This window comes from Corynebacterium sp. HMSC075F02, assembly GCF_001838335.1.
GTDB classification, from domain to species: Bacteria; Actinomycetota; Actinomycetes; order Mycobacteriales; family Mycobacteriaceae; genus Corynebacterium; species Corynebacterium jeikeium_D.
On record NZ_KV836307.1, the window covers coordinates 113058 to 154327 of the forward strand.

The 41270-nt window shown below is 59.9% G+C and carries 34 protein-coding genes and 1 tRNA gene (1 of these 35 only partly in view); 21 read left to right on the forward strand and 14 right to left on the reverse strand.

Translation table 11 applies throughout. From position 1 onward, the window contains the following. On the reverse strand, nucleotides 1–210 hold the 5' portion of the coding sequence (locus HMPREF2920_RS02985; protein WP_070600906.1) for a glycerol-3-phosphate dehydrogenase/oxidase. It extends 1374 nt beyond the left edge of the window; 210 of the gene's 1584 nt are visible here — the first part of the coding sequence; its start codon is at nucleotides 208–210; its stop codon lies off the left edge, out of view. Between the two features lie 684 nt (nucleotides 211–894). Continuing rightward, nucleotides 895–2589, reverse strand: coding sequence for an FAD-binding oxidoreductase (locus HMPREF2920_RS02990; RefSeq protein WP_083308204.1), 1695 nt, complete (start codon nucleotides 2587–2589; stop codon nucleotides 895–897). Nucleotides 2590–2767: 178 nt separating this feature from the next. On the opposite strand from HMPREF2920_RS02990, the gene HMPREF2920_RS02995 reads away from it, so the two are divergent. Further along, nucleotides 2768–3727: a diacylglycerol kinase gene (locus tag HMPREF2920_RS02995; RefSeq protein WP_049192863.1), complete on the forward strand. Its 960-nt coding sequence runs from the start codon at nucleotides 2768–2770 to the stop codon at nucleotides 3725–3727. 55 nt (nucleotides 3728–3782) lie between these two features. Here the strand turns inward: HMPREF2920_RS02995 and HMPREF2920_RS03000 are convergent, their stop codons facing one another. From HMPREF2920_RS03000 to HMPREF2920_RS03025, 6 genes are all read right to left on the reverse strand, one after another. Then, a complete protein-coding gene (locus tag HMPREF2920_RS03000; RefSeq protein WP_070600905.1) occupies nucleotides 3783–5699 on the reverse strand; it encodes an ABC transporter ATP-binding protein in 1917 nt (638 codons plus the stop codon). A gap of 59 nt (nucleotides 5700–5758) precedes the next feature. After that, a complete protein-coding gene (locus HMPREF2920_RS03005) occupies nucleotides 5759–7111 on the reverse strand; it encodes a maltokinase N-terminal cap-like domain-containing protein (RefSeq protein WP_049170698.1) in 1353 nt (450 codons plus the stop codon). Between the two features lie 32 nt (nucleotides 7112–7143). Then, nucleotides 7144–8955 (reverse strand): maltose alpha-D-glucosyltransferase, encoded by a 1812-nt coding sequence (gene treS, locus HMPREF2920_RS03010; protein WP_049170701.1) that lies wholly within the window; start codon nucleotides 8953–8955, stop codon nucleotides 7144–7146. Between the two features lie 108 nt (nucleotides 8956–9063). Then, nucleotides 9064–10383, reverse strand: a complete 1320-nt coding sequence (locus HMPREF2920_RS03015; protein ID WP_070600904.1) for a PH domain-containing protein — start codon at nucleotides 10381–10383, stop codon at nucleotides 9064–9066. 60 nt (nucleotides 10384–10443) lie between these two features. Continuing rightward, nucleotides 10444–10932 carry a PH domain-containing protein gene (locus tag HMPREF2920_RS03020; protein WP_049170706.1) on the reverse strand — a complete coding sequence of 163 codons (489 nt, stop codon included), beginning with the start codon at nucleotides 10930–10932 and terminating at the stop codon, nucleotides 10444–10446. Between the two features lie 231 nt (nucleotides 10933–11163). Continuing rightward, nucleotides 11164–12438: a carboxylesterase family protein gene (locus tag HMPREF2920_RS03025; protein WP_049170708.1), complete on the reverse strand. Its 1275-nt coding sequence runs from the start codon at nucleotides 12436–12438 to the stop codon at nucleotides 11164–11166. Between the two features lie 108 nt (nucleotides 12439–12546). Between HMPREF2920_RS03025 and HMPREF2920_RS03030 the strand changes: the two genes are divergently transcribed. Both HMPREF2920_RS03030 and HMPREF2920_RS03035 read left to right on the forward strand, forming a co-directional pair. Beyond that, a complete protein-coding gene (locus tag HMPREF2920_RS03030; protein ID WP_070600903.1) occupies nucleotides 12547–14601 on the forward strand; it encodes a M3 family metallopeptidase in 2055 nt (684 codons plus the stop codon). Nucleotides 14602–14676: 75 nt separating this feature from the next. Then, entirely contained in the window at nucleotides 14677–14892 is a 216-nt protein-coding gene (locus tag HMPREF2920_RS03035; RefSeq protein WP_070853988.1) for a hypothetical protein, read from the forward strand. A 358-nt stretch (nucleotides 14893–15250) separates the two neighbouring features. Here the strand turns inward: HMPREF2920_RS03035 and malQ are convergent, their stop codons facing one another. Then, on the reverse strand, nucleotides 15251–17470 hold the full coding sequence (gene malQ / locus HMPREF2920_RS03040; protein WP_070600902.1) for a 4-alpha-glucanotransferase: 2220 nt from the start codon (nucleotides 17468–17470) through the stop codon (nucleotides 15251–15253). A gap of 154 nt (nucleotides 17471–17624) precedes the next feature. Between malQ and HMPREF2920_RS03045 the strand changes: the two genes are divergently transcribed. The 12 genes from HMPREF2920_RS03045 (at nucleotide 17625) to HMPREF2920_RS03100 (ending at nucleotide 29880) form a co-directional block, all read left to right on the forward strand. Beyond that, complete coding sequence (locus tag HMPREF2920_RS03045) at nucleotides 17625–19457, forward strand: AMP-dependent synthetase/ligase (RefSeq protein WP_070600901.1); 1833 nt, start codon at nucleotides 17625–17627, stop codon at nucleotides 19455–19457. A 118-nt stretch (nucleotides 19458–19575) separates the two neighbouring features. Then, complete coding sequence (locus HMPREF2920_RS03050) at nucleotides 19576–20349, forward strand: hypothetical protein (protein WP_224783736.1); 774 nt, start codon at nucleotides 19576–19578, stop codon at nucleotides 20347–20349. Continuing rightward, nucleotides 20346–21509: a radical SAM family heme chaperone HemW gene (gene hemW / locus HMPREF2920_RS03055; RefSeq protein ID WP_070600900.1), complete on the forward strand. Its 1164-nt coding sequence runs from the start codon at nucleotides 20346–20348 to the stop codon at nucleotides 21507–21509. The genes HMPREF2920_RS03050 and hemW overlap by 4 nt, the downstream gene beginning before the upstream one ends. Nucleotides 21510–21518: 9 nt before the next feature. Next, nucleotides 21519–22556: a heat-inducible transcriptional repressor HrcA gene (gene hrcA / locus HMPREF2920_RS03060; protein WP_016423119.1), complete on the forward strand. Its 1038-nt coding sequence runs from the start codon at nucleotides 21519–21521 to the stop codon at nucleotides 22554–22556. Nucleotides 22557–22558: 2 nt separating this feature from the next. Next, nucleotides 22559–23689, forward strand: coding sequence for a molecular chaperone DnaJ (gene dnaJ, locus HMPREF2920_RS03065; RefSeq protein WP_049170716.1), 1131 nt, complete (start codon nucleotides 22559–22561; stop codon nucleotides 23687–23689). A 44-nt stretch (nucleotides 23690–23733) separates the two neighbouring features. Beyond that, entirely contained in the window at nucleotides 23734–24513 is a 780-nt protein-coding gene (locus tag HMPREF2920_RS03070) for a 16S rRNA (uracil(1498)-N(3))-methyltransferase (protein ID WP_069359237.1), read from the forward strand. Between the two features lie 12 nt (nucleotides 24514–24525). Then, nucleotides 24526–25554 (forward strand): PhoH family protein, encoded by a 1029-nt coding sequence (locus tag HMPREF2920_RS03075; RefSeq protein WP_070600899.1) that lies wholly within the window; start codon nucleotides 24526–24528, stop codon nucleotides 25552–25554. A gap of 16 nt (nucleotides 25555–25570) precedes the next feature. Next, a complete protein-coding gene (gene ybeY / locus HMPREF2920_RS03080) occupies nucleotides 25571–26104 on the forward strand; it encodes an rRNA maturation RNase YbeY (protein ID WP_005511056.1) in 534 nt (177 codons plus the stop codon). Continuing rightward, complete coding sequence (locus HMPREF2920_RS03085; RefSeq protein WP_016423115.1) at nucleotides 26101–27429, forward strand: hemolysin family protein; 1329 nt, start codon at nucleotides 26101–26103, stop codon at nucleotides 27427–27429. The genes ybeY and HMPREF2920_RS03085 overlap by 4 nt, the downstream gene beginning before the upstream one ends. Nucleotides 27430–27433: 4 nt before the next feature. Then, nucleotides 27434–28375 carry a GTPase Era gene (era, locus tag HMPREF2920_RS03090; RefSeq protein WP_049192908.1) on the forward strand — a complete coding sequence of 314 codons (942 nt, stop codon included), beginning with the start codon at nucleotides 27434–27436 and terminating at the stop codon, nucleotides 28373–28375. 4 nt (nucleotides 28376–28379) lie between these two features. Continuing rightward, a complete protein-coding gene (gene recO, locus HMPREF2920_RS03095) occupies nucleotides 28380–29129 on the forward strand; it encodes a DNA repair protein RecO (protein ID WP_016423113.1) in 750 nt (249 codons plus the stop codon). Next, nucleotides 29113–29880: an isoprenyl transferase gene (locus HMPREF2920_RS03100; protein ID WP_049170724.1), complete on the forward strand. Its 768-nt coding sequence runs from the start codon at nucleotides 29113–29115 to the stop codon at nucleotides 29878–29880. Before recO ends, HMPREF2920_RS03100 begins: the two co-directional genes overlap by 17 nt. A gap of 30 nt (nucleotides 29881–29910) precedes the next feature. Here the strand turns inward: HMPREF2920_RS03100 and HMPREF2920_RS03105 are convergent, their stop codons facing one another. After that, nucleotides 29911–30405, reverse strand: coding sequence for a Fur family transcriptional regulator (locus tag HMPREF2920_RS03105; protein WP_016423111.1), 495 nt, complete (start codon nucleotides 30403–30405; stop codon nucleotides 29911–29913). A gap of 190 nt (nucleotides 30406–30595) precedes the next feature. On the opposite strand from HMPREF2920_RS03105, the gene HMPREF2920_RS03110 reads away from it, so the two are divergent. Genes HMPREF2920_RS03110 through HMPREF2920_RS03120 form a run of 3 tightly spaced genes read left to right on the forward strand, consistent with a single transcriptional unit; the run spans nucleotide 30596 to nucleotide 32954 of the window. Beyond that, nucleotides 30596–31981 carry a glycine--tRNA ligase gene (locus HMPREF2920_RS03110; RefSeq protein ID WP_049189626.1) on the forward strand — a complete coding sequence of 462 codons (1386 nt, stop codon included), beginning with the start codon at nucleotides 30596–30598 and terminating at the stop codon, nucleotides 31979–31981. Next, nucleotides 31981–32550, forward strand: coding sequence for a hypothetical protein (locus tag HMPREF2920_RS03115; RefSeq protein WP_049170730.1), 570 nt, complete (start codon nucleotides 31981–31983; stop codon nucleotides 32548–32550). Before HMPREF2920_RS03110 ends, HMPREF2920_RS03115 begins: the two co-directional genes overlap by 1 nt. Further along, nucleotides 32538–32954: a hypothetical protein gene (locus HMPREF2920_RS03120; RefSeq protein ID WP_049192874.1), complete on the forward strand. Its 417-nt coding sequence runs from the start codon at nucleotides 32538–32540 to the stop codon at nucleotides 32952–32954. Before HMPREF2920_RS03115 ends, HMPREF2920_RS03120 begins: the two co-directional genes overlap by 13 nt. A gap of 8 nt (nucleotides 32955–32962) precedes the next feature. Here the strand turns inward: HMPREF2920_RS03120 and HMPREF2920_RS03125 are convergent, their stop codons facing one another. After that, nucleotides 32963–34996: a TPM domain-containing protein gene (locus HMPREF2920_RS03125; RefSeq protein ID WP_222865373.1), complete on the reverse strand. Its 2034-nt coding sequence runs from the start codon at nucleotides 34994–34996 to the stop codon at nucleotides 32963–32965. Between the two features lie 28 nt (nucleotides 34997–35024). On the opposite strand from HMPREF2920_RS03125, the gene HMPREF2920_RS03130 reads away from it, so the two are divergent. Continuing rightward, nucleotides 35025–36317 carry a deoxyguanosinetriphosphate triphosphohydrolase gene (locus HMPREF2920_RS03130; protein WP_048732682.1) on the forward strand — a complete coding sequence of 431 codons (1293 nt, stop codon included), beginning with the start codon at nucleotides 35025–35027 and terminating at the stop codon, nucleotides 36315–36317. Nucleotides 36318–36321: 4 nt separating this feature from the next. On the opposite strand, the gene HMPREF2920_RS03135 is transcribed toward HMPREF2920_RS03130, so the two are convergent. Next, nucleotides 36322–36825 (reverse strand): guanyl-specific ribonuclease, encoded by a 504-nt coding sequence (locus tag HMPREF2920_RS03135; RefSeq protein WP_070438686.1) that lies wholly within the window; start codon nucleotides 36823–36825, stop codon nucleotides 36322–36324. A gap of 120 nt (nucleotides 36826–36945) precedes the next feature. Between HMPREF2920_RS03135 and dnaG the strand changes: the two genes are divergently transcribed. Continuing rightward, complete coding sequence (dnaG, locus tag HMPREF2920_RS03140; protein WP_080971472.1) at nucleotides 36946–38877, forward strand: DNA primase; 1932 nt, start codon at nucleotides 36946–36948, stop codon at nucleotides 38875–38877. 19 nt (nucleotides 38878–38896) lie between these two features. On the opposite strand, the gene HMPREF2920_RS03145 is transcribed toward dnaG, so the two are convergent. Next, complete coding sequence (locus tag HMPREF2920_RS03145) at nucleotides 38897–39529, reverse strand: MBL fold metallo-hydrolase (protein ID WP_070642011.1); 633 nt, start codon at nucleotides 39527–39529, stop codon at nucleotides 38897–38899. Then, nucleotides 39526–40683 (reverse strand): S-(hydroxymethyl)mycothiol dehydrogenase, encoded by a 1158-nt coding sequence (locus HMPREF2920_RS03150; protein ID WP_070853989.1) that lies wholly within the window; start codon nucleotides 40681–40683, stop codon nucleotides 39526–39528. The genes HMPREF2920_RS03145 and HMPREF2920_RS03150 overlap by 4 nt, the downstream gene beginning before the upstream one ends. A 276-nt stretch (nucleotides 40684–40959) precedes the next feature. Between HMPREF2920_RS03150 and HMPREF2920_RS03155 the strand changes: the two genes are divergently transcribed. Beyond that, nucleotides 40960–41031, forward strand: a tRNA-Asn gene (locus tag HMPREF2920_RS03155). Nucleotides 41032–41270: the final 239 nt, after the last annotated feature.

Below are 41270 nucleotides of genomic sequence, written 5' to 3' on the forward strand. Positions count from 1 at the left end.
GTCCTTCGTTTCGACGAGCACGGTATTGAGACCCCGCGAAGCCGCATCCAAAGCGATGCCGACACCTGTGATACCCGCGCCGATGACCAGCAGATCAGGGATCGCGCCCTTAGCGGTATCTTCGCGTAGACGATCCAAGTCCGCTTGCCGACGAACCTTGTTCAAAACCGCAGCGGAGCGATCGCGCTGAGGAGCGTGCGTGGCAGTCATAGTCTTTCTTCCTCGACTTTCCCGAAGACGATGATGATGGTGAAACTATCTGGCGTAAGTGATGAAGTTATGGAGGGGTGTAGCGATTTCGAACTATTTCGGACGTAACCCATTGCAGGGCGCTTAGAAATAGACTAAGTTGTTCATTATCAACGACCGGCACGGATATTGATTCAAGAAAACTTTCTTAGCTGCGAATCAGTTCCAAGGATTACAAGGAAGGAGACACCTCGATGGCTATGCACCCAGCGTCCAACCGCTCTGAGTCCATGAACCGAGCTTTCGCTGCTATTGCACCATCGCTGCAGATGTGTTGCTGCTGTCTCCAGTCCGTGCCACCTCAGACAGGTCGTAATTAGAAAAGCACGCTTAGGCATTTAAAACGCCACACTGTTTGCGGTCGCACGGACGAAATCGCACCGATTAATCCGACCATCCCCACCATCCAAAGCATCCTTGCTTGGAAACTCAGGAAGAAGCGACAGCGACAATGACCGCAGCACTTGAATCTTTTACCCTTGACGATTACGTTTCACTATTTATTTATGACGGCCCAACGTCGCCGGAAATCTACGCTAGTGAACTGGTCAGTCTGGCGCACTAGTCGCTGCTAGTGGCTAGGCATGCCGGACTTTCCATGTTTGGTAGAAAATGGCTGTTGGGCTGCAGATGGCGGCAACAGGGTTAGATCATGTTGCCGTCGTAACGCTCTTCCAGGGAGCGCGGACCGGTAGCCAGCTTGCCCGGGTTGAGGATGCCAGCCGGGTCGAGTTCGGCCTTAATGGCACGCATAACCTTGGCGAACAACTCGGTGTTCTCCTCGTAGTACTGCGGGCTGTGATCCTGGCCAATGCCATGGTGGTGCGTGATGGTGCCGCCGAAGTTCATCATGGCCTCTGACGCCGCGGTCTTGATGTCCATCCACTGCTGGAGAATCTCGCCTTCGGTCTCGCGGAAGAAGTACGTGAAGTACAGTGAGCAGCCGGATTCATACATGTGCGAGATATGGCAGAAGACGTACACCGGGGTGCCATGCTTCTTGCCAGCGGCTTCCATCGAGGAGGCGATTTCCCGGCGCAGTGTGTCGGCGTTGTCCCAGGTAGTAGCGGTCTCCAGGGTGTCGACACCCACTCGGCGGGTCATCATGACATCGCGTAGGTACGGCGAGGAGAAGCGATGGTTGACCCAGGCCATGCCCGGGATGGAACCCATGCGGACGCACTTCTTGGTCAGCAGGCGAGCGGCGAGGCGCTCACGGGTGACGCGGGCGCCGACCGGGTCGGTCTGTGCGAAGCCGAAGATGACCATGCACGGGGTGTCGATGCCACGCAGCTTCAGGTACTTCGTAACCTTTTCGGACATGCTGGCGGAGCCGAGCTGAGTGAGGCCGAACAGGGTCTCCTTTTCGTCGGAGATACGTGCCAGGTGGGGGATATTTCCACTCTGCTCCAGCTTGCGCAGCTCCTCGGCGGCTTCTTCGAAGGAGTTGAAGAAGTAGGTGTCGAAGAGCATCTCCTTTTGTGGACGCTGATTCAGGGCAATCGTCACATGTGTGATGATGCCCAGCGTGCCCTCCGAACCCAGGAAAAGCTCACGCGGGTTTGGGCCGGATGCCGACGACGGCATGTCGCGGAACTCCATGGTGCCAGCTGGCGTGACGACGCGCATGCCAATTACGTTGCGGTCGATACGACCGTAGCCAGAGGATTCTTGGCCTGCCGAGCGGCAGGAAACCCAACCGCCGACAGTGGAGTACTCGAAGGACTGCGGGAAGTGGCCGGCGGTGAAGCCGGCTTTGGACAGCTCCTTTTCCAGGTCGGGGCCGAATACGCCGGTCTGGGCGGTGACGGTGCCAGCGACCTTGTCAATCTCGATGATTTTGTCGAAGGCGGTCATGGCTACTGCGATGGCCTTGCCCATACCTCCATCAACAGCCTCTACGCCGCCGACGACCGAGGTGCCGCCACCGAAGGGGACGATTGCGATCTTGCGTTCAGCGCATACCTTGAATAGGTCCTCGATATGCTTTTCAGTCTTCGGCAGCACGACAGCATCCGGGGCGACATCGAGTTTGGCTGCACGGAGGCGGGCCAGGTCGGGGTAGGACCGGCCGACCGCGTGTTTGACGCGGGTGTCGTGGTCGGTGGCGACGGCATCCGCGCCGACAATAGCTTCCAGAGCCTCGATATCTTCGGTGCTGAGACGGCTACTGGGGATGGTGACGTCGGCGATGTTGGGCGGCGGGTTGTGTGCGTCCAGCGACATACCGATTTCGCGTTGCAGGAGTTTCTCGCTGGCCGTGGTGATTGGCTTGTCGTTACCGTCAACGCCCCAGCCCCACCAGCGCATGCGGTATGGAATCGTGAGCTTGTTAGACATTCTGAGCTTCTCCTTGGGGCATCGGTGCTGCGACCTCTTTTATCATAGCGACATTACGTTACGTTTTCTCAAAAAATGTCAATCAATCTTGGTAAGCTTTAGTTAGATGCATTAACGCACTCCCATAAAGGCCAGTATTGACCGGTCAAAAGCCCACGTAAAAGTAGGTATTTCTTCGATGAACGCTAACGACAAGGATCTCAACTACCCGCTGGGAACAACTGAGATTCGTACCCTTGCTCTGGTCACTAACCCCCACGCGGGTCATGGCGCCTCGCAGATTGCGTCCGCCCGGGCGAGCCGGGTGTTCGCGGATCGCGGCATCGATGTCATCGCTCTCCAAGGTGCTAACCCCGACGACGCCCGCAAGCTCATTCGTGAGGTCATCGCCGACGGCCGAATTGATGCCCTGGCAGTCTGTGGTGGCGACGGCATGATTAACCTCGCACTGCAGGAGCAGGCACAGACCGGCATCCCCCTCGGTATTATCCCGGCCGGCACCGGAAACGACCACGGTCGCGAATACAATCTGCCGCGTGGCAATGCTCGCGATGCCGCTCACGTTATCGCCGATGGCTTCTGGACGACCACTGACCTCGGCCGCATCATCAATGAGGCAGGGGAGCAGCGCTGGTTCGGCACTATCATGTGTGCCGGCTTCGACTCGATTGTCTCCGACCGCGTCAATCAGATGACCTGGCCGCATGGCCGCAACCGCTACAACCTGGCTATCGTCCGCGAGTTCTTGGCTTTTCACTCGCTACCATTCCGCATCACGCTCGATGACGATCGGGTTCTCGAAGATCCAATCACGCTGGCCGCCTTCGGCAACACCCGTTCTTACGGCGGTGGGATGAAGATTTGCCCGTCCGCAGACCACTCCGACGGACTGATGGACATCACTGTCATCGGCAAAGCCGGGCGCATCAAGGCCGCCCTGGCCTTCAAGTCCGTGTTCGACGGCACCGTTGAAAAAATCGGGGAGGTCAGCACCTACCGCGCCAAGAAGGCTTACGTGGAATACATCGGCCCGCCACGCCAGATGAACGCCTACGCTGACGGCGACCTCATGTTCCCGATGCCGGTCACCGTCGAAATTGTTCCGGGCGCTGGCCGCTACATCGTTCCCCGTCCGTAAAAGGGCGCAGGGGTGCCCGTCGTCAAGCGTTTCCTGCATGCTTGACGACGGCGCGTTACCCCTTGATGCCGTACTTCTTCAGGCGCAGACGATCCGCCGCCGAGGCCGAAGCCGTCAGGCGTAGCAACTCGGCGTAGATACCGTCAGTCTGCGCCAATTCTGCGGGTGCGCCCACCTCGTCGACGTGACCGTCACGCAGCGTCACGATGGTGTCCACATCGGAAATTGTGGACAGGCGGTGGGCGATGATAACCGTTGTGCGTCCCTCCATCAGCTTGTCCAAGCCTCGCTGAACTTCGCGTTCGGCCTTGGTGTCCAGCGCCGAAGTGGCTTCGTCCAGGATGAGCAGGGGAGCATCCTTCAAAATAGCGCGCGCGATGGCGATGCGCTGCTTCTGGCCACCCGAGAGCTTCAGACCTCGCTCGCCGATAGTGGTGTCGTAGCCTTCGGCGAAGCTGCGGATGAAGTCGTCGGCGTTGGCCTTCTTCGCGGCGGCAATGATTTCTTCGTCGGTGGCGTTGGGTTTGCCGTAGGCGATGTTTTCCCGAATCGTGCCGGAGAATAGTGACGAGTCCTGGAACACGACGGCAGAGCCAGCACGCAGAGTGGAACCGGAAACCTCGGAGACATCCGACCCCAGCACGCTCAAGCGGCCTGCGGTCGGGGCGTAGAAGCCGAGCAGCAAGTTGACGATGGTGGACTTGCCGCCACCCGACTCGCCGACCAGGGCGATTTTCTGGCCCGAGTACGCCTGGAAGCTGACATTGGAGAGCACCGTCTTGTCCTCTTCGTAGGCAAAATCCACTGCGTCGAAGTCGACAATGGGAGCGCCAATTGCCTCCTGTTCGGCTGCGCGTTCCAGGGAGGAACGGTGGGCGCTGTCGACGGACTCTGCGTCTGCGGTGGAACCAACGGACGCGGAGTCGAAGTCGCCGTTATTCGCGGTCGCTGCACTGAGCAGCTCCGGCTGCGTGCGGGTCTCTGGAGTAAGCTCCATGACCTTGAAGTAATCGCGCGAACCGGCGACTGCGCGCTGGGCAGCGTCGACCAGGAAGCTCATCATGGTCACTGGTTGGCGCGCCATGTTAATCAGCTGAATGAGCATGACCATGGTGCCGATGGAGAATTCTCCCGACAGCGTACGCAGGAAAAGCAGCAGGTAAATGCCTGCGAAGATGATGTTCAAAATACCCCCGCGAAGGGCATCCATGCGGTGCCACCACGTTGACTGATCGCGGGTCAGGGAGATGGTGCGGCGGAAGCGGGAACCAAAGAAAGCGATTTCGCGCAGCTCCGCAGTGTAGGAGCGGACAACCTTGACTTGGCCGATGACCTCGGCAAAACGGCCACCGGCGATATCGATTTGTTCGTTCTTTTTCGCTTCAATCTTCTGCCAGCGCTTCGAGGTCAGCGCGGTCAGCAGGGTGTAGACCGGGAAAACGATAATCAATAGCACCGCCAGGGGCCAGTAGTGCCAGGCAGTGATGCCCAGTACCGCGCCGACGGTCAACAGCATCGGGAAGAAGTTGTTGGAAAACGCCTGGAGGAACTGCGTGATATTGCTAATCGAGCGTTCCAGGCGGGCGATAATTGTGCCGGTGACCTGACTGTCGAAATAGCGTTGCGGCAGCGACAGCAGCTTTGCATAGTAGCGGGTCGACAGAATCTCGCGCATGCGCGCAGTCATCACATCGCCCAGGTAACCACCGATGTTATGCACGATGGTTTGCGTCAGATCTGCGATTAGCAGCCCGATGACCAGCCAGATTACCGTGCGAGTGGTATCGGACATCGCCGCCTGGCTCAAGCCTTCATCGCTGGACACCGCGCCGACGATGGCGTCGGTGGCATCGCGGATGAGGAAGGGGCTAATCAACGACGCGGCGGCGGTGGCCAGCGAACAGATGATGACCCCGATATAGAAAGGCCAGAGCACTCGTGTAGTGGACAGGATTCTGCTGAGCAGACGCACGAAAGACCTCTATCTTGCGGGAGGATCACTCCCGCGATGAAATTACTGCGACAAAAGCCCTATCCTAACAGCGAGCGCACAGCACCAAGCGGCAGCGGCAGCCAGTTGGGGCGGTTCTGCGCTTCGTAAAGGCACTCGTAGATGGCCTTATCCAGTACAAAGGCCTCCAGTAGCGCCGGGTCACTGGCATCGCCATAGCCCTCCAAGAACGCATCGATATTGCGGCGAGCCCACTGCTCAACACGCTCGGTAGCTGCCTCGGTGTCTTCACGTCCGGTCAGCAGCGGGTAATGAGCGGCGTAATCGAAGGAGCGAATCATGCCGGCGATATCGCGTAGGCGGTGATCCGGCAGACGGCGCTCCTCCCACGGGCGCGACGGCTCGCCTTCGAAGTCAATCAAGCGCCAAGAGCTCGGCGTGCGCAATACCTGCCCCAAGTGCAGATCACCGTGGATTCGCTGGACGACGGCACCACCTTCCGGAACCGCAGCCTCCGCGCGATCGAAGATAGCCTGCGCTTTATCTTTGACCTCAGCAATTTGTGGCACCACACCAGCGACGAAGTCCAGGCGAGCTCGCAGTGGGGCTACCAGCTCCGCACCGGTCAGACGCTTCTTTACCGCGACAGCGGCAGCGAGGCTGCTGTGTACCGAGGCCACTGCTTCGCCGAGCGCACGCGCTTCGGATGTAAAGTCGGTGCCCAAATCTTCCAGCGGGGTCTGACTGTCGCGGATGGCATCGCGGACTGCGCCAAGAGCCAGCTCCCAGCCATCCACCGAGTTCGGTGCGAATTCCTGCAGCATGGCGGTGGTGTAGGTGTCTTCGCCAATGGTGGTCTCCACCCAGGAGTAGAGCTCAGGGACGAACTTGCAATCCGCCTGGGCCAGTGCGGCCAGCAGCTCCACATCGGCATTAGTACCGGGGTAGAGGCGACGGAAGAACTTGCACATCACGCGGTCGTCGAAAATGACCGAGGTGTTCGACTGCTCGACTCCCATGGGGCGGCCGGATTTCGGTCGGAGCTGCTCAGAGCCCGGCACACGTCGCAGTTCCATGCGGCCGAGCTTGCCTTCGTCGGAAAGCTTCTGGCCGAGTGCTGTGATGGCATCCGAATCAATCAGAGCGTCGTAGCCGACGATGCCCTCCGCGCGAACCAGCAGGGACTGCTCGTGGCCATCGGGGACGTCCTCCGCCCAAGCGATGGGCAGCTGATAGGTCGGTGCGGAATGCGCGGTGTGCACCCTCACCAATGCGATATCGACATCGGGACTGTCGGGATTGTCGCGCAGTACGGGGTCAAGCGCGAGGATCTCGACGTGGTCGATGTCAGAGACCTTGTCAGCGAAAAAGCGCATCTTGACCAGTGTGTCTGCCAGCTCTTCGGCAATGAAATCGGCGGTGGGAATAGTCATTTCAGTTCGTTCGCCTTTCGGGACTTAAAAGATCACTCTTTATTATCGGCGTTTGTGACGGCATCGGCTGCGGCATCGGCGGCGGTGCCTGAGTGCTCGCGTGATGACGTCACCGGCGCGTCCGATATCGCCTGCGCAACCGGGATTGTCGGCGCCGACATGGAGGCGCTCGATTCGAGGTTTGTCTCTGGCGGCAACTGGATTTCGAACCAGTAGAAACCGTGACCAGGAAGCGTGATCTGGTAGGGATCAGTGCCAATTGTGGGGAAGGGAACCGAACCCGTGAGCTCTACCGGGGTGGCGCCGGCGAACTCGGACAGATCCAGCGAGACGGCCGCGGGGTAAGAGGACAGGTTGTTGACGCACAGCAGCACTTCGTCGCCGTATGTGCGCAGATAGGTCAGAACAGAGGCGGTATCGCTATTCAGCTCGCGGAAATCACCGAGGCCAAAAGCCTCATAGCGCTTGCGGACCTGAATCAGTCGACGCACCCAATTCAACAGCGAATTGGAGTAGCTCGCTTGGTTCTCGACATTGACCGCCTGGTAACCGTAGGTCGCATCCTGAATGGTCGGCAGATAGAGCCGACCAGGGTCGGCCTTGGAGAACCCGGCGTTGCGGTCGGGTGACCACTGCATCGGTGTGCGCACGCCATCGCGGTCACCGAGCCAAATGTTGTCGCCCATACCAATTTCGTCCCCGTAGTAGAGCACCGGCGAACCTGGCAGGGAGAGTAGCAGGGCATTGAAAAGCTCGAGCTGTGTGCGGTCATTTTGCAGCAGTGGCGCTAGACGACGGCGAATGCCGATGTTGGCCTTCATCCGCGGATCGTGCGCATACTCGGCGTACATGTAGTCGCGCTCGGCATCGGTGACCATTTCCAGCGTCAGCTCATCGTGGTTGCGCAGGAAAATGCCCCACTGAGCCGAAGACGGAATCTCTGGCGTGGACTCCAGGATCTCCGAGATGGGGAAGCGGGACTGCTTGCGCACCGCCATGAAAATGCGTGGCATGAGTGGGAAGTGGAAAGCCATGTGGCATTCGTCGCCACCGACCTCCGGGTCGCCGAAGTATTCCACCACATCGGAGGGCCACTGGTTGGCCTCCGCCAGCAGGACGCGACCCGGGTATTCCTCATCCATGACCTTGCGGCAGCGCTTCAGAAAAGCGTGGGTCTCGGGCAGATTCTCGCAGTTAGTACCTTCGCGTTCGAAGAGGTAGGGAACAGCGTCGAGGCGGAAGCCATCGATGCCGAGATCGGACCAGAAGCGCAGCACATCGAGCATCGCTTCCTGCACCGCCGGATTGTCATAGTTCAAATCCGGCTGGTGGGAGAAGAAACGGTGCCAGTAGTACTGGCCACGCACCGGGTCATAGGTCCAGTTGGAATCCTCGGTATCGACAAAGATAATGCGTGCGCCCGAGTAAGTGTCCGGGTCATCAGTCCAGACATAAAAGTCGCCGTAGGGGCCATCCGGATCAGTGCGCGACTGCTGAAACCACTCATGGGTATCGGAGGTGTGGTTCATCACCAGGTCAGTAATAACGCGGATACCGCGCGCATGGGCCTCGTCGAGAAGCACCTTAAAATCCTCGACCGTGCCAAACTCGTCGAGCACGGCGCGGAAGTCGCGGATATCGTAACCGCCGTCGCGCAGCGGGGAGTCGTAGAAAGGCGGCAGCCAGAGGCAGTCAACGCCCAGCCATTGCAGATAATCGAGCTTCTCCGTCAGCCCTTTGAGGTCGCCGGAGCCGTTGTTGTCGGAGTCGAAGAAGGCCCGGACGAGCACCTCATAGAACACCGCGCTGCGGTACCACTCGTAATCTTCCTTGGCGATAGTCATGCATCCCAGCGTAATGACTATGCCACTAGCCTGCAGAGAGAGTTTTCCTGCGAGATCCCACAAGACCGCGCGAGACGGCCGTCCTGGGAGACCTCATTAAACAGCATTCTAAACAGCCTTGTGTTCCTGAATCAGCGCGGTGAGCTGGTACGCATCATCCAACTTCAACTCCGTTGCCACCGGAGTGACCGCTCCCGGCACCATGTCGATTCGCACGTTTGCCACTCCCGCCGCTTTCTTCAGCGGAGAAATGGTTAGTGTATGCCCCTGGATGCGCTGCCAAGGGACTATGAACCGCGTATGCCAGAACCGCCCCTTGGTCACTAACAGCCCCCGCCGCGTGGCCTGCACCTTTTGGAATTTCCAGTCAATTGGGCTGAGCCACCACGCCGTGCGTGGAGTCTGCCAGGAGCCCAACAGGTCATCCGCGGAGGACGGTCCCGCAATCTCAGTCATCAGGTAATCGACAATCGCGTCCGTCTCCGGTGCCGGTGCCACTGGCACCAGTGTGTTGTTCGACTGTGTGCTGTCCAGGCCATAGCCCGCCACCGAGACATCCGCACGGGACCATCTCCACGGACGCCACCAGAGCGGTTGCACCACTTTAAACCCATGAATGCGATCAATGGGAATGGTCTGAGCGCGCGTCGACAACAGTCCGGCGGTAATCGCCAGACGCCTGCTTTCCGACGATACCTTCAGCGTGAAATCCCACGACTGATTTAGTACCCCGAAAAGGCCGACAGCGAAACTGCCAATCACAATCAGAGTAGTGATGGTTACTCCGCTGAGGATTTCTACGATGAGGTCGGTAAACAGCGCAGAGACAACGGCGAGGAGGATGAGAGCTATGCCGACGAAAAGACCGGGTCCAATGGCCACGGATGCAATCAGCCGTCCGACATCGACCGGGCCAAAGATGGTCTTCGCTTCGGGCATGCGAGAGGACATGTGAGCGCCGGAGTCGAGGGGCGCGGTGGAGCTGTCACCGTCGTAAAGCGAATGCGCCAGTTCGGTGTCCAGCTTTTCTACCTCACCCAGCACGTCGGCGCGGAACTGTTCGCACTGCGGGGGAGTGAGGTATTTGATTGTGAAGTGTGAATCGGAGCCGCCGGCTGTTTCAATGACAATTTCGGCGAGCCCGAAAATGCGCGCCAACAATGGTTGGTTGATATCCACCGCCTGCACGCGGTCGAGCCGTGCCGCGCGTCGAGAACGCAGTAGCCATCCGGAGCCGTAGCGAACCTCATCGTCGGTGAGCTCGTAGAACGTATACCGCCAGGACAGCCACGAGAAAAATGCAATCAGACCAATAATTATGGCGACCGCACCGGTACCGACAAGGAGACCGAGCCATGCCCAGTCGTAGAGCTGAGTCACGACCGCAACGGCCAACTGCCACTGATTCGCGACTGCGAATGCAGTCACCGCAGCGATTGTGGCAAAGCTTTTGAGCAGCGGAGATAGGGGATGAACTCTATGCCTCATTTAGAGACCCGCCATCCGGTCGTGGGCGCGCTGAGATAGACGAGCGCGCAGGGCGAGCGCTTCTTCACGTGGCAAACCGTGGACGGCTGCATCCGAGCTCGCCGATGCTGTGTTGAGCTTCAGCGTTGCCAGTCCGAATAGTCGAAGGAGAGGTCCTTCATCGATGTCGATGAACTGGATTCGTCCGTAAGGGACGACAGTGACCGAGCGCCACCAGCGTCCGGACGCAACAATGAAGTCGTTGTCCTCTTCGAGGTATCGGTGGGCACGAACTCGTCGACCGATGAGCCAGTAGATATATGCGAAGTAGAGCACGCAGGCGAGGACGCCCAACCACATCCACGGAGTCCACATCACAGCGGCGACGACGGATGCAATCGTGATAACTAGCAGGGGAGCGGCGTGCGCGACTCGCTTCACCTTAGCCAGCGCGGGGTCGACCGGCTGCAGCGCGGAATTCTCGGGGACTAATAAATCAAGCGGCTCCATAGTTGACAGTTAACCACAGAGGGTAAAGCTTGCGTCTGGCCTGGTGCTTCGGTAAGAACGGTGGCTATGGATCGCAGGAAACTCATAGCAGTACTTATCACGCTGATCACCATTTTGGTCTGCGTCGAGATTTATCGGTACATGCAGACTTTGCCAGCTTAAGTCGCTGGGCTCAGTTGTTGAGCACAACAGCACAGCGCTAACCAGCGCAAGCCTCACCCGCCTTATGCCTTATGCGCCAAAGAGCTGGCGCGGAGCCGCCCACGCATCGATGGCAATGTCCTCGACTGCCTGGGCGTCAGCGCCAGCAAAGGTGGTCACCTTGCGGTCATTGTTGTAGCGGGGCATGTGTGAGGTGCCTTCGCGGATGAACTCGACCGCCACTTGGTGGAATGGATGGTTGGGTTCCTTCATACCGAAGAAGCGTGCAATGTCGATGCAGTGCGGAGCACCACTGGTGCGGCCAGCAGGTGCATAGCCCAACCCTTCTCCCGGTTCGAACTGTGCCGCCCACACATCCAGCTCAGCCGCCACGGACCGTTCGGCGACTTTAACAGCGTATGAGCGAATCGCTGAGTCAGAAATGACATTCCCCATCGGACGTTCGGCATAGGCGGTGGCCGGAAATTCGCCGTGGCCGCGATGCCCCTTGGCGTAGCGCCGAGCCATCCACTCCCGCATGGGCAACTTGTCCATCGCCACAACCGGCGGTTCTGAGAAGAACTCTTCGCTGGTGGCAGTCACCATCGTTGGCAGTGTGGGAGCAAAGCTGTCAAAGCGAGGCCCAATTGCCGGATCCGAAGGTGAGGATGCCGACACCAATTTCTGGGCTCGAGCGACCCTGCGTTCGTCGGCACGCGAAAAGACGTCGGTGGACGGCGCACGTCCCACACCGATGCCCGCCAACGTGCGGCGGAGACGCGAGCCCGACAGCAGCGAGAAGGCCGGCGACATGGCGATGGTGCGCTGGATCTGGCCGCGAGTGCGTTCGTCGGCAGCGAGAGTGAGCGCCAGCGCCGCACCCGCCGATTGCCCCGAGATAGTGATGTTGTCGATATCGCCGCCGAAGGCAGGCGCGTTACGACGAGCCCACTGCAGCCCCAGATACAGGTCATCAATGGCCCGGTAGGTCTCTGTTTCACTGTCGCGCCAGAATCCCTCGAGGCCCTTGCGGTATCCGAGCGAAACGGTGACGATGCCTGCCTGTGCGAAGGCCGTCGCGTCCGTCCAGGGCTCGGAGGGATGCCCAAACTCGTAGCTACCACCGTGGATCCACAGCAATACGGGATAGGAAGCGTCCGCGGGCTCAGCCGGTGCGGTGACGGTGAGAACTAATTCGCGCTCGGGTTCACAGCGCCGAGTGCCTGACTGTGGCCCGTCAGCCACCGGTGCCGACGCGGCGAACGGAGCAGCATCTGCGTAATCGATATTGAAAACTTGTATTGCGTCATCGTGAATACGGCCGGTTAGCCTCCCACAGGGAGCGGAAATAGTCGTCTCTGTCATGGCGGAAAACGCCTCCTCGTCACGGTTGGTCCTGCCAGAACGGCGGGGAGCCTGTTTCAGACGGTAGGCGCACTCTGGTTTTTCGAGCACGCTACAGTTGAATTCACTATGACCAATGATGCACGAAATCCACTGTTGACACCGTCAGAATTGTTCTGCGAATTGCCAGATTTTGCGGCAATCGATGACAGCCACGTCCGCGAGGCCTTTAGCGAAGCAATGCGCAGCCATGCACGCGAGATCGACGCCATCGCCACGTCGTCGGAGGCGCCGACCTTTGTTAATACCATCGAGGCAATGGAAAAGGCGGGCCAGGATCTGGACCGCGTCGCTGCTTATTTCTTCAACGTTGCCGGCACGGACGCCACCGATGTCCGCATGGAAATTGAAGCCGAGATCGCCCCGCAGCTCACAGCACACCTGGATCAGATTCGCATGCGCAGTGACCTGTGGCAGCGCATCAATGCCATTGACAGCGTTGACGATGCCGCCACCCCGGAAGAGGCGAAGCTGCTGCTGAAGAAAGTCCGCGAAGACTTCCAGCGCGCCGGTGCGGACCTCAGCGACGAGGACAAAGCCGAGCTCAGCCGCATCAATTCCCGCCTCTCTGAGCTTTCCACGGCTTTCGGCGAAAACCTGCTGAAGGACACCGTTGCGCGCGCCGTGGAAATCTACGACCGCGAGGAGCTCGCCGGGCTTTCCGACGACGCCATTGCGTCCTTCGCCGCCTACGCGAAAAAGGCCGACACCGATGCGCCGTGGCTGATTCCGCTGGACCTACCGTCAACTCCGGCACAGCTGGCTGACCTGGATAATCCGGCTACTCGCGCCAAGCTCTACGAAGCCTCACTGGGGCGTGCGGGTGCTGCCTCCGGCAAGTTCGACAACTCCGACATTGTGCTGGAAATGGCACGCCTGCGTGCCCGCCGTGCCAAGCTGCTCGGCTACGACACGCATGCGGATTACGTCATTGCCAAGGAGACGGCAACCACCGCAGAAGCTGCTCGGAAGCTCATTGCAGACCTGGCGCCAGCTGCCATTGCGAATGCTGAAGGCGAGTACAAGCGGGTCGCTGATCTGGCTGGCGATGAGACGGTCACGGGCGCTGACTGGCCATACTGGGAGCGCCGTCGTAAAGCGGAAGAATTCGCAGTCGACACGGAGGAACTCAAGAACTACTTCGAGCTGCACCGTGTCATCGAAGACGGCGTGTTCTACGCTGCCCGCAAGCTCTACGGCATCGAGGTAGTCAAGCGCGAGGACCTGCAGGGATACGCGCCGGGCACGACCGTGTGGGAGGTACGCCAGGGCGGAGGCGAGACCATCGGCCTGATTATTACGGACTACTTCTCGCGCCCGACTAAGCGCGGTGGTGCATGGATGAGCTCGTTTAGGGACCAGTCCCGTCTGCTGGGGCGCCTGCCAGTCGTGGTCAACGTGATGAACATCGCCGAAACCGAGCCGGGAACCCCGGTGCTACTGACGCTCGACGAGGTCACCACTGCTTTCCACGAGTTCGGGCACGCCCTCCACGGTCTGCTTTCCGACGTCACGTACCCGACCTTCTCGGGCACTAACGTCCCGCGCGACTTCGTGGAATTCCCCTCCCAGATTAACGAGAACTGGGCACTTGAGCCATCCATTCTGGCCAACTACGCCGTCCACGTTCGTACCGGTGAGCCGATCCCAGCAGAGCTAGTCGAGTCGGTGAAGAAGGCCCGCACCGCTGGTGAGGGATTTGCCACGGTTGAGTACCTCGCAGCTTGCGCAATCGATCTGGCCTGGCACAGCCTCACCGAGGAGGAAGCGGCTCAGGTCACCGATGTCGACGCTTTCGAAGCGGAAGCACTTGCCGAACTTGGCCTCGATGTTCCCCACCTGGCCCCGCGTTACCGTTCCCGCTACTTCAACCACATCTTCGCCGGCGGGTATTCGGCGGGCTATTACTCCTACCTGTGGGCAGAGGTGCTCGATGCGGACGGTTTCGGTTGGTTCACCGACAACGGCGGTGCCACAATCAGCGGCGGCAGCCACTTCCGTGAAGAGATCCTCTCCCGTGGTGGCGCCATCGACTTCATGGCTGCGTACCGCGCTTTCCGAGGCCGCGATAAGGACATCCAGCCGCTCCTCGAACGCCGCGGGCTGTCGGGCACTGATGCCTAGCTTCATGCTTTACGACGAGCCCCGCGACCGCCGCCCACTGGTTATTCCGGTCACCGGCAGGGTAGGTTGACACTCATGGCAGAAGCATTCGACAGGGTAGGGCAGTGGCTTATTCAATTGCCACTGCTTGCGCAGGTCAGCGCGCTATGCGTGGTTCTGCTGGTAGTCGGAGGTTTTGTTGCTTTCGTTCTCGTTGGTGCAATCGATGTTGTCAGCGGTCGTCTGTGGCAGTGGTCGGTGCGCCGGCGGGAGCGTTCGCAGGAGTGTCGAGGAGCGGGCAGCGAGAGCTAGCCGATGCGGTAGTGGCCCGCGGATAGCTCACTGGGAGGCCCGAAGAATTGAGCTGGGACAAGCCCCCTTTAAGTATTGGGTCGCTATCGCTGCCCTAAGGTATGTCTTAAAGTATTAGGAAATTTGCCCAACAGGCTAGAGTTGGGTAGTTCGCAAATATTTCGCAGTAGGGAGCTGAGTTAGCATGCATCGGTCGAGGCACTCGAAGGTCCTACTTGCCCTAATCGTTTTGCTTCTTCTCATCCTCATCGCTGGTGCAGTCACCGATTTCCAGTTTTAGCCTCGGTTTTAGTACCGGGCACATAACCTGAAAAATCGGTGAACGGCAAAAATGAGGGATTAGGCGCTCACGAACCAATTAACGCTTGAATCCGGGGAAGCGAGGCAGGTCCTCGACAAGCACGGCCTTGCCCTCGGCATCGGTTAGCGGAATGCACCAGTTCGGGTACTGGTCGTGGGTCGTGCCCGGCTGGTTCTGGGTACGACGATCGCCGACCATGTCCACCAGGGCCTCACACTTCAGCGCGGATGGAGTCTGGTCGAGGAAGCGGTGCAGGCCCGTGACCAGTGCGTCAATTGGTGGCAGATTATCGCGGGTGAGGGACTGAACATCCATGTCCGCGGCAGCCGTGTCACCAAAGCAGCCAGCTTCTTCGGCAGCGCCCAAAACCTTTCGAATCCACTCGAAGTCCCGGCGGTCTTCCTCCGCGACGTCGGAAAGCAATAGCCCCAGGCGTTCCCGCAGCTTGATGTGCTCGCCTGCGAGGTAGCCTGCCGTCGGCGGCAAATCGTGCGTGGTGACGGAGGACAGGCACAGGCTGCGGTAGGCGCTCGGTGGTTTCGGCTGGTCGCCCTCGGATTCAAACCACACAATCGAGGTGCCCATGATGCCCCGCGAGGCCAGGTAGTCCTGCACCCACGGCTCGAAGGTGCCCAGGTCTTCGCCTACGACGACGGCCCCAGCGAGCTCGGCCTCAAGTGCGAGAATGCCGACCATGGCCTCGTGGTCGAAGTACAGGTACGTGCCATTGACTGGGGACTCCATCCGCGGCATGACCCAGAGGCGGAACATACCCAGCACGTGGTCAACACGAATGCCACCTGCGTGGCGAAGGATTGTGCGCAGCATGTCGCGCCAGGGGCGGTAGCCGGCCTCGGCTAGCTTGTGCGGGTTCCACGGCGGCTGCGACCAGTCTTGGCCGCGCTGGTTAAAACCGTCTGGCGGTGCGCCAACAGAGATAGCAGGAGCGAGCCAATCCGCAAGGTTCTCGGCATCCGCGCCGCCAGGGTGTACGCCGACGGCAAGGTCGGCCATGATGCCGATGCGCATACCCGCATCCAGGGCTGCCTCTTGTGCCTGACCGAGCTGCTGATCGAGGATCCACTGCACCCAGAGGTGGAACTGGAAGATTTCCTCCCGCAGAGATTCGACACTGGCGTGGTTGCCCAGCGGTGGAACCAACTCGATATCGTTCTCGGCTACGGCACCAGAATCGGAAGTGGCAGCGCGTGCAGCATCGCGGGCAGCAGCGCGATCCGCGAGCTCACGCTCGGTGCACCACGACGCGTAGTCGTAAATGCCCCGGCCCTCGGCCTCCAGCCAACGGTCAAATTCCGCCTGGCGCGCGCTGGACAGGGGGATCTTGTGGATTGCCCGCAATACCTTGAGCTTTGCAGCGTAGATGGGGTTGCGGTCAATCTCATCAGAGCTGTGATTGAGCTGGTGGAAAGAGTTCGCTAGCGCACGGGCTTCATCGGCCTCGTCCTTGTCCAGGTACCCGAACTCGTCGATAAGCTCTGGCCGTGCGTACAGCGGATTGACATAGCGGCGCGTGGTGGGCAGGTACGGCGAGTCTTCTACCGGAGGCAGCGGTTCTGCGGCGTGCAGCGGATTGATGAGGACGAAATCAGAGCCCGCGTGCTGAGCGCTGACCTGTGCCAAGTCGCCGAGGGTAGCGAAATCGCCGATACCCCAGCTGCGGCTGGAGCGTACCGAGTACAGCTGAGCCATGACGCCATGCGCAGGATTCTGCACGTACTTGTCAGCAGTAGCGAGACGGTTGGGGGTTACGGCCACATCGCACTCAGCGACGTTGTCGTCGTTGACTGCACGCAAGCGGTGCCAACCAAGTGGAAGATCCTCTGGAATTGCGAAGGCGGCTTCTCCCATCAACACATCGCCGACCTGGCGTGGTGGAACCAAGTGGTGCACCTGTGCGCAGGGCCATTCTGCGCCATCCTCCAGTTTCACAGTCACGCTGACATTGCTGCCGTGCGGTACGTGAACCAGAACTCGGTGGAAGATGCCCTGGCGGGTAACTACCACGGGTGGGAGAAGGCGAGACCACTGCGTGTCCGCCCACTCACGACGCGCGTCGTTGATTTCGGCATCACTCGGATTTGGGCCCAAATCGATGTCGAGAGCAGCGAGAGTTTTTAGCACTGTCTCACGAGAGACGTGCACGAGTTGGCCCTCGGTGGAGTAGTAGGAAACCCCAACTCCGACATCTTTAGCGAGGTCGGCGAGCGGAGAGGAAAGGGGAGGATTGGAAGCTGCCTGTGTCACTCTTTCCATCATGCCAGTTTAGAAAAACTTTGCCAGTAGTAAGGCAAATCACTTCGTTATCGAAATATTTAGTGAAATCACAACGGCGCAGGGTTTGATGTTCTAAGTTGATTCCTAACGAAACCAACGACGGACAGAACTACCGAAAGTAGGGGTTTGTAACTCGATGCGTGAATATACTACTGAGGCGAAATACGTCATCGGCGAGGACGAAACGATTATTACCTCGCTGCAGGAGCTGGTGCAGAAGCGCCCGAAGCTGGTGCTTTTCACTCGCCCCAAGAACTTTGAGTGGGTAAATGTCACCGCTCAGGAGTTTTATGACGAGGCAAAGGGGGTCGCTAAGGGGCTAATCGCCAATGGTGTTCAGCCAGGCGACCGCGTAGCGCTGCTCAGTGAGACTCGCTACGAGTGGAACCTGATCAATACCGCTATCTGGATGGCGGGCGCCGCTGTTGTCCCGATTTACGGCTCCTCTTCCTCTGGGCAGATCCGTTGGATTATTGAAAACTCCGGTGCGGTCTTCGCATTCACCGAGTCGCGTGAGCACACCGACCGCATGAAGCCGCTGCTGGTCGAAAAAGGCACCGAGAACCCGGAGGGTGAGTCTCAGCTGCGTCGTGTGCTGGAGATTAACGCTTCCGCTACTGACACCATTAGCTACGAAGGCCGTGACATTGACGGCGACGAGGTCGAGCGTCGCATCAAGGACACCAAGGCCGACGACCTGGCAACCGTGATTTACACCTCCGGTACCACTGGCCGTCCGAAGGGCTGCGTGCTCCTGCACAGCAACTGGCTGGCGGAGGCCCGCGCCATCCTCACCAACGAGATTGGCCTGATTGCCCGTCCGGGTAACCGCATTCTGACCTTCCTGCCGTTGGCGCACGTGTTGGCTCACGCAGTGTCCCTGGCTTCGATTATCGCTGGTGCTACCCAGTCTCACTGGGCCGATACCAAGACCGTCACCCTGGAGTTCCAGCGTTCTCGTCCGCACCTGATTCTCGGTGTGCCGCGCGTGTTCGAGAAGGTTCGTGACTCCGCCTACGCCTCCGCTAAGGAGAAGGGCGCATTCGGTCTGGCCATGTTCGAGCGTGCTGAGGCCACCGCCATCGAGTACTCCAAAGCACTGGATACTCCGGCAGGTCCGTCGCGCGTCTTGAAGCTGCGTCGCCAGCTCTACGATCGCCTACTGTTCTCGAAGATTCGCGCAGCTATGGGGGACGCCGTTCAGTACACCATCTCCGGTGGTTCGGCTCTGTCCTCTGACCTCGGGCACTTCTTCCGCGGTCTCGGTGTGCCTGTCTACGAAGGCTACGGTCTGACCGAGTCCACGGCCGCCATCACCGTGAACAACCCGGGCGAGCAAATCATTGGCACCGTTGGTCGTCCAGTTGGTGGCTGTTCCGCCGCTATCGCTGATGATGGCGAAGTTCTGCTGCGCGGTCCGGTTGTGTTTGACCGCTACTGGAAGAACGAAGAGGCAACCAAGGAAGCCTTCATCGACGGCGAATGGTTTAAGACTGGCGACCTCGGTGAGCTGACCGAAGAAGGTCACCTGAAGATCACCGGCCGCAAGAAGGACCTCATTGTCACCGCCGGTGGTAAGAATGTCGCGCCGGGCCCGATGGAGGACCGCATGCGTGCGCACCCGCTGGTGTCCCAGGCAGTCGTCATCGGCGATGGTCGTCCGTTCGTCTCCGTGTTGGTCACTCTCGATGAGGAGGCACTGGAGAAGTGGAAGATTGAGCACTCCGTCCCCGAGCACACCTCGATCCGTGAACTCGCTGCCTCCAGCGCAGTTTTGCGCGCCGAGATTCAGGACGCCGTCAACTCCGCTAACGAGCTGGTTTCTCACGCAGAGGCTATTAAGAAGTTTCATATTCTGGACAGTGACTTCACCGAGGAAAGCGGCGAGCTGACCCCGACCATGAAGGTCAAGCGCAACATTGTCATGGACAACTACTCGCGTGACATTGAGGCTCTCTACCAGCGTTAATTCACGTTCTGCCCGCTGCCGATAGAAAACGGCAGCGTGTTGTTACCGCGCTAGCGCCCCTCACCCCATTAAGGTGAGGGGCGCTAGAAATTTTTAAGGAGTTTTCAGTTTTCGAAAGTTGGCATTCGTCAATGTTCGTCGGTACTCGGAAGCGGAAAACTGCAATGATGTCACCGACACCGAAGATGTCGTGGGAGGGCGGGCAATGATTAACCACTTCGATGCTCGGCTACGCCTGCGCGAAGTGACCCAAGAGCTCTACGACATTGGTGACGAAGTTGCCGAACACATCGAGCACCTCGCTCAGGCGGTTGCTGATGTAGATCGTGAGCTGGTGGACGAATGTGTTCTCGAGCTCGCTGACATCGTCGACGAGGCCGTTGAGGACTGCCGCCCTCTGATTGGTGAACTTGATGGTCTACGCCAAGCGTTTACCTCCGGCATTCGCTCGGGGCGCATCGGTACTCTTTCCTCCGCTTCGACACCGCGTCGACACCCGCATCCGGCACCGAAGTCTCCGGATGTGCAGTCACTGTCGCTCATTCCGGCTCCTTTGAAGCATCCGGTTGCAGTCCCTACGGTCACGCAGGCAATGATTGCTCGCTCCGATGCCGTGGCTTCTTACCTGGAGGAACTCGCCGACTGGGTTTCCGCCGAAAACATCCGAGGCGTGGAGAAGCTCGGTAGTGTGGTGCTTCCGCAGCTTTACGCGCAGTCTGGCCGCCGAGCACTGTCCGCTGCCGCCGCTTGGTGTGTTGCTGTTCCCGAGACTCATCCGGCAGTTGCCAATGCGCTGCGCGGCCGTAGGCCTCCGGAGTTCCTGATGGAACGTGCCCGCATCGATGAAATTGTCCGCCGCGTCAAGCAACGTCGAGCCAAGGAGCATGCGTGAGCGAAGCCTCCGCACACACCGATTCCTTCGGTGTCTACTTACACGTCCCATTCTGTGCCACCCGTTGTGGCTACTGTGATTTCAACACGTACACGCCAGGTCAGCTGGGCAGTGGCGCAACGCAGGGAGACTACCTCGATGCCATCGTGGCTGAGCTCGAGATGGCCGTCGTAAAGCACCCCGAACTAGCGCGTGGCGCCGATACCGTATTCGTCGGCGGGGGTACGCCGTCGATGTTGGGGGCGAGTGGTCTTCGTCGTCTGCTCGACGGTGTGCGCAACAGCTTTGGGCTTGCTGACGACGCTGAGGTCACCACCGAGTCGAATCCCGAGTCGACCTCCCCGGAGTTTTTCGAAGGCCTGGCCGAGGCAGGGTTTACCCGGGTGAGTCTGGGCATGCAGTCGGCTGTGCCGCATGTGCTGGCCACTCTGGATCGTACGCACACGCCGGGGCGTCCTGCGGCGGCAGTGGCGGAGGCACGCGCTGCCGGTTTTGAGCACATCAACCTCGACGTTATCTATGGCACGCCAGGGGAGTCGATGGCGAACCTCGATACGACGTTGGAGGCAGTCCTGGCCACGGAGGTCGATCATGTTTCGGCGTACTCGCTGATTGTCGAGCCGGGTACTGCGATGGCGCGTAAGGTCCGTCGTGGTGAGCTGCCGATGCCTGACGACGACGATCTCGCCGACCGCTACGAGCGCATCGATGCCGCACTGAGTCAAGCCGGTTTCTCCTGGTACGAGGTGTCCAACTGGGCGAAACCGGGCGGCCAATGTCGTCACAATATGCTCTACTGGCGCGATGGAAATTGGTGGGGTGCGGGCCCCGGTGCACATTCGCACCTGGATGGCACGAGGTTTTACAACGTCAAGCATCCGGCTCGCTACGCGGCGACGATTTCCGGCGGAGAGTTGCCGATTAAGGATTCGGAAGGGCTGACTGCCGACGATCGGCACACTGAGAAGATTATGCTGGGCCTCCGCCTGGCCGAGGGCATCGATGCCAATCTGCTCGGTGAGGATGAGCTGGGCAAGGCACGTCGGCAAGCGGAAGCGGGCATGGTGGAGTTTGTTTCCGTCGATGGTGGCCAGCGGATTCAGCTGACCAATCGCGGTCGTTTGCTGGCCGACGCAATAATTGTTGACATCCTTAGTTAAACTATCCGCATGTCATCTCAGACGGATAAGCGCAGGCAGGAAGTTCTTCGGGCAATTGTCTCGGATTACGTAGCTTCCCAGGAGCCAGTCGGCTCGAAGGCTCTGGTGGAGCGCCACAATCTGGGTGTGTCCTCGGCGACCATTAGAAATGACATGGCGGTGCTGGAGGCCGAGGGGTATATCCAGCAGGAACATGCATCGTCCGGACGTATCCCGACTGAGAAGGGCTACCGCCTTTTTGTGGACAATCTTTCGCAGATTAAGCCGCTGTCCAGGGCTGAGCGCCGAGCTATCCTCGAGTTCCTCGAAGGCGGCGTCGATTTGGAGGACGTTCTGCGTCGCAGTGTGCAGCTGCTGGCCCAGCTAACCCGTCAGGTCGCAGTGGTGCAGGTACCGACGCTGGAGGTCTCCCGCGTCCGGCACTGCGAGGTTGTCCAGCTCGCCGACGCGCGATTGTTGCTGGTAGTCATCACTGACACCGGGCGCGTGGAGCAGCGCAATGTTGAGCTGCCAGCACCGATGGATCCCGATCTCGTGCCGCTCTTGCGTGAGCATTTCAACCGTGCAATGTCGGGGCACACGCTTGCCGACGCGTCGATTGCGATTTCCGATCTTGCGGCTAACGCCCCGCGTGATTTGCGGGATGTGCTTATTCGCTGCTCGACGGTGCTGGTGGAGTCGTTGATTGAGAAGCCGAATGACAGACTCATCCTGGCCGGGGCATCGAATTTGACCCGTGGTAATATGGCCGGTCGCTTACCTTCTACGTTGCCCATGGTTCTTGAAGCTCTCGAAGAACAGGTGGTCGTGCTGAAACTGCTGTCGGCCGCGCAGGATTTGCACCACGTTCGCGTTTCCATCGGTGAGGAAAACGAGGACGAGGAGCTGCGCGCTACCTCAGTTGTTTCAACTGGCTATGGCACCGGCACCGAAATTTTGGGTGGCATGGGCGTAGTTGGCCCCACATTTATGGATTATCCGGGAACAATTTCCTCGGTTGCTGCTGTTGCACAGTACGTTGGCCGGGTATTGAAAGGAAGTAGCTAAAGTTGGCACGCGACTATTACGGCATCCTCGGAGTGGAGAAGGACGCTACGGACGCTGAGATTAAGAAGGCGTACCGAAAGCTGGCGCTCAAGTACCACCCAGACCGTAATCCGGGTGATGAAGAAGCTGCGGAGAAGTTCCGTGAGGCCTCTGAGGCGAACGAGGTCCTGCTGGATCCTGAAAAGCGCCGGATTGTGGATATGGGAGGAGATCCTCTCAATCCGCAGGGCGGTATGCCAGGCGGAGGTTTCGGCGGTTTCGGTGGCGGCGGAGTCGGCGATATCTTCGAGGCATTCTTCGGCGGTGCCGGTGGTACCCGCCAGCGCCGCTCGCGTGTGCAGCCAGGTGCAGATGCGCTGCTGCGTATTTCTCTAGGCCTCGATGAGGCATTTACCGGTGTCCGCAAGCCCATCACGGTAGACACCGCGGTGCTGTGTGAGCAGTGCGAGGGAACTGGCTCGAAGTCCAAATCCAAGCCGAAGATGTGTACCAGCTGTGATGGCACTGGCGAGATTCAGCAGGTCCAGCGTTCCTTCCTGGGCAATGTGATGACCTCGCGGCCGTGCCCGACTTGTGAGGGCACCGGCGAGATCATCCCCGATCCGTGTAACAACTGCGGTGGCGATGGCCGCGTCCGTGCTCGCCGTGATCTGACGGTCAACGTTCCGGCAGGTATCTCTGATGGCATGCGTATTCGCATGGCAGGGCAGGGCGAGGTCGGTCCGGGCGGTGGCCCGGCGGGTGACCTCTACGTGGAAGTTGCCATGGACCCGCACCCTGTATTCGAGCGTGAGGGCGATGATCTGCACTTTAACGTGCAGGTGCCCATGGCTGATGCCGCACTTGGTACCGAGTTTGAGGTCGACGACCTGCTCGGCGAACCAATGACCATCAAGGTTGATTCGGGCACCCAGCCGGCAGAGCAGATTCGTCTGTCGGGTAAGGGCATGCCGCATCTGCGCGGCGAGGGCAACGGCGACGTGGTCGCACACGTCGATGTCACGGTGCCGACGAAGCTGGACCGCAAGTCCCGCGAGCTGCTGGAGAAGCTACGCGAGCACCGCGATGATGATGCCAAGGTGGCAGACTCGAGTGAGCGCAACGGTTTCTTCTCCCGATTCCGCCGCCGTTAGAACACGCCATCCCCAAAGCCCCCTCCAGTGAGTGTGAAGCACACATGAGTTTGCCCGTATTCCTCGGTGAGTTCACCGAGCTGCCGCGCCCGGAAGAAATCATTCGAATCCTCGGGTCGGAGGCAAAGCACATCAGCGTTCGCAGGCTGAAGGAGGGCTCGGAGATTCTTCTTGCCAATGGTGCGGACAAGGTGGTGCGGGCACAGCTCATGCACGTAGACCCTCGTGAGGTTCACGTTCGTGTGGTTGCCGCTGAGGAACGTCCACGTCCGCGCCCGCACGTCACTGTGGTGCAGGCGCTGCCGAAGTCGGATCGTGCTGAGCTTGCGGTCGATTTGATGACCGAGGCCGGGGTCGATGAGATTATCCCCTGGGCGGCCGTGAATTGTGTGGCCCGATGGCAGGGTACCGCGAAGGTCACTAAGGCCCGCGCCAAGTGGCAGTCGGCTGCGCGCGAGGCAGCCAAGCAGGCTCGTCGTGCATGGATTCCGCCGGTCGCTGACCTGCATAGCTCCGCTGATATTGAGCAACTCATCCGGGAAACCACGTCAGCAGGTGGTGTGGCAGCAGTTTTGCACGAGGAGGAAACTGCTCCGTTCGTGGACTTCGCCGCGCAGGCAGCAAACGCTGACAAGGTTCTTTTCATCGTCGGCCCAGAAGGGGGAGTCAGCCCTGGGGAACTCGAGGCCTTCCGCGCCGCAGGTGCTAGCTCGGTAGTACTCGGCCCGACAGTTCTCCGCAGCGCCCTCGCGGGAGCTGCTGCTCTTTGCGCACTGGGCCCGTTGACAAAGCGCTGGGGCGGCGCACCCACGCCTGGTCAGTAGGATAGACGCATAATGACAAAGTATTCAGTAACTGCTCGTACCACTGCCGTCGTCGAGCTCGATGACAATCTCGCGCCGATTGTGGTCGGTCATGCGGATCAGAACCTACGTCTGCTGGAATCTCTGCTGGCAGCGGATATTCATGTCCGCGGCGGAATTGTGACAATCAAGGGTGCTCCGGCGGATGTTTCGTTGGCTGTCCGCGCTTTCAAGGAGCTAGAGGCAATGGCCCGTCGTGGGCATGAGCTCTCCCCGGAGTCGGTGCGGCACGCGGTGGGCATTGTGGATCGCGGTGAGAAGTCCGCCAGCGAGGTGCTCGGTGGCGGCATCGTGACGCATCGTGGCAAGACCGTGCGTCCCAAGACCGAGGGGCAAAAGAACTACGTCGATGCCATCGACCGCTATAACGTTGTTTTCGGTATCGGCCCCGCCGGTACGGGCAAGACCTTCCTGGCCATGGCCAAGGCTGTTGCTGCGTTGAAGAATAAGCAGGTCGAACGCATTATTCTGACTCGCCCCGCAGTGGAGGCCGGTGAAAACCTGGGCTTTCTGCCGGGTACTCTGCACGAGAAGATTGACCCCTACCTGCGCCCATTGCACGATGCGATGCGCGAAATGCTCGAGCCAGAGCTGATTCCAAAGCTGATGGAAACTGGGGTAGTGGAGGTCGCACCGCTGGCGTACATGCGCGGTCGTACCTTGAACAATGCGTTCATCATTCTCGACGAAGCACAGAACACTACTCCGGCGCAGATGAAAATGTTCCTCACCCGCCTGGGCTTCGGTTCGAAGATGGTCATCACCGGTGACGCCAGCCAGGTCGACCTGCCACGAGGGCAGAAGTCCGGTCTGGCTGTCGCCCGTGAGGTGCTGCGCGGTGTGCCGGGAATCGCTTTTCCGGCGTTGGTGGCCGCGGATGTGGTGCGCAACCCGCTGGTAACCGCAATTGTCGAGGCTTACGATGACTACGATGCCTATCACGAAGGTATTGAGCAGGGCGCCGAGTCCCCACAAAAGCGACAGTCCGCCACAAAGCGATAAAGGACGCTGAAATTACATGAGCATTGAAGTTTTCAACGAGTCCGGTCAGGGCGTCAATGAAGAGTCGCTTATCGACGTTGCCCGTTATGCGCTGGGCCGCCTGGACGTACATCCGGCAGCTGAGCTGAGCATTCACATTGTCGACTTGAAGACGATCGAAGACCTCCATGTGCGCTGGCTGGATCTGCCGGGGCCGACGGATGTGATGAGTTTCCCGATGGATGAGCTCACTCCTGGCTCTGGCCGACCAGATGCAGCTAGCCCAGGGCCTGCGATGCTGGGCGACATTGTGTTGTGCCCGGAGTTTGCCGCGGGGCAGGCTGAGCGTGCAGGCCATCCGCTGAGCCACGAGTTGGTTCTGCTCACCGTGCACGGCGTACTGCACCTGTTGGGTTATGACCATGTCACGGCGGAGGAAGAGCGTCAGATGTTCTCCCTGCAGAATGGCCTGTTGGCGGATTGGTACGACGACATCGATCGACGTGGCGTGAGCTTTTCCGAAAAACCAATTAACCCCAATGCGTTCCCGGAGCGTTCTAACGAGCGATGATCACTTTGATAATTGTCGCCGTTGTGGCGATGATCTGCGCTGGCGGACTCAACACAGTCGAAACTGCGGTCGCAGGCATTTCCCGTGCGCGCGTGGCAGAACTGCAGCGCGACGAGGTCGCAGGTGCTAATGCTCTTCTCAAGGTCGTAGAAAATCGCGCCCGGCACGTCAATGTGCTGGTGATCTTGCGTACGCTGTGCGAGTCAATCGGTGCAGTGACGCTGGCGGCGGTCTGTCTTAAGCTTTTCGAGCCGGAACGCTGGGCCATTGTGGCTGCAGTGGTGTTGCTGGCTCTGTTCACCTTCCTGGTCCTCGGGGTGTTTTCCCGCACGATGGGTCGGAAGAATCCGTACTCGATTTCCCTTGCCACCGCGGTCGTCCTGAGTTTTATGGCCAAGGTGTTGGGGCCACTGGAAAAGTTGCTGATTTGGTTCGGCAACATCATCACCCCTGGTGGTGGCTTCCGCGATGGCCCGTTCGCCACCGAAGTCGAGTTGCGCGAGATGGTCGATATCGCCCAGGAGCGCGGCATTGTGGAGCACGATGAGCGCCGCATGATTCAGTCTGTGTTTGATCTCGCGGAAACGTCGGCACGCGTAGTTATGGTTCCGCGCCCAGAGATGGTGTGGATCGAGGCGGATAAGCACTGTGGTCAGGCAGTGGCCCTATGCGTGAAGTCGGGTCACTCGCGGTTGCCGGTGATTGGCGAGAGCGTTGAGGACATCGTCGGCGTCATTTACTTGAAGGACATTGTCCAGCAGACGTACTCGCGTACTGATGGTGGCCGCGGTGTTCGCGTCTCCGAAGTCATGCGCGACTGCGTTTTTGTGCCCGACTCCAAGCCACTGGATGATCTGCTCGATGAAATGCAGCGCACCCGCAATCACATCGCCATTCTCATCGACGAATACGGATCGGTCGCCGGTCTTATCTCTATTGAGGACATCCTCGAGGAGATTGTCGGTGAGATTGCCGACGAATACGACGAGGCCGAGCAGGCCCCCATCGAACCACTGGGGGATGCCTCCTACCGCGTGCAGGCGCGCCTCAGCTTGGGCGAGCTCATAGAGCTTTACGACGAAGCCCACGGGCGCCAACTCGTCTTCGATGACGAGGTCACCGATGAGGTGGATACGGTCTCCGGTCTGTTGGCATATGAGCTTGGACGTGTGCCACTGCCCGGTTCGTACGTAGAATATGCAGGACTGAAGTTTACCGCCGAGGGCTCGCGTGACCGTCGTGGTCGTATGCGGGTACGCACTGTGGTGGTGGAGCCGACTGCGGAGTTTTACTCCGAGGAAGAAGATACTGATGGGCAATCTTGATGACATGCTGGCCAATGCTGGACTTGGCGGAGATGCTGATGATTACAGTGCGCCGGAGGGCTTTCGCTCTGGGTTCGTTTCCATTGTGGGGCGTCCGAATACCGGTAAGTCCACGCTGACCAATTCCCTGGTGGGCGAGAAGATCGCTATTACCGCTAACCAGCCGGAAACCACGCGTCATCCAGTCCGAGGTGTAGTCCACCGCGAGAACTGTCAGATTGTTGTCGTGGATACGCCAGGTCTGCACAAGCCACGCACGCTGCTCGGTGAACGCCTGAATGACATGGTTCAGGAGACCTACTCCGATGTGGACTTGGTCGCGATGGTCGTGCCTGCCGACGAGAAAATTGGTCCCGGTGACCGTTGGATTTACGAGAACGTCTCCAAAGGTTGCAAGAACATCATGGGCATTGTGTCCAAGGTGGATAAGGTCTCGCGCGACACCATTATTGAGCGCCTGATTGAGCTGCAGGAGTTGCTCGGTCCGGATGCCGAGCTTGTGCCACTGTCGTCGAAGTCTGGCGAGAACATCAACACGCTGATTGATGTCATGTCTTCCCAGTTGCCGGAGGGACCGCGCCTGTATCCGAAGGGTCACATCACCGATGAGGATTTGCACACCCGGATGGCGGAGCTCATTCGCGAGGCGGCCCTCGGCGGTCTGCGCGATGAGTTGCCGCACTCCGTGGCAGTCCAGATCGATGAGGTGCTGCCAAACCAGGACCGCGAAGGCGTCCTGGATGTCCACGCCGTTATCTATGTCGAGCGTTCGGGGCAGAAGTCCATCCTCATGGGACGCGACGGTCGACGCATGGGCACCACCATTCATAAGGCTCGTAAGGAACTCATTGCGCTGCTCGGTCAGAATGTTTACCTCGACCTGCGCGTGAAGGTGCTGAAGGACTGGCAGTCGGACCCGAAGCAGCTGGGCAAGTTGGGATTCTAAAAAATTGGTCGAGCCGTATCGCGACCGTGCGCTGGTCGTACGCCGCTACGACCTCGGAGAAGCCGACCGCATCATCGTCCTTTTCACCCGCGACCACGGCCTAGTCCGCGGTGTCGCCAAAGGCGTGCGGCGCGCGAAGAGCCGCTTCGGCTCCCGCCTGTCACCATTCGTCGACGTGGATGTCAACATCTACCCACGCCGAGGGCTGTCCACTATCGCAGGCGCAGATACCGTGCGCACGTGGGCAGCACCGCTTGTCGACGACTATGCGCGCTACACCTGTGCGTGTGCAGTCCTGGACGTCGCCGAACGCATTGTCGGCGAGGAGCAAGTGCCGGCTCCCGAATTGTGGGATCTCACCACCCAATCGCTCGACGACGTTGCGGCCGGTCGCCATCGCCCCGATTTGTTGCTGACCTCCTACATCCTGCGAGCAATGGCGCAGGCAGGTTGGCAGCCAAGCCTCTTTGAATGCGCAGGCTGCGGCAAAGCCGGGCCTCACCACGCGTTTTCTCCCGCATTAGGTGGAGCAGTGTGCACTAACTGCCGGCCACCGGGTGCAGATACTCCGCCGACCGAGGTTCTGCATCTGATGTGGCAGCTTGCTCATGAGCAATGGGCGGGCATCGATACGTCGTCAAGCGAATTCGAGGGACGGATGGCGACGGCGCGTACCCTAACGGCGAAGTACCTGCAGTACTACCTGGGCCGCCGGGTGCCGGCGCTGGAACATGTGGATGCTTTTTGGCAGTAAACGTCAGCGGTGGGGCACAATAGGAAGCGTGTTGAATCCTCCTGTACCGCAGCAATTCGTGCCCAATCACATCGCGCTCGTGATGGACGGCAATGGTAGATGGGCCGAACAGCGTGGGCTCAAACGCACCGAGGGACACAAGCGTGGCGAGGCCGTGCTGATGGAGTGCGTCGATGCTTGTTTGGAGATGGGCGTCAAGCACCTGTCGGCTTACGCATTTTCCACTGAGAATTGGCGCCGTTCGGTCGATGAGGTCCGATTCCTCATGGGCTTTAATCGCGACGTGCTGCGCCGACGTCGTGATGAGCTGGATTCGAAGAACGTTCGCGTGCGTTGGGCAGGGCGTCGCCCGCGACTGTGGCGCTCGGTGATTAAGGAACTTGAGATTGCCGAGGAGCAGACGAAGGACAATGACGCGCTAACTCTGTATATGTGCGTCAACTACGGTGGTCGCGCTGAAATTGTTGATGCTGCTAGAGAGATTGCTCGTCAGGCAGCAGCGGGGGAGCTCAGCGAATATGACTTGACCGAGAAGTCTTTCGCACAGTTCCTGGATGAGCCGACTATGCCGGATGTTGATCTGTTCTTGCGTCCGTCGGGCGAGCAGCGCACGTCCAACTTCTTGATCTGGCAGTCCGCCTATGCGGAGATGGTCTATCAGGACAAGCTTTTCCCGGATTTCGGTCGGGATGACATGCGCGCCGCAGTGGTGGAGTACGCCAAGCGCGACCGTAGGTTCGGCAAGGCCTAGAGCCGGTATTTTTTGGGGCGGGAGGCCGGGCTACTTCTTCTGGCAGTCCCTGCACAGGCCGAAGACCTCAGCAGTGTGCCCGGTTAGATTAAAACCGTGCTCCTCCGCCAGGCTGTGAGCCCACTGCTCGACAGGGCCGCCGGCGACTTCAACGGTGCTGCCGCAATCGGTGCAGACCAGGTGATGATGGTGGTGGTCACCGCACAGCCGGTAGAGAGCCTCTCCGGAGGCATTGTGCAGAACATCGACAATGTCCATTTCTGCAAGGGACTGGAGCGTCCGATAGACCGTCGTCAAGCCGACCTTGTCCCCACGTTCCGTCAGCGACTTATGAATGTCAGCAGCGGAGCGAAAATTAGGAGCCTCACTCATAATCGACACGACGGCGCGGCGTTGGCGAGTACTGCGCTGGCCGATGCGGGTTGCGGCCGGCCGCGCGGAGGCGTGTGCCCCGGTGCTAGCGGGGGAGCCCGTACCACGTGGGTTTTCGCCAGAACTAACTTCGTGCATATCTTCGCCAGCCATGTAACCGACACTACCCGGTATCGGTTGGACAAGATGCGCTAGAGTATAGGGGAACTTTTAACTGGCCTGTTGGGGTCAGTACATTTTGCTTTTCATTATGTCGTTCGCCGCACGGAACGGGCTGAATTGTGTGCCCGGAAAAGGCGTGTGGTGTGCGATGCGAAGCCATTTATAAGGAGTGGTCTAGACCGTGGCACCTAAGTCAGTTGTCGATACCGTCGCCAACCTGTGTAAGCGCAGGGGGTTCGTTTACCCGTGTGGTGAAATTTACGGCGGTACCCGCTCGGCATGGGATTACGGTCCCCTGGGTGTGGAGCTGAAGGAAAACATCAAGCGCCAGTGGTGGAAGACCTTCGTCACCGGTCGTAAGGATGTCGTCGGCCTGGATTCCTCCATTATCCTGCCGCGCCAGGTCTGGGAAGCTTCCGGCCACGTCGCTACCTTCACCGACCCGCTGGTGGAGTCCCTGCACACCCACAAGCGCTACCGCGCTGACCACCTGCTGGAGGCCTACGAGGCCAAGCACGGTCACCCGCCGGCCAATGGTCTGGCAGATGTTCCGGACCCGGAGACCGGTCAGCCGGGCAACTGGACCGAGCCGCAGATGTTCTCCGGTCTGATGAAGACCTTCCTCGGCCCGGTCGACAATGAGCAGGGCCTGCACTACATGCGCCCGGAGACCGCTCAGGGTATCTTCGTCAACTTCAAGAACGTTATGACCACGGCTCGTATGAAGCCACCGTTCGGTATCGGCCAGACCGGTAAGGCATTCCGTAACGAGATCACCCCGGGCAACTTCATCTTCCGTACCCGCGAGTTCGAGCAGATGGAGATCGAGTACTTCGTCGCACCGAACGAGGCGGAAGAGAAGTTCGATGAGTGGGTCGACGCCTGCTGGAACTGGTTCATTGACCTGGGCGTTAACCCGGAGAACATGCGTCAGTTCGACGTTCCGAAGGACGAGCGCGCTCACTACTCTGCACGCACAATCGACTTCGAGTACCGTTTCCACTTCCAGGGCAACGAGTGGGGCGAGCTGATGGGTGTCGCCAACCGTACGGACTACGACCTCGGCTGCCACATCGAGCACTCCAAGGAAGACCTGCGTTACCACGACCAGGTCACCGGCGAAAAGTACGTTCCGTACGTCATTGAGCCGTCCTTCGGTCTGACCCGCGCCCTGATGGCCTTCCTGTGCGATGCCTACACCGAGGAAGAGGTGCCGAACGCAAAGGGCGGCACCGACACCCGTACTGTGCTGAAGCTGGACCCGCGTCTGTCGCCGGTTAAGGTTGCTGTTTTGCCGCTGTCGAAGAAGGACACCCTGACTCCGACTGCTGAGGCTGTCGCCGACAAGCTGCGCCAGTACTGGGCCGTCGATTACGACACCTCCGGTGCTATCGGCCGTCGTTACCGTCGCCAGGATGAGATCGGTACTCCGTTCTGTGTCACCGTTGACTTCGATACTCTCGAGGACAACGCTGTGACCGTCCGTGACCGCGACACCATGGAGCAGGAGCGCGTCAAGATTGACGAGCTGGAAGGCTACCTCGCAGCTCGCCTGGTGGGCTGCTAATGGCCGAAGAAGTTTTTTGGGAATCCTATAGTCTCGGCGACGGCTCTCGGGAAAAATCCGAGCAAACCTGGCCGATTCTGAAGGAAAGCACCGAAGTCGGCACGTACATCCGTGATGAGCAGGGCGATCGCCTCAACACCCCGGAAGGGGAGTGGGTCATTGATGCCTCTGCTAATCACCGTGTTTCCGCCACGCTTCCCGACGGCCGCGTGTTCTCGACCGTTGCTGCTGACCGTGACAAGATTTCGCGAGCCAAGCAGCTTTCAGTGACCTTTGGGCCGGAACGTCCTGAAGGCAAGCTGGTGTGCGAGGGATCGACGAACTACGTCATCGAGAATGCGAAGACCGGCGAGAAGTGGGGCCAGTTTACCGGTGCGTCCCGTGGCGTGCGCCACGCAGAGGTGCAGTTCGACACCGATGAGGGCCGTGCGCTGCCGGAAGAGGAGAAGATCTTCCTGGTCTACAGTGCTCGTCGAGTGCTGGAGTCCCGCATGGTTTCCTCTACCTGGATTCTCACTGTCTGCTTGCTCTTGCTGATTGCCTATATGATTTGGGTGTGGATCGTGTAGCAACTATTGCAGACGGCGTCGTTTACGACGAGAACAAAAAGACCCTGTCCGACGGCTGGAGCTGTCAGGACGGGGTCTTTAGTGCTTTCTGGATCACCTCGCCACAAGGGCGTGGCTGGCAGGTGAAAGCCCGCTTTTTTAGCACGAACGCGCTAGTGATGACGAATCCGGATGAGGGGGATTCTTTCGTCCTAAACAGAGAAGGACGGGGAATTCGCACGGTCTTCGACATCGAACGGCCAGGCTATGAGCTCGCCCGAATCGTCAGAGAGGACAGCCTAGGCCGAGGGGTATTTGGTGTCTATGCCCAGAAAGGAGACTTCCGGGGGAGTTTCGAAGACTGGCTGATTGCCGCCGCTCTGGCGACGTGGTCTGTGGATGGACCACGCCAGATGCGAATTTAGGCGGGAATCTAGAAGCCCATTGTGCTGCCGGAGCCGCCTGGTCGGCTCGAACCTCCGCCGAAACCGCCGAATCCGCCGATGCTGCCACCAAAGCCGCTGTTGTTGCTGAGCATGCTGCCTAGCACCATGCCGGCGACCATCGAACCGTTGCTGCCGCCACCGCGGCGCTGATCCTGGTAGCGGCGGATGTCACGGCGGGCCAAGTCAGCGGCCTCAGCCGCGAGCTTGCGCGCACGACGTGCGTAGGCCAAAGCCTTTCGCGGATCGTCGTTGGCCAAGCCCTGAGCAGAGCCGTAAGCACGCTGCGCCTCCGCGAGGCGAGTGCGAGCCTCAGCACCAACCACACGGCGGCGGGTAGCAATTAAGTCAGCCGCGGCGCGAATGTGATTGTCGGCATCCTGCATGCTGTGCTGCAAAGTAGCGGTAGCGCGGGCGAACGATGCGGCCTTGTCTCGAGCGGAGTCGAGGGCTTCGTCGAGCAGCTCATCGGCATCGGTCAGTGCGGTCCAGGAACTCAGTGGATCCACTTCGGACTTATTGGCTGCCACGCCGAGTGCTTCACGGCCTGCTTCGATGGCCGCATTGAGACGCTCGCGGTTGATGTTGGCGCCTTGCGGTGCCGACATCAGGTGCGAGGCCTCATCGATTTCACCGCGGACCTCGGCGATAAGGGAAGCCAGCCCCGCGACTGCAGCGTGAATATCGCTATCGGCGTGTTCAATGGCCTCCAGAAGACTCTCTGCCTGTGTGAGCGCAAAGTCGGTGGCCGACAGTGCATCAATCAGACCACCTTGCTCACCGGCGGGTAGGTCCGCGATGCGGCGGGCCTCAGACATTGACTGGTCAGCCTGATTCAGGTGCTCCGTGGCCATATCAATATTGTCGGTCACAGAGCTGAGCATCTGCTCTTCGTAACGTGCGCGCAGACCATCGAGAATTTCGCCGGCACGCGGCATACGTGAACGCAGCTCGACACTTCGCTGAGTGAGCTTCGAAATCGTCGCTTCAGCATTCATCAACTCCTGGCGGAGTTTCTGGAAGTTTGCGGCCTCGCCGTCGAGCTGGTCATCCGCAACACCACAGGTGGAGATAATCTCCAGTAGGACACTGCGGCGCTCGATTTCGTCGGACACGGAGCCGTCGTCAAGCTGTTGGCGAAGTGCAAACGCACGCTCGAGCGTGGACTGAGAGTGCTTCAGTGCGTTGTCGAAGCTGCGGATGCGTTCGGTGCCGAACTCAGCGCGGGCGAGGTCGAGCTCGGTGCGGGCTTTGCGAATGGACTCATCGGTACTGACAATCTCATCGTGCGCAAGAACATCGAGCGAGCTGGTGCTCAGCGAGTCCAGCGAAGAGACATCCTTGGGGTCGATGTTGCGGCCACGAGCGATCTCCTCCTCATCGCGCTTCTTCTTATTGCGGCGGCCCACGGCCCAGGTGGCGCCACCGACAACGGCGGCACCACCGAGGCCGGCGCCGAGTGCCCACCCACCGGCGGAGCCGCTGCCACCGCCTGCCTCGGCGATGGCAGCTTCACCCGCAGCTGCCCAGTTGTCATCCTCTAACAACTGCCCTTGAGCTGCTCTGTTGATGGCCTCCGCGTTGCGGGGGAAGGAGTCTCCGACGAAAGCGCCGAGGTTTCGGTCTTCCACGGCGACGACCAGGACACCGCGGTTGTCGGCAGCTCCGAGGTGCTCCCAGGCCTGCTGCGCCCACTGTTCGCCCTGAATGCCGTCGAAGCTCTTGATGTAAAACACCGAGAACAGGAGTCGCTTCTCTGTCTTGAGCTGCTGAATCTGCTCCTTCAGACGAGCTTCATCGCCGCCGCTCAGCACACCTGCGAGATCAGCCACCTCGCCCGACACATCCGCCGGTGCCTCGGCGTGCGCCAGGGATGCTGACGGCGCGAGTGCCAGCAGCGAAGCAGGTGCGTGAACCGGTGGCTGTGCCGGTAGTGCGGCAGTAATTAGCGGCATGCTCAGGCCGAGAAAAGCACCCGATGCGGCAAGGTAAAGGGGGCGAAACACGCGATTCCTGTCAGACATATCTACAAGGATACGTAACAATAATTACGTGGCCGGTAAATTTTCGTATTCATCTTTTGAACTCGCTCGTATTGTCGAGGAGTCTCCGAAGCAGTCATTGCTGCCCGGGGTGCAGTCCTTGGAAACCCACCGGGCGGCGTTTGCACGAGATCGCGCCCGCGTCCTGCACTCCGCAGCGCTGCGCAGGCTGGCTGACAAAACCCAGGTTGTGGGGCCAGGGGAGGGCGATACTCCCCGCACACGCCTGACTCACTCGCTGGAGGTCGCGCAGATTTCCCGCGGAATCGCCAGCGAGTTGGGTGCAGATGAGGATCTCGCAGAGCTGGCCGGCCTGACCCATGACATCGGGCATCCGCCGTATGGCCACAACGGCGAGCGCGCTCTCAACGAGATTGCCGCTGGGTGCGGCGGGTTTGAGGGCAACGCGCAGACGCTGCGTATTCTCACTCGCCTCGAGCCGAAGGTGCTCGATGGTACAGGTGAGCCCTGCGGACTCAATCTCACTCGGGCGGCGCTCGATGCGGCTTGTAAGTACCCGTGGACGCCAATCGGTCCCGATGGTCAGCTCCGCCACAAGTACGGGGCCTACCAGGAAGATGCCGCAATTCTGCAGTGGATTCGCCAGGGCGTTCCGCACGGCAAGCAGTGTCTTGAGGCGCAGATCATGGACTGGTCTGACGATGTCGCCTATTCCGTCCACGATGTCGAGGATGGCATCGTCTCTGGCCGCGTTGACCTGGGTGTTCTGTGGGACACGGTGGAACTGGCCGCACTCGCTGACAAGGGCGCTGCCGCATTTGGTGGCGATCCAGCGGAGCTCGTCGAGGCTGCCGGGCGTCTTGCCAGCTTGCCGGTGGTATCAGCTGCGGCGTCCTATGATGGTTCGCTGCGCTCGCTGGTCGCGCTGAAACGGATGACCTCGGAGCTGGTCGGCCGTTTTGTCACTGCTTCCGTCGCGGGTACGCGTGCTGCCTCCGGGTCGACGCTTCCGCTCGGGCGTTACGACGCGGACCTCGCCGTGCCCAGCTCGATTCTGGCCGAGGTCACCATGCTGAAGACCATCGCCGTGCTGTATGTGATGGATCTTCCGCGTCATATTCGCCGTCAGGAGCGTGAGCGCGATCGCCTTTTCCGGGTGGCCGAGTATCTGCAGGAGGGTGCTCCGGGAACGCTTGATCCGATGTTCCAGTGGCTCTATTCCCGCGCGGAGAGTGACCAAGCGCGGCTGCGGGTGATTGTTGATCAGCTAGCGTCAATGACGGAGTCGCGTGTAGAGCGGCTTGATCGCCAGATTGCTGGTGTGGCCGCGGCGTGGGGATAGTTGTCTACTCCTCCGCGTCAGGAATTTCGCAGAAGCTCTCGTAGTGGTCGTCGGTGTAGTACCAGACATCCGGATCGTTTTCGGAACCGCCGCCGACAACGATGCGGCGTGCACCGCGGCTGGAATTGCCCGGGGTGGTCACGGTGTATTCGCGGTAGTAGTCACCGCGCTCCTTCGGCAGGCGTCCCTCGTAGTTGCCGAAGTGCTTGCCGTCGTGCTGCGAATAGATGTGGTCCTGGTCGGTCAGGATGCGGTCGATAACATCGTCGGCCTCCTGCGGCAGGGTATCTACTGCGCAGGTGGCACCCTTTGTGCCGGCCTTGTTGCTGCCCAAGTTGGGGCCAGGTTTAGGGCCTGGTTTCGCGCTGGAGGCAGTGGAATCCTGCGACCCCTGTGAGTTCTCGGATGCCGTAGAGTTCTGGTCTCCGCCATCGAGCCCGAAATAACTACCAGCCAGCACCAGGGCGGCAGCGCCTACACCGCTCGCAATCTTCTTCCACTCAGCCATGGCTAGTATCTTTCCATATCTGTCGCCGCCGGCACGCTTTTGGGTTGAGCGCGGGCGGCTCGTCGGCAAGCGAAACCTCTACGGCGGAGTCGATTGGACGGGTTGGGTAAGGTTATTTTCATGGCTAGGGGAAGAATTCCGGACTCCGACATCGCGGCAATCCGCGAACGGACTCCGATTGAGGAGATCGTTGCAGAATACGTGAACCTCAAACCGGCTGGCGCGGATTCTCTGAAAGGGCTATCGCCTTTTAAAGACGAGCGCACGCCGTCGTTCCACGTACGCCCCAATCATGGCTACTACCACTGCTTTTCCACCGGCAAGGGCGGTGATGTATTCAGCTTCCTCATGGAGATGGAACACCTGTCTTTCCCGGAGGCTGTCGAAGCCTGTGCGGAGAAAATTGGCTTCCACATTAACTATGAGGGCGGCGGCACGGGCCGTCGCGAGGAACCGGGAACTCGCCAGCGTCTCATCGCCGCAAACCGCGAGGCACAGAAGTTCTACCGCGAACAGTTCTCCACTCCAGCGGCAGCGCCCGCGCGCGAGTTTCTGGAAAACCGCGGCTTCACCGCCGAGCACGCGGCCCAGTTCGGCTGTGGCTACTCGCCGGCCGGCTGGGACACTCTAACCAAGCACCTGCAGCGCCTGGGCTTTAGCTTCGAGGAGTTGGACAAGGCGGGTCTTTCCAAGATGGGGCGCATGGGGCCGATCGATCGTTTTCACCGTCGTCTCATGTGGCCGATCCGCAATATGTCCGGCGATGTCATCGGTTTTGGTGCCCGCAAGCTTTTCGACGATGACAATCTGGGCAAGTACATGAACACGCCCGAGACCATGCTGTACAAGAAGTCCAAGGTCCTTTTCGGCTTGGATCTGGCAAAGAAGGACATTGCCACTGGTCATCAGGCTGTAATCGTGGAGGGCTACACTGACGTCATGGCCATGCACGCCTCAGGCGTGACCACGGCCGTCGCGTCCTGCGGTACCGCTTTCGGCGAGGAACACCTCCAGCTGCTGCGCCGTCTCATGCTCGACGACAACTTCTTCCGCGGCGAACTCATCTACACCTTCGACGGCGACGAGGCAGGACAGAAGGCCGCCATGCGCGCCTTCGAGGGGGAGCAGAACTTCACCGGCCAGTCCTACGTCGCGGTCGCGCCGGACGGCATGGATCCGTGCGATCTGCGCCAGAAGAAGGGCGAGGCCGCAGTGCGCGATCTCGTTGCTTCACGACGGCCATTGATCGAATTTGTCCTCCGCACACTTCTGGCCGACTATGACCTGACCACCGCTAATGGCAGGGTCTCCGGGCTGCGCCGAGTGGTGCCTGTCCTGGCCCAGCTCAAGGACGCGGCGCTGCGCGATGAGTATGCCCGCGAAGTTGCCGGCTGGATCGGCTGGAATGATGAGGCCGAGCTGGTGCAGCGCGTCCGCGAGGAGGCCAGTCGGCCACAGAATGAAAAGCGCACCCCCTACCAGCGTCGCCAAGAAGAGGCCCGTGCCCGTGAAGAGGCGGAGGAAGCGCGGCGCCGGCGCAACCCGGCACTGCCGTATCCAAATCCGCGGGACCCTGTGCTCTATGCGCAGCGTGAGGCCCTTAAGCTGGCAATTCAAGAGCCCGCCACCACCGGCCCGGTATTCGATGCGCTCGCACCCGAGACCTTTGGGCATCCGACCTACCGGGCGGTATTCGATGCCATCATGGCTGCAGGTGGTGCCTGCGGGGAAGCGGCCACACAGCCACATAGTTGGGCGACCGCAATTATGGATCAGGCGCGGGAGGACGTCGTCAAGCATCTCGTGACTGAGCTGGGTGTGGAGCAAATCGCCGTCGATGCAGAGACGCTGCGCCCGTATGCGCAGGCGATTCTGGCGCGGTTGCAGGAGGTGTGGGTCGGTGACCAAATTGCACAGCTGAAGGCGATGCTCTCACGAATGCGCCCCTCAGACGACGAAACCGCCTACAACTCGCTGTTCGCGGACCTGCTCGCGATGGAGCAGTACCGCCGCGAACTGCAAGCAGAGGCGGTCAAGGTCGTGTTTGAGTAGCTAGCGACTAGTAGGGCGGCTAGTAGCCGCGGCGAATCCACTCTTCCAAGTGCGGAGCCTCGCGGCCAATCGTCGTGTGGTCGCCATGACCCGTGCGGACAGTCGTTTCCGCAGGCAGAGTCAACAGGTTGTCGCGGATGGAGTTAATAATCGTGTCGAAATCCGAGTAGGACCGACCGGTCGCCCCCGGACCGCCGGAAAACAGCGTGTCACCAGAGAACAACTCCGCGGCCTCCGGCACGTACAGGCAGCACGAGCCAGGGGAGTGACCCGGAGTGTTAATAATGACAACCTCCGTGCCTGCAATCTCCAGGCGCTGACCATGCGCGAGATCCTCGTGCGCCAGGTCCGGCCAGGACTGATCCCACAGCATCTGGTCGCCCGGGTGGACGAGCAGGGGAGCGTCGAGCTTCTCCTGCAGTTCAGGGGCCACAGTGATGTGGTCGTTGTGCGCGTGGGTGCATACAATCGCCTTTACCTTGCGACCGTCCACCGCATCAATAATCGGCTGCGCCTCATGCGCCGCATCGATGACAATGACCTCACGGTCATCGCCGAGCACCCATACGTTGTTGTCTACGTCCCACGTGCCACCATCGAGCGAGAACGTGCCCGACGTGAGAACGTGGTCAACCCTCAAATCCTTGTTCACAGCGCCACCACCGATCGCAGTACCTTACCGGCCTTCATAGTTTCGAAGGCCTCATCAACATCCTCAATGCCAATGCGCTCCGTCACGAAGCCCTCTAGTGGCAGGCGGTTCTGCAACGACAGATCCACCAGCATCGGGAAGTCGCGCTCTGGCAGGCAGTCGCCGTACCAGGACGACTTCAACGCACCACCGCGGCTAAACACATCCGCCAGCGGGATATCCAGCTCCATCGTCGGCGCCGGAACGCCGACCAGAACAACGCGTCCAGCCAGGTCACGGGCGTAGAACGCCTGCTTGTAGGTTTCCGGACGGCCGACCGCATCGATCACGACGTCAGCACCGAAACCGTCGGTCAGCTCACGCACTCGCTTAACGACGGGATCCTCTTCCCCGGTGCCCTCATCGCTCTTAGCCAGCTCCGCAGAGTTAATGGTCTCGGTCGCGCCGAATTCGCGGGCGGTATCCAGCTTCTCGTCCGAGATGTCGATGGCAATAATCTTGCTAGCGCCGGCCAGCTTGGCACCGGCGATAGCTGCGGTACCAACGCCGCCGCAGCCGATGACGGCTACCGATTCACCGCGCTTAACCTCGCCGGTGTTAATAGCCGCACCGATGCCGGCCATGACACCGCAGCCAAGCAAGCCCGCAACGGCCGGATCGGCTGCCGAATCGACCTTGGTGCACTGGCCCTCGTGGACGAGGGTGGCATCCGCAAAAGCGCCGATTCCAAGTGCTGGGGTGAGGACGGTGCCGTCGGCAAGCGTCATGGGCTTGGAGGCGTTGAAAGTGCTAAAGCAGTACTGTGGCTCACCGCGCTTGCAGGCGCGGCACTCGCCACAGACGGCGCGCCAATTGAGGACGACGAAATCGCCGACGGCAACATGCGTGACCTCTTCGCCAATCTCGGAGACCACGCCTGCGGCCTCGTGGCCGAGGAAGAACGGGTACTCGTCGGTGATATCGCCGTCGCGGTAAGCCAGGTCTGTATGGCAGACGCCGCAGGCCTGGATGTCAACAATGACATCGTTCGGGCCCGGGGACGGGATGCAGATATCAGTAAGTTCTACAGGTGCGCCTTTTTCGCGGGCGATAACGCCGCGCACAACGCGTGCGGTTTGCTCGGTGTTTTCGGTTCCGTTGGTTTGTTCAGACATAAGCCCCATCGTATGAACGCGGTATGAAAAGTGCATGATGGAAAGCATTTTCAGTACTGGTAGGAGCTTTGTGGGCGCTGTGCGAGGTTGCGTGGATTGTGTGGATTGCGTGGCTCTGAGAACTCACAACGGTGTCATGACGTGTGGGAAAAGAAGGTCTAAATTGACCTTTGACCTGGCGATTTGTGAGTTTCAAGGGGTCTGGGTAAAGTATCTATCCGTCGCAAGGAACGGCATGGCCGAAGTTCGGTTTAGCCGGTTCTGTGCGGTGGATATTCCTCCATAGCTCAATGGCAGAGCATTCGACTGTTAATCGAAGGGTTGCTGGTTCGAGTCCAGCTGGAGGAGCAATTAAGCCAGGTCAGAGAGTTTTTCTCTGGCCTGGTTTTCGTTTAAGAAGACGAAGAAGACAAAAACAGACAGAAAATAATCCAAGCCCTAGGAAAGTCGGAAAAGCGTGTCTGGTCGGTGCGTCGCCGGTGGGCACCTTTCGCCACTTACCCCAGTGCGAGTTACTGACTGCGTTTATGTCAAAAATGGCACGAAAAATGCCCGGTAGGGTCAGGCGGTCATTGCATCATGGATAA

Coding starts and splice junctions, on each gene's coding strand:
- HMPREF2920_RS02990 (WP_083308204.1), bottom strand. CDS start 2,589: ATGTCTAACAAGCTCACGATTCCATACCGCATGCGCTGGTGGGGCTGG.
- HMPREF2920_RS02995 (WP_049192863.1), top strand. CDS start 2,768: ATGAACGCTAACGACAAGGATCTCAACTACCCGCTGGGAACAACTGAG.
- HMPREF2920_RS03005 (WP_049170698.1), bottom strand. CDS start 7,111: ATGACTATTCCCACCGCCGATTTCATTGCCGAAGAGCTGGCAGACACA.
- treS (WP_049170701.1), bottom strand. CDS start 8,955: ATGACTATCGCCAAGGAAGATTACGAGTGGTACCGCAGCGCGGTGTTC.
- HMPREF2920_RS03020 (WP_049170706.1), bottom strand. CDS start 10,932: ATGGAGCCGCTTGATTTATTAGTCCCCGAGAATTCCGCGCTGCAGCCG.
- HMPREF2920_RS03025 (WP_049170708.1), bottom strand. CDS start 12,438: ATGACAGAGACGACTATTTCCGCTCCCTGTGGGAGGCTAACCGGCCGT.
- HMPREF2920_RS03030 (WP_070600903.1), top strand. CDS start 12,547: ATGACCAATGATGCACGAAATCCACTGTTGACACCGTCAGAATTGTTC.
- HMPREF2920_RS03035 (WP_070853988.1), top strand. CDS start 14,677: ATGGCAGAAGCATTCGACAGGGTAGGGCAGTGGCTTATTCAATTGCCA.
- malQ (WP_070600902.1), bottom strand. CDS start 17,470: ATGATGGAAAGAGTGACACAGGCAGCTTCCAATCCTCCCCTTTCCTCT.
- HMPREF2920_RS03045 (WP_070600901.1), top strand. CDS start 17,625: ATGCGTGAATATACTACTGAGGCGAAATACGTCATCGGCGAGGACGAA.
- hrcA (WP_016423119.1), top strand. CDS start 21,519: ATGTCATCTCAGACGGATAAGCGCAGGCAGGAAGTTCTTCGGGCAATT.
- HMPREF2920_RS03070 (WP_069359237.1), top strand. CDS start 23,734: ATGAGTTTGCCCGTATTCCTCGGTGAGTTCACCGAGCTGCCGCGCCCG.
- HMPREF2920_RS03075 (WP_070600899.1), top strand. CDS start 24,526: ATGACAAAGTATTCAGTAACTGCTCGTACCACTGCCGTCGTCGAGCTC.
- ybeY (WP_005511056.1), top strand. CDS start 25,571: ATGAGCATTGAAGTTTTCAACGAGTCCGGTCAGGGCGTCAATGAAGAG.
- HMPREF2920_RS03085 (WP_016423115.1), top strand. CDS start 26,101: ATGATCACTTTGATAATTGTCGCCGTTGTGGCGATGATCTGCGCTGGC.
- era (WP_049192908.1), top strand. CDS start 27,434: ATGCTGGCCAATGCTGGACTTGGCGGAGATGCTGATGATTACAGTGCG.
- HMPREF2920_RS03100 (WP_049170724.1), top strand. CDS start 29,113: ATGCTTTTTGGCAGTAAACGTCAGCGGTGGGGCACAATAGGAAGCGTG.
- HMPREF2920_RS03105 (WP_016423111.1), bottom strand. CDS start 30,405: ATGGCTGGCGAAGATATGCACGAAGTTAGTTCTGGCGAAAACCCACGT.
- HMPREF2920_RS03115 (WP_049170730.1), top strand. CDS start 31,981: ATGGCCGAAGAAGTTTTTTGGGAATCCTATAGTCTCGGCGACGGCTCT.
- HMPREF2920_RS03125 (WP_222865373.1), bottom strand. CDS start 34,996: ATGTCTGACAGGAATCGCGTGTTTCGCCCCCTTTACCTTGCCGCATCG.
- HMPREF2920_RS03135 (WP_070438686.1), bottom strand. CDS start 36,825: ATGGCTGAGTGGAAGAAGATTGCGAGCGGTGTAGGCGCTGCCGCCCTG.
- dnaG (WP_080971472.1), top strand. CDS start 36,946: ATGGCTAGGGGAAGAATTCCGGACTCCGACATCGCGGCAATCCGCGAA.
- HMPREF2920_RS03150 (WP_070853989.1), bottom strand. CDS start 40,683: ATGTCTGAACAAACCAACGGAACCGAAAACACCGAGCAAACCGCACGC.